Annotated in this window: 50 protein-coding genes, 1 pseudogene and 1 riboswitch; of the genes and pseudogenes, 33 read left to right on the forward strand and 18 right to left on the reverse strand. The window is 75.2% G+C overall.

Features of this window, described 5'->3' with window-relative positions; translation table 11 throughout:
* The 3 genes from MNZ39_RS09560 to MNZ39_RS09570 all read left to right on the forward strand — a co-directional run.
* On the forward strand, window positions 1-2833 hold a 2833-nt coding region (locus MNZ39_RS09560), incomplete at its 5' end, for a protein kinase (RefSeq protein ID WP_242337769.1).
* 2 nt (window positions 2834-2835) lie between these two features.
* Window positions 2836-3324, forward strand: coding sequence for a hypothetical protein (locus tag MNZ39_RS09565; RefSeq protein WP_374109391.1), 489 nt, complete (start codon window positions 2836-2838; stop codon window positions 3322-3324).
* Between the two features lie 113 nt (window positions 3325-3437).
* A complete protein-coding gene (locus MNZ39_RS09570) occupies window positions 3438-3770 on the forward strand; it encodes a hypothetical protein (protein ID WP_242337773.1) in 333 nt (110 codons plus the stop codon).
* Window positions 3771-3779: 9 nt separating this feature from the next.
* Here MNZ39_RS09570 and MNZ39_RS09575 read toward each other — a convergent pair whose 3' ends face one another.
* The 3 genes from MNZ39_RS09575 to bioB all read right to left on the reverse strand — a co-directional run bounded on the left by MNZ39_RS09575 (window position 3780) and on the right by bioB (window position 6376).
* The gene (locus MNZ39_RS09575) at window positions 3780-4019 is read right to left on the reverse strand and encodes a DUF2905 domain-containing protein (RefSeq protein ID WP_242337775.1); all 240 of its coding nucleotides are present in this window, start codon (window positions 4017-4019) and stop codon (window positions 3780-3782) included.
* A gap of 65 nt (window positions 4020-4084) precedes the next feature.
* Window positions 4085-5263 (reverse strand): 8-amino-7-oxononanoate synthase, encoded by a 1179-nt coding sequence (bioF, locus tag MNZ39_RS09580; RefSeq protein WP_242337777.1) that lies wholly within the window; start codon window positions 5261-5263, stop codon window positions 4085-4087.
* Between the two features lie 3 nt (window positions 5264-5266).
* Complete coding sequence (bioB, locus tag MNZ39_RS09585) at window positions 5267-6376, reverse strand: biotin synthase BioB (protein WP_242337779.1); 1110 nt, start codon at window positions 6374-6376, stop codon at window positions 5267-5269.
* Between the two features lie 161 nt (window positions 6377-6537).
* Here bioB and MNZ39_RS09590 point away from each other — a divergent pair, with 161 nt between their 5' ends.
* On the forward strand, window positions 6538-6690 hold the full coding sequence (locus MNZ39_RS09590) for a lmo0937 family membrane protein (protein ID WP_242337781.1): 153 nt from the start codon (window positions 6538-6540) through the stop codon (window positions 6688-6690).
* A 138-nt stretch (window positions 6691-6828) separates the two neighbouring features.
* On the opposite strand, the gene MNZ39_RS09595 is transcribed toward MNZ39_RS09590, so the two are convergent.
* Window positions 6829-7065 (reverse strand): DUF2892 domain-containing protein, encoded by a 237-nt coding sequence (locus MNZ39_RS09595; RefSeq protein ID WP_242337783.1) that lies wholly within the window; start codon window positions 7063-7065, stop codon window positions 6829-6831.
* A gap of 117 nt (window positions 7066-7182) precedes the next feature.
* On the opposite strand from MNZ39_RS09595, the gene radA reads away from it, so the two are divergent.
* Complete coding sequence (radA, locus tag MNZ39_RS09600) at window positions 7183-8568, forward strand: DNA repair protein RadA (RefSeq protein ID WP_242337785.1); 1386 nt, start codon at window positions 7183-7185, stop codon at window positions 8566-8568.
* Between the two features lie 39 nt (window positions 8569-8607).
* Here radA and glpK read toward each other — a convergent pair whose 3' ends face one another.
* Window positions 8608-10086, reverse strand: a complete 1479-nt coding sequence (gene glpK / locus MNZ39_RS09605; RefSeq protein ID WP_242337787.1) for a glycerol kinase GlpK — start codon at window positions 10084-10086, stop codon at window positions 8608-8610.
* A gap of 2 nt (window positions 10087-10088) precedes the next feature.
* Complete coding sequence (locus MNZ39_RS09610) at window positions 10089-10982, reverse strand: carboxylesterase (RefSeq protein WP_242337789.1); 894 nt, start codon at window positions 10980-10982, stop codon at window positions 10089-10091.
* Between the two features lie 101 nt (window positions 10983-11083).
* On the opposite strand from MNZ39_RS09610, the gene MNZ39_RS09615 reads away from it, so the two are divergent.
* The 9 genes from MNZ39_RS09615 to MNZ39_RS09655 all read left to right on the forward strand — a co-directional run bounded on the left by MNZ39_RS09615 (window position 11084) and on the right by MNZ39_RS09655 (window position 19729).
* Window positions 11084-11395 carry a DUF3467 domain-containing protein gene (locus MNZ39_RS09615; protein WP_242337791.1) on the forward strand — a complete coding sequence of 104 codons (312 nt, stop codon included), beginning with the start codon at window positions 11084-11086 and terminating at the stop codon, window positions 11393-11395.
* Window positions 11396-11540: 145 nt separating this feature from the next.
* Window positions 11541-12350, forward strand: coding sequence for an ABC transporter substrate-binding protein (locus MNZ39_RS09620; protein ID WP_242337793.1), 810 nt, complete (start codon window positions 11541-11543; stop codon window positions 12348-12350).
* Window positions 12351-12500: 150 nt separating this feature from the next.
* A complete protein-coding gene (locus MNZ39_RS09625) occupies window positions 12501-12761 on the forward strand; it encodes a hypothetical protein (RefSeq protein WP_242337795.1) in 261 nt (86 codons plus the stop codon).
* Window positions 12758-13078 (forward strand): helix-hairpin-helix domain-containing protein, encoded by a 321-nt coding sequence (locus MNZ39_RS09630; RefSeq protein ID WP_242337797.1) that lies wholly within the window; start codon window positions 12758-12760, stop codon window positions 13076-13078. The genes MNZ39_RS09625 and MNZ39_RS09630 overlap by 4 nt, the downstream gene beginning before the upstream one ends.
* 112 nt (window positions 13079-13190) lie before the next feature.
* Window positions 13191-13369: riboswitch (cobalamin riboswitch) on the forward strand.
* Between the two features lie 79 nt (window positions 13370-13448).
* Window positions 13449-15416, forward strand: coding sequence for a TonB-dependent siderophore receptor (locus MNZ39_RS09635; protein WP_242337799.1), 1968 nt, complete (start codon window positions 13449-13451; stop codon window positions 15414-15416).
* Window positions 15413-17002: an MXAN_6577-like cysteine-rich protein gene (locus tag MNZ39_RS09640; protein ID WP_242337801.1), complete on the forward strand. Its 1590-nt coding sequence runs from the start codon at window positions 15413-15415 to the stop codon at window positions 17000-17002. Before MNZ39_RS09635 ends, MNZ39_RS09640 begins: the two co-directional genes overlap by 4 nt.
* Window positions 16990-17904, forward strand: a complete 915-nt coding sequence (locus tag MNZ39_RS09645) for an ABC transporter substrate-binding protein (RefSeq protein WP_242337803.1) — start codon at window positions 16990-16992, stop codon at window positions 17902-17904. The genes MNZ39_RS09640 and MNZ39_RS09645 overlap by 13 nt, the downstream gene beginning before the upstream one ends.
* A complete protein-coding gene (locus MNZ39_RS09650) occupies window positions 17901-18941 on the forward strand; it encodes an iron ABC transporter permease (RefSeq protein ID WP_242337805.1) in 1041 nt (346 codons plus the stop codon). The genes MNZ39_RS09645 and MNZ39_RS09650 overlap by 4 nt, the downstream gene beginning before the upstream one ends.
* A complete protein-coding gene (locus MNZ39_RS09655) occupies window positions 18938-19729 on the forward strand; it encodes an ABC transporter ATP-binding protein (RefSeq protein WP_242337807.1) in 792 nt (263 codons plus the stop codon). The genes MNZ39_RS09650 and MNZ39_RS09655 overlap by 4 nt, the downstream gene beginning before the upstream one ends.
* Window positions 19730-19895: 166 nt before the next feature.
* Here MNZ39_RS09655 and MNZ39_RS09660 read toward each other — a convergent pair whose 3' ends face one another.
* Window positions 19896-21191 carry a tetratricopeptide repeat protein gene (locus tag MNZ39_RS09660; RefSeq protein WP_242337809.1) on the reverse strand — a complete coding sequence of 432 codons (1296 nt, stop codon included), beginning with the start codon at window positions 21189-21191 and terminating at the stop codon, window positions 19896-19898.
* A gap of 131 nt (window positions 21192-21322) precedes the next feature.
* Complete coding sequence (locus MNZ39_RS09665; protein WP_242337811.1) at window positions 21323-22186, reverse strand: hypothetical protein; 864 nt, start codon at window positions 22184-22186, stop codon at window positions 21323-21325.
* Between the two features lie 102 nt (window positions 22187-22288).
* Between MNZ39_RS09665 and dksA the strand changes: the two genes are divergently transcribed.
* From dksA to MNZ39_RS09680, 3 genes are all read left to right on the forward strand, one after another.
* On the forward strand, window positions 22289-22642 hold the full coding sequence (dksA, locus tag MNZ39_RS09670) for an RNA polymerase-binding protein DksA (RefSeq protein ID WP_242337813.1): 354 nt from the start codon (window positions 22289-22291) through the stop codon (window positions 22640-22642).
* 218 nt (window positions 22643-22860) lie between these two features.
* Window positions 22861-23730: a UTP--glucose-1-phosphate uridylyltransferase GalU gene (gene galU, locus MNZ39_RS09675; protein WP_242337815.1), complete on the forward strand. Its 870-nt coding sequence runs from the start codon at window positions 22861-22863 to the stop codon at window positions 23728-23730.
* Window positions 23727-24494, forward strand: coding sequence for a hypothetical protein (locus MNZ39_RS09680; protein ID WP_242337817.1), 768 nt, complete (start codon window positions 23727-23729; stop codon window positions 24492-24494). The genes galU and MNZ39_RS09680 overlap by 4 nt, the downstream gene beginning before the upstream one ends.
* 313 nt (window positions 24495-24807) lie before the next feature.
* Here the strand turns inward: MNZ39_RS09680 and MNZ39_RS09685 are convergent, their stop codons facing one another.
* From MNZ39_RS09685 to MNZ39_RS24910, 3 genes are all read right to left on the reverse strand, one after another.
* Window positions 24808-26280 (reverse strand): sigma-54 dependent transcriptional regulator, encoded by a 1473-nt coding sequence (locus tag MNZ39_RS09685; RefSeq protein WP_242337819.1) that lies wholly within the window; start codon window positions 26278-26280, stop codon window positions 24808-24810.
* Between the two features lie 17 nt (window positions 26281-26297).
* Window positions 26298-27848 (reverse strand): ATP-binding protein, encoded by a 1551-nt coding sequence (locus MNZ39_RS09690; RefSeq protein ID WP_242337821.1) that lies wholly within the window; start codon window positions 27846-27848, stop codon window positions 26298-26300.
* 149 nt (window positions 27849-27997) lie between these two features.
* Entirely contained in the window at window positions 27998-28972 is a 975-nt protein-coding gene (locus MNZ39_RS24910) for a diguanylate cyclase (protein ID WP_242337823.1), read from the reverse strand.
* A 158-nt stretch (window positions 28973-29130) separates the two neighbouring features.
* Here MNZ39_RS24910 and MNZ39_RS09700 point away from each other — a divergent pair, with 158 nt between their 5' ends.
* Window positions 29131-29901: a haloacid dehalogenase-like hydrolase gene (locus tag MNZ39_RS09700; RefSeq protein WP_242337825.1), complete on the forward strand. Its 771-nt coding sequence runs from the start codon at window positions 29131-29133 to the stop codon at window positions 29899-29901.
* A 13-nt stretch (window positions 29902-29914) separates the two neighbouring features.
* Here MNZ39_RS09700 and MNZ39_RS09705 read toward each other — a convergent pair whose 3' ends face one another.
* Window positions 29915-31255 carry a hypothetical protein gene (locus MNZ39_RS09705; protein WP_242337827.1) on the reverse strand — a complete coding sequence of 447 codons (1341 nt, stop codon included), beginning with the start codon at window positions 31253-31255 and terminating at the stop codon, window positions 29915-29917.
* A 55-nt stretch (window positions 31256-31310) separates the two neighbouring features.
* On the opposite strand from MNZ39_RS09705, the gene MNZ39_RS09710 reads away from it, so the two are divergent.
* From MNZ39_RS09710 to MNZ39_RS09725, 4 genes are all read left to right on the forward strand, one after another.
* Window positions 31311-31874: a cob(I)yrinic acid a,c-diamide adenosyltransferase gene (locus MNZ39_RS09710; RefSeq protein WP_242337828.1), complete on the forward strand. Its 564-nt coding sequence runs from the start codon at window positions 31311-31313 to the stop codon at window positions 31872-31874.
* A 100-nt stretch (window positions 31875-31974) separates the two neighbouring features.
* Entirely contained in the window at window positions 31975-32670 is a 696-nt protein-coding gene (locus MNZ39_RS09715; RefSeq protein ID WP_242337830.1) for an SDR family oxidoreductase, read from the forward strand.
* A gap of 121 nt (window positions 32671-32791) precedes the next feature.
* Window positions 32792-33181, forward strand: a complete 390-nt coding sequence (gene erpA, locus MNZ39_RS09720) for an iron-sulfur cluster insertion protein ErpA (RefSeq protein ID WP_242337832.1) — start codon at window positions 32792-32794, stop codon at window positions 33179-33181.
* A 119-nt stretch (window positions 33182-33300) separates the two neighbouring features.
* Complete coding sequence (locus MNZ39_RS09725) at window positions 33301-33954, forward strand: MBL fold metallo-hydrolase (protein WP_242337834.1); 654 nt, start codon at window positions 33301-33303, stop codon at window positions 33952-33954.
* A 13-nt stretch (window positions 33955-33967) separates the two neighbouring features.
* Here the strand turns inward: MNZ39_RS09725 and MNZ39_RS09730 are convergent, their stop codons facing one another.
* Entirely contained in the window at window positions 33968-34825 is an 858-nt protein-coding gene (locus tag MNZ39_RS09730) for an enoyl-ACP reductase (protein ID WP_277956783.1), read from the reverse strand.
* A gap of 6 nt (window positions 34826-34831) precedes the next feature.
* Window positions 34832-35161 (reverse strand): tetratricopeptide repeat protein, encoded by a 330-nt coding sequence (locus MNZ39_RS09735; protein ID WP_242337836.1) that lies wholly within the window; start codon window positions 35159-35161, stop codon window positions 34832-34834.
* Window positions 35162-35263: 102 nt separating this feature from the next.
* On the opposite strand from MNZ39_RS09735, the gene MNZ39_RS09740 reads away from it, so the two are divergent.
* The 6 genes from MNZ39_RS09740 to narI all read left to right on the forward strand — a co-directional run bounded on the left by MNZ39_RS09740 (window position 35264) and on the right by narI (window position 44441).
* On the forward strand, window positions 35264-35872 hold the full coding sequence (locus tag MNZ39_RS09740; RefSeq protein WP_242337838.1) for a molybdenum cofactor guanylyltransferase: 609 nt from the start codon (window positions 35264-35266) through the stop codon (window positions 35870-35872).
* Window positions 35873-36157: 285 nt separating this feature from the next.
* Window positions 36158-36676, forward strand: coding sequence for a hypothetical protein (locus tag MNZ39_RS09745; RefSeq protein ID WP_242337840.1), 519 nt, complete (start codon window positions 36158-36160; stop codon window positions 36674-36676).
* Window positions 36673-40278 carry a nitrate reductase subunit alpha gene (locus MNZ39_RS09750; RefSeq protein WP_242337842.1) on the forward strand — a complete coding sequence of 1202 codons (3606 nt, stop codon included), beginning with the start codon at window positions 36673-36675 and terminating at the stop codon, window positions 40276-40278. The genes MNZ39_RS09745 and MNZ39_RS09750 overlap by 4 nt, the downstream gene beginning before the upstream one ends.
* A gap of 73 nt (window positions 40279-40351) precedes the next feature.
* The gene (gene narH / locus MNZ39_RS09755; RefSeq protein ID WP_255821417.1) at window positions 40352-41803 is read left to right on the forward strand and encodes a nitrate reductase subunit beta; all 1452 of its coding nucleotides are present in this window, start codon (window positions 40352-40354) and stop codon (window positions 41801-41803) included.
* Entirely contained in the window at window positions 41800-42345 is a 546-nt protein-coding gene (locus MNZ39_RS09760; RefSeq protein ID WP_242337844.1) for a molecular chaperone TorD family protein, read from the forward strand. Before narH ends, MNZ39_RS09760 begins: the two co-directional genes overlap by 4 nt.
* The gene (narI, locus tag MNZ39_RS09770; RefSeq protein ID WP_277957209.1) at window positions 42342-44441 is read left to right on the forward strand and encodes a respiratory nitrate reductase subunit gamma; all 2100 of its coding nucleotides are present in this window, start codon (window positions 42342-42344) and stop codon (window positions 44439-44441) included. The genes MNZ39_RS09760 and narI overlap by 4 nt, the downstream gene beginning before the upstream one ends.
* Before the next feature lie 79 nt (window positions 44442-44520).
* Here the strand turns inward: narI and MNZ39_RS09775 are convergent, their stop codons facing one another.
* Window positions 44521-45534, reverse strand: coding sequence for a hypothetical protein (locus MNZ39_RS09775; protein WP_242337846.1), 1014 nt, complete (start codon window positions 45532-45534; stop codon window positions 44521-44523).
* 152 nt (window positions 45535-45686) lie between these two features.
* On the reverse strand, window positions 45687-46061 hold the full coding sequence (gene crcB, locus MNZ39_RS09780; RefSeq protein ID WP_242337848.1) for a fluoride efflux transporter CrcB: 375 nt from the start codon (window positions 46059-46061) through the stop codon (window positions 45687-45689).
* 187 nt (window positions 46062-46248) lie between these two features.
* Between crcB and MNZ39_RS09785 the strand changes: the two genes are divergently transcribed.
* The gene (locus MNZ39_RS09785; protein WP_242337850.1) at window positions 46249-46995 is read left to right on the forward strand and encodes an SDR family NAD(P)-dependent oxidoreductase; all 747 of its coding nucleotides are present in this window, start codon (window positions 46249-46251) and stop codon (window positions 46993-46995) included.
* A 148-nt stretch (window positions 46996-47143) separates the two neighbouring features.
* Here the strand turns inward: MNZ39_RS09785 and MNZ39_RS09790 are convergent, their stop codons facing one another.
* Both MNZ39_RS09790 and MNZ39_RS09795 read right to left on the reverse strand, forming a co-directional pair.
* The gene (locus tag MNZ39_RS09790) at window positions 47144-47512 is read right to left on the reverse strand and encodes a DUF1841 family protein (protein ID WP_242337852.1); all 369 of its coding nucleotides are present in this window, start codon (window positions 47510-47512) and stop codon (window positions 47144-47146) included.
* A gap of 102 nt (window positions 47513-47614) precedes the next feature.
* Window positions 47615-48103, reverse strand: a complete 489-nt coding sequence (locus MNZ39_RS09795) for a hypothetical protein (protein WP_242337854.1) — start codon at window positions 48101-48103, stop codon at window positions 47615-47617.
* A gap of 376 nt (window positions 48104-48479) precedes the next feature.
* On the opposite strand from MNZ39_RS09795, the gene MNZ39_RS09800 reads away from it, so the two are divergent.
* The 4 genes and pseudogenes from MNZ39_RS09800 to MNZ39_RS09815 all read left to right on the forward strand — a co-directional run.
* Complete coding sequence (locus MNZ39_RS09800; protein WP_242337856.1) at window positions 48480-49817, forward strand: YeiH family protein; 1338 nt, start codon at window positions 48480-48482, stop codon at window positions 49815-49817.
* Between the two features lie 9 nt (window positions 49818-49826).
* Window positions 49827-50060 carry a hypothetical protein gene (locus MNZ39_RS09805; protein WP_242337858.1) on the forward strand — a complete coding sequence of 78 codons (234 nt, stop codon included), beginning with the start codon at window positions 49827-49829 and terminating at the stop codon, window positions 50058-50060.
* A complete protein-coding gene (cobA, locus tag MNZ39_RS09810) occupies window positions 50057-51418 on the forward strand; it encodes a uroporphyrinogen-III C-methyltransferase (protein ID WP_242337860.1) in 1362 nt (453 codons plus the stop codon). Before MNZ39_RS09805 ends, cobA begins: the two co-directional genes overlap by 4 nt.
* Window positions 51419-51428: 10 nt before the next feature.
* Window positions 51429-52429: pseudogene (locus MNZ39_RS09815) on the forward strand (nitrite/sulfite reductase); the annotation flags it as partial.

The following is a 52429-nucleotide window of genomic DNA, read 5'->3' on the forward strand; positions in this document are numbered from 1 at the left end:
CGTCGCGCGCGGGCTCGTGCACGCCCACGCGAACGGCGTCGTCCACCGGGACCTCACGCCGGGCAACGTCTTCCTCACCGACGAGGGCGGCCTGAAGATCCTCGACTTCGGCCTCGCCCGCCTCCTCGATCGCGCGAGCCTCGCCGGCGGCACGCCGGCCTACATGGCGCCAGAGCAGCTCCGGGGAGAGCCCGGCGACGCGCGCGCCGACGTGTTCAGCGCCGCGGTGATGCTCTTCCAGATGCTCGCCGGACGGCTCCCGTTCCCGCAGGTCGAGGGCCGGAGCGCGGCCCTCGATCCCGGCCCGCCGCCGCCGCTCCCCCTGCACGACGCGCCGCCCGAGCTCCCCGCGCTGCTCGCGAGCGCCCTCTCGAAGGATCCCGCCGGGCGCCCCCAGAGCGCGAGCGCCCTCCTCGCCGCCCTGCAGCGCGTGGAGGAGGCGTACACCGAGCGGGCCGCCGCCGCCTCCCGGGCGCTGCGCCACCGCCGGCTGCGCCGCGTCGCGGCGGTGCTCGGCACGATCACGATCGCCGCGGCCTCGGGCGCGGCGGCGCTCGCGCTCCGGGCGCGCGGCGAGGCCGAGCGCGCCCTGCGCGCCTCGCGCATCGCGAGCGCGGCGGAGGGCGCCTCCGACCCGCTCGCCGCGGCGCTCCTCATGACCGAGCTCGGCGAGGATCCGCCCGCCCGCGCGCTCGAGATCGCGCAGCGGATCCTGTCGGAGCCGATCCCCGTCGCCGTGCTCGACCACCCGCCGGGCGGCCTCGGGCTCGCGGTGAGCCCCGACGGCAGAGAGGTCGCCGTGGGGGTGGGCTCGGCGGAGGCGGCCGGCGGCGGCGCCCCGGCGGCGGGCGTGGCCATCTGGAACGCGGACGGCACCGGGGGCGCTCGCGTCCTCACCGCCCCGGGCCTGCACACGACCGCGCTCGCCTTCACGCCCGACGGGGCGCGCGTCGTCGTGGGGACGCACGACGGCGAGCTGAGGGTGTTCCGCGCGGACGCGAGCGGGAGGCCGCTCGTGCTGGCCGCCGGCTCGAGCCCGCACGCGGCGCTGGCGGTCGCGCCCGACGGCCGATCCGCCGCGGTCGGCGCGCTCGACGGGCGCGCCTGGATCGTCCCGCTCGACGGCGCGCGGCCGGCGCGCCCGCTCGTCCACGACGGGGCGGTGCTGACCCTCGCCTACGCACCGGACGGCGCGCGGCTCGCCACCGGCGGCGGAGACGGGCACCTGCGCGTGTTCGACACGCGCTCGGGCGCGCTGCTCGCGCGCGTGACCCTGCCCGGCGGTGCGATCTTCGCGCTCGCCTGGGCCCCCGACGGCGGCGCGATCGCGACGGCCTCCGAGGACGGGGTGGCGCGCCTCTTCTCCGACGGCGGCACGCCCCGCGCGGCGTTCGGCGCGGCGGGCGCGCCGCTCTCCTCCGTCGCGTTCAGCCCCGACTCGCGGCGGATCGTGATCGCCTCGCAGGACGGGTCCGCGCGGATCCACCCGGTCTCCGCGCCCGCCCAGCAGGTGCGCCTGCGCGGCCACCGCGGCGCCGTCATCGACGCGCGCTTCAGCCCCGACGGCGCGCACGTCCTCACCGTCGGCGCGGACGGGACCGCGCGCGTGTGGGCGGCCGACGGCGAGGGCACGCCGCTCGTGCTCCGCGGCCACACGGCCTTCGAGGCGGCGTTCTCTCCCGACGGATCGCGCATCTTCACGCGGGGGAAGGATCGGACGATCCGCGTCTGGAAGGCCGAGGACCCGCGGGAGCGCGGCGTCCTCCGCGGGCACGGCGAGCTCGTGGACACCGTCGAGTGGACGCGCGACGGCACGCGCATCGTCACCGCCGGGCACGACGGCACGGCGCGGATCTGGCCCATCCACGGGGACGGCGCCCCCCTCGTCATCTCCGACCCGGGTCGCGTGCTGCACTCGGCGGACCTGGATCGCGACGAGCGGCGGCTCGTGACGGCGTCGGAGGACGGGACGGTACGGCTCTGGGACGCCCGCGACGGGCGGCTGCTCCGCGAGCTGCGCGGCCACACGAGCTCGGTCCTCTCGGCGGCGTTCAGCCCCGACGGCACCCGCATCGCGAGCGCCTCGCTCGACGGGACCGTGCGCATCTGGCCCGCCGACGGAGACGGCGAGCCGCTCGTGCTGTACGGCCACGAGAAGGGCATCACCTCGGTGTGCTGGACGCCGGACGGCAAGTTCGTGGTCTCGGCCTCGCAGCTCGACGCCACCGTCCGCATCTGGCCGGTGGACGGCTCCCCGGCGAGCGTCATCCGCGCGGAGCGGAGCGTCTTCCGCGCGACGGTGACGCCCGACGGGACGCGCCTGCTCGTCGCCGAGGAGAACGGGCCGCTGCACGTGTACCGGCTCGAGCCGCTCGAGGAGCTGCCGCCCATCGCGGCGCTGCCGGAGGGGCTCTTCTCCGCGGCGGCGAGCCCGGACGGCGACCGCATCGCGCTCACCTCGCACGACGGCATCGTGCGCGTCTACCCGGCCTCGGGCACCGGCGAGCCGCTCATCCTGCGCGGCCACGACGGCAGCGTGGGGCACGCGGCGTTCAGCCCGGACGGCACCGAGCTCGCGACGGCCTCGGTCGACGGCACCGCTCGCGTGTGGACCGTCTCGTGGGGACGCGTGCTCGCCCTCCTGCGCGCCTCGACGACGGCGTGCCTGCCGGTGGCGCACCGGGTCCAGATCCTCGGGGAGAGCGCGGCGGAGGCGGAGCGCCGGGCCGGCGCGTGCGAGCAGCGCCACGGGCGGGCGCCCGAGCCCCGCCGGCCTCCGGAGGGAGAGCCGGGCGCCGGCCTTCCGCCGCCGACCTCGGCGCGGGGAGGATGACCGTGAACGCCCGCGCCCTCGCCGCCCTCTCCCTCGTGGCCGCGCTCGCCGCCGCGCCCGCGCACGCCGACGCGCCCACGCCACCGCGGCTCCCGCCCCCCGCTCCGGAGCCACCGCCGGCCGGCGCCGAGCGCGTCGAGGTCCGCGTCACGTTCCCGCCCTGGCAGTACACCGGCAAGTTCCGGCTCGAGACGGTCTCCGGCGACCTCCTCGACGAGGGGACGGCGCGGGACGACGGCGGGTTCGCGTCGCAGGCGACGGTGGAGCGCGTGCTCGAGGGCGCGCGCGGGACGCTCGTCCTCCGCGTGCAGCGCACCGCGAAGGTGCCGCGCTTCCCGGCGCTGTTCGGGCGCTGGACGGTCGTGGGCGGCACGGGCGCGTACGCGCGCGCGGTCGGCCGCGGCACGTTCACGAGCTGTGCGTCAGGTGAAGTCGGTAAGGGAAGTCCCTTCGAGCTACAGACGCTCGTGGGCTACGCGCGCCTCCGGTGATACCCCTGGCCCTGCGGTGGGCCCCCCAGGGACCGCGCCGGCGCGCGTCACGAGACTGCTTCTCGCTGCTCTAGATCATCGGGTGGTGGCAGCGCCCTCTGGAGGAGCGGAAAATGACGCGCGAGAAGCAGGAAGTCCTCTTTGCCGGGTTGCCGCGCAGGCGGCGTCTCGCCGGGTTCGTCACGATCGCTCTCTGGCTCGGTATCGCCGTCGCCTTCGCGACCGACCTGGTGCCCACGAAGTCGAGCGCCGAATGGCTGTACGGGGTCGAGGCGCGACGCGACGCCTACGCCCACGTCCTCGCTGCGCGCGCCGCGCAGCAGACCGACGCGCCGCGCCGCGCGCGGACGCCGCCGGCCACCGCTCAGCGAGACCGAGCGGCGGCTGTCGTCACGCCCGCCACGCTGCAGGTCCACACGCCGCCCGCGCTCTGCCAGGCGCCGTGACGCGGACGGTCAGCCTCGTCGACCGAGGAGCCAGAGCAGCAGCGTGAGGAGGATCGACAGGACGATCGACGTGCCGAGCGGGAGGTAGAGGCGGAAGCCGTCCCGCTCCACGGAGACGTCGCCCGGCAGCCGTCCGAGGCGAAGCCCGGGGAAGCGCTCGGCGAGGATGAGGAGGACCCCGGCGAGCGCGATGATCGCGCCGGCGAGGACGAGCATCCGGCCGAGGCCCCCGAGGCCACCCGCTGCCATGCACCCATCCTAGCGGAGGCGAGAGCGTGTCGCGAAGGGTGAGCCGACGGGGACCCCGGTTCGGCTCAGCCCTTCGCGGCTAGGGGGATCACCTCTGCGAGCGCGCCGAGGAAGGCGTCCACCTGCGCCTCCGTGTGCCCTGCGGTCAGCGTGACGCGCAGCCGGCTCGTGCCGCGCGGCACCGTGGGCGGGCGAATCGCGCGCACGTAGAAGCCGCGCTCGCGGAGCGCCTGGGACGCGGCGACGGCCCGGGCCTCGTCCCCGAGGATCACGGGGAAGATCGGCGCGACCACGCGCGCCACGTCGAACCCGAGCCGGGCCAAACCGGCCTTCATGCGCGCGACGAGCGCCCCGAGCCGCTCCCTGCGCTCCGGCTCCGACGCGACGATCCCGAGCGCGGCGAGCGCGGCGGCCGACGCCGCGGGCGCGGGGGCCGTGGTGAACACGAACGTCCGCGCGCGGGTGATCAGCAGATCGACGAGCCGCCGCTCCCCGGCCACGAACGCGCCGGCCGCGCCGAGCGCCTTGCCGAGCGTTCCCATGTGCACGTCGACGCGGTGGGCGATCCCGAGCGCCTCGGCCAGCCCGCCGCCCCGCGGCCCGAGCACGCCCTCCGCGTGCGCCTCGTCCACGTAGAGCATCGCGCCGTGCCGGTCGCAGAGCTCGGCGAGCTCGCGGAGCGGCGCGGCGTCGCCGTCCATGGAGAAGATCGCGTCGGTGACGACGAGCTTGCGCCGCGCGCGCGAGCGCGCGAGCAGGTCCGCGAGCTCCTGCACGTCGCAGTGCCGGTAGCGCACGAGCTCCGCGCGTGACAGGAGGCAGCCGTCGACGATGGACGCGTGGTTCAGCACGTCGGAGAAGACCGCGTCGTCGCGTCCGACCAGCGCCGGGGGGACGCCCGCGTTCGCGTGGTAGCCGGAGCCGAACAGGAGCGCGGCCTCCGCCCCGGCGTGCGCCGCGAGCGCCCGCTCGAGCGCGCCGTGCACCGGGAGATCGCCGGCGACGAGGCGCGAGGCGCCGCTCCCCGCCCCCTCGCGCTCGGCCGCGTCCGCGGCGGCGCGCCTGAGGCGCGGGTCGGCCGCGAGCGCGAGGTAGTCGTTCGAGCAGAGGTTCACGAGGCGGCGGCCGCCGAGCTCCACCTCCGGCCCCTGGGGCGAGCCGATCGGCTCGAGCGCGCGGCGGAGCCCCTTCGTCTCGAGCGCCTCGAGCTCGCGATCGATCCAGTCGAGCGAGGCGCGCCCCATCGGCTACGCGCAGCCGCCGCGCGGCGCGCCGACGACGGGCAGCGCCCGCTTCCCGCCCGGCTCGGCGGCGCGGCGGTTCCACTCGGCGTCGGCCGGGACCGTCCCGTCGAACGACCAGGCCCGGCCGGTGTCGGGCGCCCGGAGCGAGAGCCCCTGGGCCTCCACCATCTCCACCGTCTCGCCCGGACCGCGCCCCGCGCTCGTGAGGTAGTTGCCGACCATGGTGCCGTTCGCGCCGGCCCGGAAGATGAGGTGCTGGTGGACGCCGAGGTTCACCTCGCGGCCGCCCATCACGAAGATGTGCGCGGCCGGCATCATGAGGCGGAACACCGCGATCGCGGCGAGGCACTCCTCCGCGGTGATCGCGCTCACGTGCTCCATCGGCGTGCCGGGCCGCGGGTTCAGGAAGTTCATCGGCACGCAGTCGACGCCGAGCTCGCGGATGGTCTCGGCGAGCTCGACGCGCTGCTCGGGGGTCTCGCCCATCCCGAGGATGCCGCCCGAGCACAGCTGCAGGCCCTGCCGCTTCGCGGCGCGGATGGTCTCGAGCTGCTCGTCGTAGGTGTGCGTGGTGCAGACGTTCTCGAAGAAGCTGCGCGCCGTCTCGAGGTTGTGATGGTAGTGCATGAGCCCGGCGGCCTTGAGCCGGACGAGCTCCGGCTCGCGCACGAGGCCGAGCGACGCGCACGGCTCCACCGCCGTCTCGGCGCGCAGCTTCCGCACCGCCTCCTCGATCGCCGCGAGCTCGCTCTCCTTCGCGACGCGCGTGCCGGAGGTCACGATCGAGAACTCGCGCGCGCCGGCGCGCTCCGCGGCCTTCGCCTGGGCCACGATCTCCTCGGCCGGGACGAGCGGATAGACCGGCGCGTCCGCCGCGGGGAAGTGCGCCGACTGCGAGCAGAACCCGCAGTTCTCGGGGCAGCGGCCGCTCTTCGCGTTCGTGATGCCGCAGAGCGCCACCTCGTCGCCGTGGACGGCCCGGCGCACGGCCTCGGCGCGATCGAGCAGCGCCTCGAGCGCAGGGCCGGAGGTGTGGCGGATGAGCGTGCGCGCCTCGTCGGCGCCGATGGGCGTGATGCCGGGCGGGAGCGTGGTCTTGGCGGTCTCGCACATGGGAGCCGCACGATAGAGGCCGCCGATCCGCTCGTCAACCGACCGGTCAGGCAGGGGTTTACGACGCGCCGCGCCGACCTCCCCCCGCGGCCCGGCGGAGCGGAGCCGCCGGCTGCGTCGGCCCCGGAGCAGTGGCTAGCTTCTCGATCGGGAGGGAAACAATGCTCTGGACGATCACGATCCTGCTCGTCGTGCTGTGGGCCATCGGCATGGTCTCCGGCGCGACGCTGGGCTGGTGGATTCACCTGCTGCTCATCCTCGCGGTCATCTCGCTCATCTTCGCTGTGATGCGCCGCGGTTCCGCTGCGGTCTGACGCTGGCGGCGGCGTCGTCCCGTACGGACGGCGCCGCCGCGTCGTTCCTGCCGGTCGCCCGCCGGCCAGGCGAGCCAGCGCCGCGCCATTCGACGGAGCGTGACGCGCCGCGACGACACCGTCGCGACCGCGCGGTGCTCACGCGCGCGGCTGCGCGAGCGTCTCCGGCTCCCGGTCGGGCAGCCCGGCCTTCCTCAGGATCATCTCCGCCGGGCAGAACCCCGAGAAGGCGCTCTGCACGAGGTTCAGGCCCACGAAGGCCGTGAACCACAGGAAGCGGGCCGAGACGAAGAGCGGGCTCGCCTCGACGCCCAGGGCGAGGGAAAGAAGGACGAAGGTTCCCGCGAGGACGCGGACGGCGCGATCTACGGTCATCTCAGGTGTACTCCCGGGCGACCTCGGGTGGACGCCACGGAGGTCGGAGACGGAGCGACGCCGAAAGGGTTCGCCCCGCCGCCCCGACGCGGTCAGAGCCGCGTGCTAACGGTGCGCATGGCCCGCCCCGCCCCGAAGGCGAAGACCGTCTACGCCTGTGCCGAGTGCGGACAGACGAGCCCGAAGTGGCTCGGCCAGTGCCCGGCCTGCAAGCAGTGGAACACGATGCAGGAGGAGGTCGCCGCGCCGGAGCCGAGGGGTGCGTCGCCGCGCGGCTGGGGGGTCGCCAGCTCGGCGAGGCCGATCTCGCTCGCCGAGGTAGAGGCCCGGGAGGAGGACCGGCAGCGGACCGGCATCGGAGAGCTCGACCGCGTGCTCGGCGGCGGCGTCGTCCCGGGTGCGCTCGTCCTGCTCGGCGGAGACCCCGGCATCGGCAAGTCCACCCTGCTCCTCGCGGCGCTCGACCGCCTCGCGCGCGCCACCCCGGACCGGCCGGTGCTGTACGTCTCGGGCGAGGAGTCGGCGCGCCAGGTGAAGCTCCGCGCCGATCGGCTGGGGGTCGGTGCCCCGAACCTCCGCGTGCTCGCCGAGACCGACGCCCAGAAGGTGCTGCACGCGGCGGAGGCGCTCGCGCCCGCCGCGGTGGCGGTGGACTCCATCCAGACGCAGTACCTGCCCGAGCTGCAGAGCGCGCCCGGCACGGTGACGCAGATCCGCGAGGTCGCAGCGCGGTTCATGGCGTACGCCAAGACGAGCGAGACGCCGGTCTTCCTCGTGGGGCACGTGACGAAGGACGGCGCCATCGCCGGCCCGCGCGTCCTCGAGCACATGGTCGACACCGTCCTGTACTTCGAGGGCGGGGGCGCGCACCCGTACCGCGTGCTGCGGGCGCACAAGAACCGCTTCGGCTCGGCGAGCGAGATCGGCGTGTTCGAGATGAAGGCCGGCGGGCTCGCCGAGGTCACGAACCCGTCGGCGCTGTTCCTCGCCGAGCGCCCCGAGGACGCGCCGGGCAGCGCCGTGGCCGCGGTGCTGAACGGGACGCGCACCCTGCTCGTCGAGATCCAGGCGCTCGTCGCGCCGACCGGCTTCGGCACCCCCCGCCGCACGGCGCTCGGGATCGACTCGAACCGGGTGGCCCTCCTCGCGGCGGTGCTCGAGAAGAAGGTCGGGATGGAGATCCTGGGCTGCGATCTCTTCGTGAACGTCGCCGGGGGGCTGTCGGTGGACGATCCCGCCGCGGATCTCGCCGCCGTGGCCGCGCTCGCCTCGAGCTTCCGCGATCGCGCGCTGCCGCGGCGGACGCTCGTGCTCGGCGAGGTCGGCCTCGCGGGTGAGGTCCGCGCCGTCTCCCAGCCCGAGATCCGCCTCGCCGAGGCGGCGCGGCTCGGCTTCGAGCGCGCCATCATCCCGGCCGCGAGCGCGCGCCACGCCGAGGTGCCGGCGGGGATCGAGATCGTCGGGGTGGACACCGTCGCGGACGCGCTCGATCGGTTGGGGTGACCGCCGCGCCAGCGCAGCAGCCCGGGATCGTGCGCCGACTCAGGCCGACTGGACTGCCTTTCGCCACTTCGCGAGATGCCCCTCGCGCTCGACCGGCTTCATCCTCGGGTCGAAGCGCTTGCCGACCTTCCACGCCTTGCGGATCTCCTCGCGATCCTTCCAGAACCCGGTCGCGAGGCCGGCGAGGAACGCGGCGCCGAGGGCGGTGGTGTCGATCATGCGCGGGCGCTCGACGGGCACGTCGAGCAGGTCCGCCTGGAACTGCATGAGCAGGTCGTTCTGCGAGGCGCCGCCGTCCACCTTGAAGACCGGGTAGGCCTTGCCCGCCTCGGCCCGCATCGCCTCGGCGAGATCGTAGATGAGGAACGCGATGCCCTCGAGCGTGGCGCGGGCGAGGTGCGCGGCGGTGACGCCCCGGTCGATGCCGCGGATGACGCCGCGGGCCTCGGGGCGCCAGTGCGGCGCGCCGAGCCCGGCGAGCGCCGGGACGAACACGAGGTCGCCCGTGTCCTTCACCTGCCTCGCGAGCACCTCGACGTCCGGCGTCTTCTTGAACAGGCCGAGCCCATCCCGCAGCCACTGCACGGCGGCCCCCGCGATGAAGGAGGAGCCCTCGAGCGCGTAGGTCACCTCGCCGGCGACGTCCCAGGCGACGGTGGTGAGGAGGCCGCGCGACGACAGGAGGGGCTCCTTCCCGATGTTCTGGAGCAGGAACGCGCCCGTGCCGTAGGTGCACTTCGCCTCGCCGGGCTGGAAGCACGCCTGGCCGAACAGCGCCGCCTGCTGGTCGCCCGCCATGCCCGCGACCGGGATCCCGTCCGGCAGGACCTTCACGTTCCGCGTGACACCGTACACGTGCGAGGAGGGGACGATCTCGGGCAGGACGTTGCGCGGCACGCCGAACAGGTCCAGGAGCTCGCGGTCCCACGCGCGCGTGCGCAGGTCCATGAGCAGCGTGCGGCTCGCGTTCGACACGTCCGTCACGTGGGTGGCGCCGTTCGTGAGGCGCCAGACGAGGTAGCTGTCGATCGTCCCGAACGCCGCCGCGCCCGAGTCCGCCCGCTCGCGCAGGCCGCGGACGTTGTCGAGGAGCCAGCGCATCTTGGTCGCGGAGAAGTAGGGATCGATGACGAGCCCGGTCTTCTCGCGCACCCGCGGCTCGTGCCCCTCCGCCTTGAGCAAGGCGCACACGTCGGTGGTGCGCCGGTCCTGCCAGACGATGGCGTGGTGCAGCGCGCGCCCCGAGATCCGATCCCAGGCCGCGGTCGTCTCGCGCTGGTTCGTGATCCCGATCGCGGCGATGTCCCGACCGGTGAGGCCCGCCTCGCGCAGCGCGCGCTGGACCGTCGCGATCGTCGAGCCCCAGATGTCGTCGAGATCGTGCTCCACCCAGCCCGGCTTCGGGAAGATCTGCCGGAACTCCTGGTTCACCCGCGCGCGGAGCCCGAGCCGCTTGTCGAGGACGAGGACGGTCGTCCCGGTCGTCCCCTGGTCGATCGCCATCACGTAGGAAGCCATGCTCACCTCGCGCGCGGGCTCCACCCCGGCCCGCGTCGCCTCGTGCCGCCGCTCCGCTCCCGCGCCCGGGCGCCGTCGTCGCCGCGCGTCCTCCGCCCCGGCTCCGGCGTGGCGCGCGCCCCCGGCACGGGGAGGCTCGTCAGGAAGCGCGCGGTCACGTCGGCGCAGAGATCGCGCTCCACGTCGATCCCGACGAGGTGCCAGCTGTCCTCGAGGACCACGAGCTCGGCCGGCCCGCTCCCGATGCGCCGCGCGATCCGCCGGGCCCCGCCGACGGTGACGGTGTGATCGCGCGCCCCGGCGACGACCAGCGCGGGCGCGGCGATGCCCGGTAGCTGGCGGTCCACGTGCGCGGCGAGCGCGGCGAGCTCCGCGACCGCACCGAGCGGCACGCCGCCGAGGGTCGGGGCGCGGTTGCGCTCGCGCATTTCGGGATCGCGGACGTCCGAGCCCGCCTCCTTGGGGACGACGATGCGCGAGACAGGCCCGAGCCGCGCCAGCAAGGCGCCGAGGCGGCCGTGGAGCTGGAGCTCGAGCGCGGGGGCGAGGAGGACGAGGCCGTCGACGCGCTCAGGGTGATCGTGGGCGAGCGCGCAGGCGACGAGCGCGCCCATCGAGCAGCCGACCACGAACGTGCGCCGCGCGCCCTCGAGCCGGCCGAGCTCCCGGCGCGCCTTCGCGATCCACTCCGACCACGGCACGCCGAGCAGGTCCCGGGGGTCGCCGCCGTGCCCCGCCATGACCGGCGCGAGGCAGCGCATGCCGGTGTCGGCGAGGCGGCGCGCCACGACGTGCATCTCGAAGGTGGAGCCCGTGAGCCCGTGCAGGAGCAGGACGGCGTCCGGGCCGCCGCGCAGCTCGAACTCCCTCCCGTGCTCGATGCCCGTGCGTGCCAACCGAACGATCGCTTACCCCTGGACGGGCTACGTTTCAATGCTCCCGGTGCGACGGCCCCGTCCAGGCAGCGCTCCCGGCGCCGGCATGCTAACACCGCGGCATGTCCGACAAGCCCGGCGTCCCGCCGCACGCGATCCAGCTCCAGCTCGAGATCGACCCCGTCACGGCGAACGGAGTGTTCGTCAACATGGCGATGGTGAACCACACCGAGACCGAGTTCACCCTCGACCTCATCTACATCCAGCCGCAGGCGCCGAAGGCGACCGTCCGCTCGCGGATCATCACGACGCCCAAGCACATGAAGCGGCTCATGCTCGCGATCCAGGACAACGTCGCGAAGTACGAGGCGCGCTTCGGCGAGCTGGACCTCGGCGACACGCCTCACTTCCCCCACGGAGGCGCGGTGGCGTGACGCCGGCGAGCCACGCCGTCTCCCGCCCCCTCCCGCTCGGGGTTCGTGCGTCGCCGCCCCTGCTCGTCGCGTCCCATCACGGCTCCGCCGGACGCGGCGACGCCCCGGCGCTCGCCTCGCTCGGCGGTCCTCCACGGAGCGTTTCATGAAGATCTCCTCCCCGCTCCTCGGCACCACGTTCGAGCTGCCGGAGCGCCCCGGGCGCATCGTCTCCCTGGTCTCGTCCGCCACCGAGACGCTCTTCGCGCTCGGCGCGGGCGACGCGGTGGTGGGCGTCACGCCCTACTGCGCGCGCTACGTGCCCGGCCTCGGCGCGCCCGTGGTCGCCGACTACGTCTCCGGCGACCCCGAGGCGATCCGCGCCGTCCGCCCCGAGCTCGTCGTGGCGACCGACGGCGTGCAGCTCCCGCTGGCGCGCCGGCTCGCGGCGGCGGGGCTCCCGGTGGCGCTCCTGCCCGTGCCGCAGAGCCGGTTCGGCATCCTCGAGAACACCGTCGCGCTCGGGGCGCTCACCGGGCGGCTCGCCGAGGCGCGCGCGCTCTGCGACCGGCTCGAGCGCGCGTGCGCCGAGCTCGTCGCCTCCGCTCCCTCCCCGCGGCCACGCGCGTACGCGGAGCTGTGGTTCGGCCGCCACCTGCGGCGTCCCGGGGGGCGCGCATTCGTGCACGACCTGCTCTGGCTCGCGGGGCTCGAGCCCGTGCACGGCGATCGGCCGGACGCGTACGCCCCGCCGGAGCTCGACGAGGTGCCGGGCCTCGCGCCGGCCTGGGTGATCGTGTTCTCCGAGCCCGAGCACCCGATCGACGCGGAGGCGCTCGTGCGCGAGCGCGGCTGGGATCGTGCCTTCGCGCCACGCGTGCTCGCGTCCACCACCGAGCGCGGGCGGAACCTCATCCACGACGGCCCGTCGTTCGTCGAGACGGCGGCGTGGCTGCGCGACGCGACCGCCGCGTGAGCGCGCGGCCGCCGCGCGGCCGCCGCGGCCGGGCCTGAACCCCCGTTCCGTGGACGGTCCAAAGGATCCCGCGGGGTTGGGACCGGCACAGGCGCTGCTCTCCTGCCGCTCGCGCGCACGACCGCGCGCTCGAACGGAACGGAGAGAGAGATGAGCGACACGAACGACAAGGGCGGCGCCCGCAAGCTCGCGGTCTACGCCATCCCCGACAGCGCGAACGGCGAGCGGACCTGGTGGCCGAAGATCGGCGTCGCGTTCACGAACAGGGACGGCAGCATCGCGATCCTGCTCGACGCCTTGCCCCTCGGGACGAACAAGCTCCAGGTGCGCGAGCTGCGCGAGGACGGGCGGCCCGCGGGGAACGGAGCGCCGCGCCGCGCGGGGCTCGAGACCGTCGAGGTGCGGCCGTGAGGCGGGCCCTCCTCGCCGCGGTCGCCGCCGCGGTGCTGCTCCTCGCGGGCCCCGCGCTCGCCGCGAAGAGAGCGCTCGGCCCGGGCGAGCGGATCGACCTCAACCGCGCGAGCGTCGCCGAGCTCATGCGCCTGCCGGGCGTCGGAGAGAAGCGCGCCCAGGCGATCGTCGCTCAGCGGGCCCGCCAGCCGTTCCGCCGGCCGGAGGACGTGCTCGTCGTGAAGGGGATCGGCCCCGCGTGGCTCGCGAAGGTGAAGGCGAACGTCGCCGTGGGCTCCGCTCCGTCCGGCACCGCTGCGGTGACCGCACGGAAGTGAAGGCACCCGGATTCGCTCGGGGACCCGGCCGGCGCATGCACTCTCCGGCCGGGTGCCCCGGCGACGCCCCGCGGGGTCCTGCTTGACACCCGGCGCGGGCGGGCGCTACTCGTGGCTTCGATTCAGCGGCACGGAGGAACAGGGAAGCCGGTCGAAGTCCGGCGCGGTCCCGCCACTGTAGCCGGGTGAAGGTGCCTCGGAAGTCGCCACTGCCGCAGCCCAATCGCGGTGGGAAGGTGGAGGTACCGAGCGGAGCGTCCCTCCGCGACCCGGGAGCCAGGAGACCTCCCTCCGAGCCTGTCGCGCATGGTGCGCGGCCTCGCCGTTCGCGGCGAGCAAAGATGCATCGGGTCCGGAGGAGACCCGACACTTGGGCTCGACTTCCCGCTCATCGGGGCGCGCGTGCGCCCTCATCGCCGCGCTGGCGCTCGGGCTCGCGCTGCGTGCGCGCGCCGACGGCACCGTCCCCGACGCGCCGCCGTCCGAGAGCGAGCCGCCGGTGCGGCTCCCCGAGGTCGAGGTCCGGGTGCCACGCGCCGAGGTCGAGAAGGATCCGACCGCGTCCGCGACGGTGGTGTCCGCGAGCCGCTTCGAGGGCGAGGCGAAGGACGTGGCGCAGCTCCTCGCCACCGCCCCGGGCGTCTCGGTCACCCGCTACGGCACGCTCGGCCAGCTCGCCACCGTCTCGGTGCGGGGCGTCGCCGCGGACGGCGTGAAGGTGCTGCTCGACGGGCTCCCGCTCGGCACGGCTGGCGGCGGGGTGGATCTCTCGACCATCCCGCGCCAGTGGATCTCGCGCATCGAGGTGGTGCGCGGCGCGGCGGGCGCGCAGTTCGGCGCGGGCGCGCTCGGCGGCGCGGTGAACGTCGTGATGCGCCAGGGCGAGAAGGGCGAGCTCTCCGCCGAGGCGACCACCGGCGCCTTCGGCACCTACGCGATCTCCGCCGACACCGTCGCGGAGGTCGGGCCGTTCTCGCTCTTCGCGGCGGCCACCGGCGAGGACACCCAGGGCGACTTCACCTACGCATTCGACGACCGGCCGTCGCTGCCGGGGAGCCCCCTCGAGGAGCGGACCCGCCGGAACAACGGCGCGCGGCGCGCCGGCGCCCTCGCCAAGTTCGGCGGGGTCGCGAGCGGCTTCCGGGTCGACGGCCTCGCGCAGCTCACGGCCGGGCGGCGCGAGCTCCCCGGCTCGCCCTACCAGCCGACCCCCGCGGACTGGGAGGAGGACGGGCGGGTGCTCGCGATGCTGCGCGTCGCGCGCGCGGTTCACCCTCGCCTCACGCTCGCCGCTCGTGCGTTCGGCCGCCGCGACCTCCTCGACACGCGGCTCGCCGCGATGGGGTCGGACCCCACGCGGCAGCGCGGCGGCGCCGGCGGGCTCGAGCTCGAGGCGGGGCTCACGCACGGTCCGGGCGTCCTCACCGCCGCCGCCTCCGCGGAGGTGGAGGGCTACTCGAGCGACGCGCTCGGCGGGACGCGGAGCCGGCCCGGCTTCGCTGGCGCGCTCGCGGAGGACCTGCTCCTCGCCGGTGGCCGGCTGCGCGTCGGTCCGTCGGTGCGGGCGGAGCGGACCGGCGGATACTCGGGCGTCTCCGCCAAGCTCGGCGCGGCGTTCGAGCTCGCCCGCGGCCTCGCGGTCCGGGCGAGCGGCGGACGGACCTACCGCGTCCCGAGCTTCGCGGAGCTCTACCTCGAGCAGGGACTCCTCGCCCCGAACCGCGACCTGCGGCCGGAGACGGGCGCCGGCGCGGACGCGGGGCTCGTCTACGACGGCGCGCTCGGGCTCCTCTCCGTCGGCGGCCACGCGACCGTCTACGACGACATCATCACGTACGAACCGGCGAGCGTCGGCCGGTTCCGCCCGTTCAACACCGGCCGCGCGTTCGTCGCGGGCGTGGAGGCCGAGGCGGCGACCTCGCCCTGGCGGCGCGCGCTCGGGCTCGCCCTCTCCGGCGCGTACACCTTCCTCCCCACCGAGGTGCTGCGCGGCAGCGCCGACGTGCTCGGGAACGCGCTGCCCCGCCGGCCGCGCCACCGGGTCTACGCGCGGGCCGCGATCTCGCCCGGCCGCCTCGGCGCCCACCTGCAGGTGGAGCACGTGCGCGACCAGTACCTCGACATCCGGAACCAGGCCCGGCTCCCGGACCAGACGATCCTCGGCGCCGGCGCCTCCGTGCGGATCCTTCGCCAGCCGCTCGTGGCCCTCCACCTCGAGGTCGAGAACCTCGGCGACGACCGAACCCTCCTCGACGGCTACGGCAACCCCCTCCCCGGCCGGACGTGGATGGTCACGCTCCGCGCCGGGACCTCATCTCGCAGTGAAAGGACCCCATGACCCTCCGTTCCCCCCTCGCGGTCGCGCTCGCCCTCGCGTTCGCCCTCGGCTGCAAGAAGGACCTCGTCTGCCCCTCGGGCGAGGTCGACTGCGGCGGCCGCTGCGTGTCGCTCCTCACCGATGCCTCGAACTGCGGCTCCTGCGGAGCGACCTGCGGCGCGCTCGAGGCGTGCGGCGCCGGGAGCTGCGGCTGCGCGCCGGGCATCGCCCTCTGCGGCGGGGCCTGCACCGATCTCGCCCGCGACGCACAGCACTGCGGCGCGTGCGAGACGGCCTGCGGCGCGGCCGACTTCTGCACGACGCAGGGGGACGCCACCGCCTGCACCGCGGCGTGTCCCGGCGGGTTCACGGCGTGCGGCCGGTCGTGCGTGGAGCTCGCGACGGATCGGCAGAACTGCGGCGCCTGCGGCAAGGCCTGCGGCGCGGGGGAGGCGTGCCGCGACGGCGCCTGCCGCGCCGAGGTGTTCGTCGCCTGCTACGCGACGGGGGACGTGCGGCCGGTGACGATCGATCTCGCCCCCGCCGGCGCCCCGCGCCTGTCGCGCGGCGGTCCCACGGCGCTCGCGATGGGCGCGGACGTGCTCTACACCGCGAACGGCTTCCCCGCCGGGGTGGGCGTCGTGCCCATCGACGCGAGCCTGCCGACGAGCCTCACCGTGCTCCCCGGAAACGACCTGCAGTACGTCACGACCTACGCCGGCGCGGTGCTCGCCGCGAACTCCGGCGTCGGCACGCTCGTGGTCCTCGACGCGGCGGGCGGGGTGCTCGACGAGATCGTGCTGCCCGGCGACGCACCGAACCCGCACGGGCTCGCCGTCGCCGGGACGACCGCGTACGTCGCGCTGTACGGCAACGGGCCCACGGGCGACCAGACCGCGCCGGTCGGCCAGCAGATCGCGAAGGTCGATCTCTCCGGGCTCGCCGAGTGCGCGAAGCCGGACGCGCCCGCCTGCGGCGCGGGCGGCGCCTGCGCGGCCGGGCGCGAGTGCCGCGACGGCCGCTGCCGGGCGCGCTGCGGCGAGGTCACGGGCACGATCGACGTCCTCGCGGTCCCGGGCAGCGCCGACGCCCCCGGCTATCCCTTCCCGAACCAGGTGGCGACGGTCGGCGCCCGCGTGTTCGTGTCGCTCCCCAACTTGAAGTTCGCGGACTTCGGCGGCGGCTTCGCCGGCTACTTCGCCCCCGCGGGCAACGGACGGCTGCTCGTCGTCGACACCGCCGCGAGCGACGCGACGTCCATCGTGGACCTCGGGCCCGGCTGCAAGAACCCGGGCGACGTGGCGGTGCTGGGCTCGACGGTGTGGATCGCGTGCGGGTCGTTCTCCTTCCCGACCGAGGCCCCCGGCGCGATCGTGCCGGTGGACGTCTCGGGCGCGCCGAAGGTCGGCGCGGCGGTCGACGCGAGCGCGATCGTCCCGGGGAACGTGACGTTCTGCGGCGGGCGCGGCCTCGTGACCGACCAGAGCTCCGGAAAGGTGCTGCCCTTCGACCCTGCGTCGCGCGCCACCGGCGCCGCGACCGAGGTCTGCCCGGTGAATCCCGACACGCACTTCGCCTGGGTGTCCGACATCGCATGCAGCGAGTGATCCGCACCGCCGCCCTGGCCCTCGCCGTCGCCGCGCTCGCCCTGTCGCGCGCGGCGGCGGACGATCCCCTGCGCCCGAGCGGCAAGGGCGCCGCGGAGGGCGGCGCGATCTGGGTGGGGCCGCGCCCGAAGGCGCCGCCCCGCCGGATCGTCGTGCTCGCGCCGAGCCTCACCGACGTCGTCGTCGCCCTCGGCCACGCGGACCGGCTCGTGGGCGTGACGCGGCTCGACGACTCTCCCGAGGTGAAGGACCTCCCGCGCGTGGGCGGGTTCCTCGACCCGAGCCCGGAGGCGGTGCTCGCGCTCTCGCCCGATCTCCTGCTGTGGGTGACGGACGGCGGCGCCCTCGGCGCGGTGCGGCGCATCGCCGAGCTGTCGGCCGCGTCGCGCCACCCGTTCCCGGTCCTCGCCATCCCGATCGTGAGCGTCGCCGACGTGCTCGCGACGCCGCGCCTCGTGGGCGAGGCGCTCGGAGACCCCGCGGGCGGCGAGCGGCTCTCGCGCTCCCTGCGCGCGGCGGTGGACGACGTGCGGCGCCGGGGGCGGGAGGTGAAGCGCAAGCGCGTCCTCTTCGTCGTCGGGCGGGAGCCGCTCGTGGTGGCGGGTCCGGGGAGCTTCCCCGACGAGCTCCTCGCGCTCGCCGGGGCGGAGAACGTCGTCCGCGGCGAGCGCCCCTGGCCGGTCTACCCGCTCGAGAAGGCGGTCGTGGACGATCCGGAGCTCGTCGTGGACGGCGCGGCGCGCGAGCCGCCGGAGGGGATCGCGCGGCTCGCCGCGATCCCCGCGGTCCGCCGCGGCCGGGTCTTCCGGATCCCGAACGACGATCTCCTCCGGCCGGGGCCGCGCATGGTCCGCGGCCTCGACGCGCTCTTCCGCGGGATCCACCCCGAGGCGAGCCGGTGACCGTGTCCCCCGCGGCCCGGCTCGCGCTCGCCCTCGCCGCGGGCGCCGTGGCCGTCGCCCTCGCGATCGCCCTCTCCTGCGCGCTCGGCGCCCAGCCGATCTCCATCTCCGCCGCGCTCGCGGGGCGCGATCCCGACGCGGCGATCCTCCTCGGTCTGCGGCTCCCGCGCGCGGTGCTCGCCGCGCTCGTCGGCTGCGCCCTCGCCGCCGCGGGGACCGCGCTCCAGGCGCTCCTGCGGAACCCCCTCGCCGAGCCGTTCGTGCTGGGCGTCTCCGGCGGCGCCGCCCTCGGCGGCTCGATCGTGCTCGTCGCGGCGGCGGGGCTCGCGCGCGTCGCCGGGAGCGCGGGCGAGGCGCTCGCAGCGGCGCCGCCGGTCGCGGCCGGCGCCGTGCTCGGAGCGCTCGCCTCGACCGCGCTCGTGTTCGGGCTCGGCCGCGTCGCGGGGCGGCTCGTGCCGGAGGCGGCGCTCCTCGTCGGCATCGTCTTCAACGCCTTCGTCGCGGGCGTCATCACGCTCATCAAGCTGCTCGTCCCGCCCGAGCAGGCGAGCCGGCTCATGTACTGGCTCGTCGGCGCGGTCGGCTACGAGACCTCCGGCACGATCGCCGTCGGGGCCGTCCTCATCGCCCTGTCCGTGGGGGCGCTCGTCGCGCTCTCGGCGCGCCTCAACGTCCTCACGCTCGGCGACGAGGAGGCGGCCTCGCTCGGGGTCGACGTCAGGCGCGCCCGCGCGGCCGTGTTCTTCGCGGCGAGCGCCGCGACCGGCGCGGCGGTCGCGCTCGCCGGCATGGTCGGGTTCGTCGGCCTCATCGTCCCGCACCTCGTGCGCCGCGTGGTCGGGCCCGACCACCGCCTGCTCGGCCCCCCCGCGGCGCTCTTCGGCGCGGCCGGGCGCGGCCGCGCCGACGCGCTCGCGCGGCTCGCCTTCCTCCCGCTCGGCACCGAGCCGCCGGTCGGCGCGGTCACCGCGTTCCTCGGCGGGCCGTTCTTCCTCTGGCTCCTCCGCCGCACCGAGCGGCCGTCGGAGGCGGCGTGAGCGCGCCCGCGCCGGGCCCCATCGTCGAGGTGCGCGGCGCCTCGTTCGCCTACGGCGCGCGGAACGCGCTCGAGGACGTCTCCTTCACCGCGCGCGCGGGCGAGTTCGTCGGGCTGCTCGGCCCGAACGGCGCGGGCAAGTCCACCCTGGTCCGGCTCGTCGCCGGGCTCGCCGCGCCCTCGTCCGGCTCGGTGCGCCTCGGGGGGCTCGATCCCCACGCCGCGCCGCGCCGGGAGGTCGCCCGGGTCTGCGCGCTCGTCCCGCAGGAGCCGCGCGTCGGCTGGCCGTTCACGGTGCGCGAGGCGGTGATGATGGGGCGCACGCCGCACCAGGGCCTGCTCGCCGTGGCGACCCGCCTCGATCACGGGGCGGTGCGCGGCGCCCTCGAGGCCTGCGACCTCCTCCACCTCGCCGGACGCCGGCTCGACGCGCTCTCGGGCGGCGAGCGGCGCCGCGTGTTCTTCGCGCGCGCGCTCGCGCAGGAGCCGCGCGTGCTGCTCCTCGACGAGCCGACCGCCTTCCTCGACCTCGCCCACCAGGTCGCCGTGATGCGGATGGCCCAGCTCGCGGCCCGCGGCGGACTCTGCGTCGTCGCCGTGCTGCACGACCTGAACCTCGCCGGCGCCGCCTGCGATCGGCTCGTCGTGCTCTCCGGCGGCCGGGTCGTCGCGGAGGGCCGGCCCGCGGACGTCCTCACGGACGCGCGGGTGAGCGCGGTGTGGGGAGTGCCGGTGTGGCGCGGCGAGAACGGGGCGACGGGGAAGCCGATCGTGCTGCCGAACGTGTGAGGATGGCCGGCGCCCGGAAGGTGCACGGAACAGTCACCGTGGGAGTGCCCGGCCCATCGCGCGAGGAGAGGCGACGCCCCTCCCGGCAGCGGAGGAGTCGAGCGTCCCTTCGAGCGGTGAGTGAAACTGACAGCGAGCGTATCGGCACGGGACGCCGGCGGCGCAGTCACCTCGCGGCGCCGAGCTCTTTCAGGCGTTTCTCGGCGATCTCTTGCTGCCTCGGCGAGATCGGCATGCCGAGGAAGCGCCGGTAGCGCGCGACCGCCTCCGCCTTGCGCCCACTGTCGCGGTAGACGTCGCCGAGGTTGAGCTGGATGGCCGGGCGCTCCGGAAACTGCTGCTCGCACTCGAGGAGGACCCTCTCCGCGGACGCGTGATCCCCGATCGCCCAGTATGCGAACCCGAGGTTGTTGCAGATCTCGCCCTCGTCCAGGAGACGCCGGCCATCCTGCAACGCGGACCTCCACGACGCGATCGCCTCGGAGCGGCGCCCCGCCTTCCACATCGCGAGCGCTCCCGCGTCGAGCTCGCCGAGGTCCTCGCGCTCGCGGTCGAAGGCGGCGCTCGCGGTGTCGACCACCGGGCCGAGCGGACGGACGTCGAAGAGCTTGCGCCGAGCATCCCAGCGAACGAGCGTGGAGCAGTTCAGGTGCGCCCCTCCGGGCACGTAGAACTGCTCCACCGTCACGGCTGCGTCCGTGGCGCGCAGGGCGCTCACCGTCCCGAGCCCGCCGCAGCTCGCCGTCGGGCCGGACAACCCGTCCCCTAACTCGACCGTGCGCCCCGCGTCGATCGCTCCGCGTGAGGGGTCGTGGACGAACACCTTCGCCTCGAAGCCCGCGCCCGGATCCCTCTCGTCCACGTACCGCCCGCCGGACTGGACGTACACGAGGAGCAGCCCCGACCCCGGGAGCGTCGCCGCCATCAGCTGCGCCGGTCGCGCAGGGCCTGCAAACTCGACGAATGCACTCGACGCATGGAAGGTCGCCCTCGCGGACGCGCTCGGGCGGGCGCTCCAGCTCGCTCCGGTCGCCAGCGCGTCGCGCGCGGCGTCGGTCGCGAGGAGGTCCCGGCGCGTGACGTCGATCGTGGAGCGCTTCGGGTCCCATGTCACGAAGCAGGCCGGGCGCGGGTCGCGGCCACCCGCGAACCCGATCACCACGGCCCCGCCGATGCCGGCGACGTTCGGCGTCCCGTGCTCGGGCGAGCCGAGGCACCTCGCGTCAGGATCCGCACCTCGTATGGCCTCGGCGAGCGCCGCCGTCAGCGCTCCGTCCGGCGCGCCGTTCGCGCGCAGCACGAACGCAGCCTTCGGGCTCGGTCCGTCCGGCTGCGCGGGCCATGCCTCGACCACTGCCACGTGCATCGACGACCCGGGGAGCGGAACGTACTGCTCGTGCGCAGGGAGCGGGCCCCCGAGGAAGGCGCGAACGGCCGGGAGCACGAGGAACCCCGCGGGCACGGGAGCGGCAGCCGGTTCGTGAGGTCCTGTCCGGCTCGTGTTCGTCGCCGGAGCCGCGGCGGTCACGGCGAGCACGAGGGGAAGCGTCCACATACGCGCAGTCACCCGCCTCGACGACGCAGCTCCGAGCTTCAATCGAACATGTACATCTTCAGCGAAGCCGCGATCGTCCGCGCCGAGGTCGCGTCCAGGCTCTGGCGGTAACCGACGTCGAGCGCCACTCCACCGCGGGTGACGATGCCCGCGCCGAGCGACCACCACGACGTGTCGATCGTCTCGTCGCGCGCCCAGCCGGCGCGGAGCGGGACGAGGCCTCCCAGCAGCACCTCGGCGCCGACGCCGTAGCGGTTCTTCGTGGTCTCGGCGCGGTCGAGGTCTGCGCGCCAGTCCGCGGTGATCTGGAAGGCGCGGTCGTTGCCGAGCGTGAGGCCCGCGCCGACGCCCATCGGAGCCACCGCCTCGTTCGCGATGGGCACGAGGTTGTAGCCCACCGCGCCGAGCGAGACCCACTCGCCCACCTGCCAGAACAGTCCGGCGTCGCCGGTCGCCGCGCTCACCTTCTCGTTGGCGCGAAGCGAGAGCCACTTCGCGGCGACGCCCAGGTAGAGCTTCTCGGCGATCGGACCCGCGAGCGCGAGGTGGACGAGGTTCCCCGTGTAGTCCCCGTCGATCGCGCGCAGGTACGAGACGCCCGCGGCCACCGGCGACGAGAGCGAGTCGACCACGGAGCCGCCGAAGAGCTGCGCGACGCTCTCGGCCCCGCGCCGATCGACGAAGCCGCCCGCCTCGACCGAGTAGCGCCGGCGCGCCCCGATCGTCGCGGGGTTCACCAGGATCCCGTCGTTGCCTGCCGCCATCCCCACGCCGGCCGAGAGCGCGAGCGCGCGTGGACCGGCGAGGTCCGGGACCCCACCGGGCGGAGGCAGCTCGGCGGCAGCGGCGTGGGCGGCGACGATGACGGCCGCGAGGGCACTCGTCACGATTCGCGCGTGCACCGGGCGAGGATACGGGGACGTCACGCCCCCGGCAAGGACGCTTGTGGCGGTTTTCGGGAACGCGCTACGGTCGAAGGGTACGGCTCACCCGAGGAGGACCCCATGCGCAAGCGCGACACGGATCGCTACCGTGCTCTGCTCGAGGAGCAGCTCAGCGCGCTCGTGGGGCAGTCCGAGCGGGCGGTCCACGAGATGTCGGGAGGAGAGGGACGGCAGATCCCGGATCCGAACGACCGCGCCACGGCCGAGGAGGGCCGGAACTGGGCGCTCCGCCTGCGCGATCGCGACCGCAAGCTCATCACGAAGATCCAGGAGGCGCTCGCGCGCATCGAGGCCGGCACCTTCGGGCGCTGCACCTCCTGCGGACGCCCGATCGCGGCGGCGCGGCTCCGTGCACGCCCGGTGACGGACCTCTGCATCGGCTGCAAGACCGAGGCGGAGCGGCTCGAGCGCTGAACGGCCGGGTGCGCGCCCGCCCGAAGGCCGCAGGAGCACCCACCGCCTCGCGGCGTCCTGCGGCGTCGACGAGCGGGTCTAGGTCGAGGTCGAGGTCGAGGTCGGAGCCGGAGCCGGAGTCGGGGTCGGCTCCGCGCGGCGAGCCCGCCGGGGCGCACCCCCGATGGAACGCTTGCGGACTTCTGCTCGGCGCTGAGCGGGGCTAGATTGCCGGCACCATGGAGAACCGGACGATCCGCAAGGCCGTCATCCCTGCAGCGGGCCTCGGCACGCGCTTCCTCCCAGCCACGAAGGCGGTCCCGAAGGAGCTGCTCCCCATCGTGGACACGCCCACAATCCAGTACATCGTCGCCGAGGCGGTGGCCGCCGGCGTGCGCGACGTCGTGCTGGTGGTCGCCCGCGGCAAGGAGTCGATCGTCGATCACTTCGACATCGCCGCCGAGCTGGAGGCGCACCTCGAGCGCACCGGGAAGCTCGAGCTCAAGAAGCAGATGCGGTCCATCGCCCAGATGGCGAACGTCATCACCGTCCGCCAGCAGGAGCCGCTGGGGCTCGGGCACGCGGTGCTCTGCGCCCGCGACGTCATCGGCGACGAGCCGTTCGTGGTGATGCTCGGCGACGACATCATCGACGCGAAGGTGCCGGGCGCGAAGCAGCTCGCCGACTGCTACGCGAAGCACGGCCTCGGCACCGTGGCGCTCATGGAGGTCCCGCGCGAGGAGACCTCGATGTACGGCATCGCCGCAGGGTCGGAGATCGAGCCGCGCACCCTCCGGGTGGACCGCCTCGTGGAGAAGCCGAAGCGGGACCCGCCCTCGAACCTCGCGGTGATCGGCCGGTACGTGCTGCCGCCGCGCGTCTTCCAGGTCCTCGAGCAGGTTCGCCCCGGCGTCGGCGGCGAGATCCAGCTCACCGACGCGCTCGCGGTGCTGGCGCGCGAGGACGGGCTGCTCGGCTACCGCTTCGAAGGCGACCGATATGACGCCGGCGACCGATTGGGGTATCTGAAGGCGAACCTCGCGTTCGCGCTGAAGCGCCCCGAGCTCGCGGGCCCGCTGCGCGAGCTGATGAAGGAGATGTCCCGTTGACGAAGCGCCTCCTCGCCGCCCTCGCCGTCGCCGCCCTCGCGCTCCCCGCCGCCGCCTACGTCCTCCCGGTCTCGAGCATCCTCTCGCGCCTCGCCGCGAGGCGCGCCGAGCTCTCGCTCGCCTCGGTCGAGGCCCAGGGGACGTTCCAGGCGGAGGGCCCCGACGCCCAGAAGCTCGCGCAGGCGGCGGGGGTCGAGCTCCGCGGCCAGCAGCTCACCGTACCCGCGCGCTTCCTCATGAAGGTGCCGGGCCGCTGCCGCCTCGAGCTCGCGCCGCTGGACGTCCCGGAGGCGAGCCGGCCGTACGTCGCGATCCGCGACTCCCGCGTCGTCGGCTCGCGCGGTCTCGCCGAGCTCCCCGCCGCGGTCGCGCTCGTCCGCTCGACCTGCGCCCTCCTCGGCCCGTCGCTCGCCGGCGGCGGCGCCTCCGCGTACGCGAGCGTCCTCGGGCGGCGGGGGGTCTCGACCGCGGAGGTGTCCATCGGCCGGTTCGACGGCCGCCTCGCCTACGTCGTCGGCGCGCGATCGAGCAAGGACGCGAAGCCGGTCGCGTACGTGGACAAGGAGACCTTCCAGCCGATGCGGCTCGTCTCGGCAGAGGGCGGCGTGATGCTCGACGTCCGCCTCCTCGGCTGGGGCTCGCCGACGGGCGGCGACTGGTTCCCTCGCGCCGTCGAGGTCTGGAAGGGCGAGGCCGTCCAGCTCCGCTTCACGACGGAGAAGGCCGCCGCGAACCCGCGGCTCGGGGACCCGTTGTTTCCATAGAAGCGGGGGGGGGGGGCCCCCCCCCCCCCCCCCCCCCCGGGCCGCGGGGGCCCCCCCCCCCCCCCGGGGGCCCGGGCGGCCCCCCGTGGCGGCTTCGCCGCGAACGCGGCGGCGCCCCGCCGGGAGGGACTGCGTCCCTCCCCGTCGCTTCGCGACGGGGCCCCTCCCTGCTGACGGATGTCGGCGGGCGGCGTGAACGCGTGTCGCGAATGCGGCAGGAGGGACTGCTTCCTCCCCGGACACACGTCGGGCGGGAGCGTGAACGCGGCGGTGACCCGCCGCGGCCGGCGGGCTCGCTTCGTTCGCCTACCGCCTACCCTGCCGCGCGATCGGCCTCGTCCTGCTCGCCCACGTCGGGCTCCACGTCGGTGCGGTACTTGCGCAGCACGCGCTTGAAGTTGGACCGGTCCATGCCGGCCTTGCGGGCCGCCGCCGAGATGTTGCTGTCGCAGTGGCGCATCAGCGTCTCGACGTAGCCCTTCTCGAACCGGCGCAGCGCCTGCTCCTTCGCGGCGGCGTAGGACATGGTGAGCCACACGGACTCGTCGCCGCTCGCCGGCGCCTCGCGCACGAGCGGCGCGGTGCGGCCGGTCACGGCGGGCGGGAGGTCCGACGCGCTCACCGCCTCGCCGCGGCAGAGCACGACCGCGCGCTCGATCGCGTTCTCGAGCTCGCGGACGTTCCCGGGCCAGCGGTAGCCGCAGAGGAGCTCGACCGTCTCCGGCGACAGGGTGCGCACGCGCTTGGCGAGCCGCTCCGCGTACCGGCGCAGGAAGTGGTGGGCGAGCAGCGGGACGTCGTCGACGCGATCGCGGAGCGGGGGGAGCGGGATGTTGATGACGTTGAGGCGGTAGAACAGGTCCTCGCGGAACTTGCCGGCCTTCACGAGGCGCGGCAGGTCGCGGTGCGTGGCGGCGATGACGCGCACGTCGACCCGCACCGAGTCGGCCGAGCCGACGCGCTTGAGCTCGCCCTCCTGCAGCACGCGCAGCAGCCGGACCTGGGTCGCCATCGGGATGTCGCCGATCTCGTCGAGGAAGATCGTCCCGCCGTCGGCGGCGTCGAACAGGCCCTTCTGGTCGCGCTGCGCGCCGGTGAACGCGCCCTTCACGTGCCCGAAGAGCTCAGACTCGAGCAGCGTCTCGGTGAGCGCGCCGCAGTTGAGCGCCACGAACGGCTGGGCGCGCCGCGGGCTCCGCGCGTGCAGGGCCCGGGCGACGAGCTCCTTGCCAGTGCCGCTCTCGCCGGTGACGAGCACGGTGGTCGCGCTGTAGGCGACCGCCTCGATCATCCGCACCACCTCGCGGATGGGCGCGGAGTTGCCGACGAGCCCCTCCGGCGCCGCGCCCTCCTTCTCGCGGAGCTGCGTCTCGAGCCGGCGGTTGCGGTCGAAGAGCATCTTGCGCTCGGCCGCCTTGGCGACCGCACGCGCGACGAGCTCGACGTCCTCGAACGGCTTCGTGAGGTAGTCGTACGCGCCGGAGCGGACCGCGGCGAGCGCGGTCTCGACCGTCGCGTGCCCGGTCATCATGATGACCTCGACCTCGGGCCGGCGGTGCTTCACCGCCGACAGGAGCTCGAGGCCGGAGAGCTGCGGCATCTTGATGTCGAGCAGCGCGACGTCGAAGTCTTCGTGCGCGAGCCGCTGCGTCGCCGCGATGGGCGAGTCGAGCGCGACCACCGCGTAGCCCTTCTGCTCGAGCAGAGCCTGGAGCGCGCGGAGGAGCGTCGGCTCGTCGTCGACCACGAGGACGCGTACGGGCTTGGTGTCTGTGCCTTCGGCCATGATGAGGTCCCCTCGGTTCAGTGCTTCGACTGCGTCGCCGGCAGGTCGACCACGAAACAGGCGCCCCCCTCAGGGCCCGGCTCGACGCGGATCGAGCCGCCGTGGTCCTCGGCGATCTGGTAGCAGATGGAGAGACCGAGCCCGGTGCCCTTCCCCTCGGGCTTGGTCGTGAAGAACGGCTCGAAGATCCGCTTCGCGATCTCCGGGCGCACGCCCGGCCCGGTGTCGGCGACGGACACCCGCACGCGCCCCGGCGCGCCGGGGCCGGCGGTCACGGTGAGCCGGCCCGCGCCGCTCATCGCCTGGATGGCGTTCACCACCAGGTTCACGACGATCTGCTGGAGCTGGTTCGCGTTCCCGAGCGCGGTGACCGGCCGGTAGTCGCGCACCACCTCGACCTTCCCGTCCTTCATCTGCGGGCGGAGCAGGAACAGCGCGTCGTCGGCGACCTGCGCGAGCTCGACCGGGCCCTTCTCCTCGCCGCGCGGCCGGCGCGAGAAGCGCAGCAGGCTCTCGACGATGCGCTTGGCGCGCATCGCCGCGTCCTGGATGAGCTTCAGGTTCTCGAGGTCGGCCGGCGAGCGGTCCTCGCGGCTCATGAGCTGCGCGAAGGCCAGGATCCCGCCGAGCGGGTTGTTGATCTCGTGCGCGACGCCGCCGGCGAGCTGGCCGATGGCGGACATCTTCTCCGCCTGGAACAGCCGCTGCGTCACCTCGCGCTCCTCGGTGACGTCCTTCATCACCACGACGAAGGCGGCGTCCTCGCCCGTGAACGGGAAGGAGCGGACGAGCCAGGTGCGGTCGCCGCGGACGGCCTCGGCCTCGGCGCCGCCCGCCGCGACGCGGCACCGCGACGGGCAGGGCAGCGCGCCGAAGGCGTGCTCCCGGCAGCGCAGGCTGGGGAGCGCGTTCACGGCCACGCCCGCGGCGCGCGCGAACGCCGCGTTCGCGCGGACCACCTCGCAGCCGCCGCTCTTCACGATCGCGACCGGGTCGCCGAGCGCGTCGAAGCAGGCGCGCCACTCCTCGGCGGCGCGCACGAGGGCCACCTGCCGCGCCACGAGGTGCGCGTCGAGCTCGCGGTTCACCCGCTCGAGCTCCGCGTTGCGCACCGCGAGCTCGCCGGCGAGCCGGTCGTTCTCCTCGAGCGTCCAGAACTGGTCGATCGCGCTCTGCACGGTGATGAGCAGGTGCGCGTCGTCCCAGGGCTTCCAGATGAAGCGGAAGATCTCGGAGCGGTTCACCGCCTCCTCGATGGCGGCGGAGTCGGCCTGGCCGGTGAGCAGGACCCGCTGGACCCGCGGCCAGCGCTCCTTCACCCTGCGCAGGAGGTCGATGCCCGTCATGCCCGGCATCCGGTGATCCGAGACGATCGCGTGCACGGGCTCGCGCTCGAGGAGCTCGAGGGCGTCCTCCGCCCCGGCCGCCTCCAGGATCCGGCAGCGCGCGCGGCGCAGGACGCGCTGGAGCGCGCGCCGGACGAGCTCGTCGTCCTCGACGATGAGGAGGGTGCACTCCCGGCTGGGTCCGGGGTGCACGCATCCCGTCGAGGTGACCTGCGCGTCCATCACGGGGTGCCCCCACGGTGCATCGTCCGGTCCACGTGGGACGGACCCGGGGAGCAATGTTTTCGCAGCGTTGAGCGCGCTCGGACCCGGGTAGCGATGCGCTCCGGGTCAACCTATACCCTTACCCTGACAGTAACGCCACTTTGCGTTCAGCCGTTTGCGGGAGGGCCGGGCGGCGGGGTCGAGCTGGGCGACTGGTAGAGACGGATGGTGTTCCGCCCGGCGCGCTTCGCCTGGTAGAGCGCGTCGTCCGCGAAGCGGAGGAGGTGCTCGTGCGCCGTGATGTCCTTCGAGGGGAAGAACGCCACGCCGAGGGAGGCGGTCACGCGCAGCTCCGCCGGCCCGGCGTGCGCCTCCGCCGCGACGGCGTACGCCTTCGCGCCGAGCGCGCGCCAGATCCGCTCCGCGACGGCGAGGGCGCCGGGCAGGTGCGTCTTCGGCAGGATGACCGCGAACTCCTCGCCCCCGTAGCGGCAGCAGATGTCCGGATCGCGGATCGACGCGCGCGCCACGGCGGCCGCCTCGCGCAGCACCGCGTCGCCGGCCGGGTGGCCGTGCCGATCGTTCACGGTCTTGAAGTGATCGAGGTCGATCATGATGAGCGACAGCGGGTCCGCGTAGCGGTGCGCGCGGCAGAACTCCTCGTAGAGCCGCTCGTCGAAGAAGCGCCGGTTCTTGAGGCCCGTCAGCGCGTCCGTGACCGAGCGCTCCTCCAGATCGCGCTGGGCGCGGCGGAGCTGGTCCTGGAGCGACTTGATGCGCAGCATCGCCGCGCAGCGGGCGAGGACCTCCGCCTCGGCGAACGGCTTCGCGAGGAAGTCGTCCGCCCCGAGCCGCAGCCCGGTCACCTTGGAGTCGACGTCGCACCTCGCCGACAGGATCATGACCGGGACGAAGGGCTCCTCGGGCCTGGCCTTGACGGTGCGCAGCACCTCGAGCCCGTCCAGGTCCGGGAGCATGAGGTCGAGCAGCACGAGATCGGGCGGCACCCCGCGGATGGCGCGGATCGCCTCGCCTCCGTCGCGCGCGATCCGGACGCGGTAGCCCTCACGCCTCAGCACGGACACGAGCCAATCGACCTGGCTCGGCGAGTCGTCGACGACGAGGATCTCCGGCGCGGGCACGCGGCGCCGACTCTAGCCGAGAACCGGGGGGCCCCCAAGGACGCGGGCGTGCGCGCCTACGCCCACGCGACGCGCCGCGCGCACACCGGCGACGCGCTCCCACCGCAGGCTCCCACCCGGGCGTTTCCGCCGCCGCGCCGGCGCCCTACTCGAGGGACATGAGCCGCCGCACGCGCCCAGCCGCGCAGGAGCCCACCCTCGCCGCCGCGCTCTCGCGCGCCGCCGCCGCCGCGCCCCGGGGCGTGGTCGTCCTGGATCTCGACTCGACGCTGCTCGACAACCGCCCGCGCCAGGCCCGCATCCTCCAGGACTACGGCCGCGTGGCGGGGCTGCCCGCGCTGCTCGAGGCGCGCCCCGAGCACTGGCAGGGGTGGGACCTGCGGCTCGCGATGGCCAACGCCGGCCTCACGCCCGCGGAGGTGGCGGCGCACGCCGGGCCGGCGCGGCGCTTCTGGGCGGAGTGGTTCTTCACGAGCGCGTACTGCCGCCTCGACGCCGCGCTCCCCGGCGCGGCCGCGTTCGTCCGCGCGCTCGCGAGCGCCGGCGCGCGCATCGCGTACGTGACCGGCCGACCCGCCCGCATGGTCGAGGGCACGTTGCACGTCTTCCGGCGCGAGGGGTTCCCGGCCCCGGACGGCGCGGGCGTACACCTGCTCATGAAGGACGACCTCGCGCTCGACGACGACGCGTGGAAGGAGGTCGCGGCCGCGCGCGTCGAGCGGCTCGGCCCGGTGGTCGCCGCGTTCGACAACGAGCCCGCGCACGTGAACCTCTACGCCCGCCGCTTCCCGGAGGCGCTCGTCGTCCACCTCGCGACCGATCACTCCGCGCGGCCGATCGCGGTGCTCCCGGGGATCCCGGCGATCGCGGACTTCCGCTCCGGGCCGCTCACGGGGGAGGAGCCGTCCGCCGCCGCGGGAGTCCCGTGACCCGCCGCGGCGCTCACCGCAGCGCCTCGTACACGTCCGCGGGCACCACCGGCGCGAGCCCGCCGCCGCCGAGGATGTTGACCACCGGCGAGGCGGCGGCGCGGACCACGGAGCCGTCGGCCCGCGAGGGCCCCAGCCCGCAGTAGGTGGACAGGTCGCGATAGAGCATCCCGCTGTCGAGGCCCTCCGGCGTCACGCGCGTCGCCGCCCGGCGCGCCGCGAAGATCCGCTCCTGCGCGACGAACCCTCCCCCGCGCGCGTCGCCGAGCGCCGCCTCGACGGTCCGCGCCCACTCCTCGGGGGCCTCCTCCGCGCCGAGGTGCACGCTCTTCCCGCCGTAGTCCCAGCTCCGCTTCAGCACCCAGCGCGCCCGCTCCTCGAGGAGGCGCGGCGCGAGCGCCGGGGTGAGCCGCCGCGTGATCGGGAGCCGCGCCGCGGCGGCGCGCTCCTCCGCGTCGAGCCCGGCGCGCCCGGCGAGCGCCGCGTCGTCCGCGCACTCCGACAGCCGCGCGAAGAGGGCCTTCGCCTCGAGCAGGCCGTTCACCGGGTTCACGAGCACGTGGCGCGCCGGGGCGAGCAGCGCGCGCGCGAACGGCGTGGCCGGGTCCACGCGGTTCGCCCACACGTGCCGGTACAGCACGTCCCAGCGCTCCGGCTCGCACGCCGCCGGGACGAGGTTCGCCGCGGCGTGCCCCATCCGCGCGAGGTGGGCCTGGAGGCACCGGAGCTCGCCGATCTGCGCGTCGCCCGGCCGCGCGACGATCGCGATCGACGGGCGCTCGCGCGTGCCGCCGCGCGCCCGGTAGTACGCGACGAGCACCTCGCGCAGCCGCTCCATGTGGCTGCCGCAGCGGGCGACGAGCGCCTCCGCCTCGCGGGGAGGCTTGCCGCGCGCGGCGGCGGCGGCGCGGATCCAGGCGTGCGCGGCGAGATCCGCGTAGCCGGACATGGCCGGGATGGTGGCGTTGAGCTCGAGCGCGCGGGGCGGGCCGCCGCCCTCGGGGACGAGGAAGTCGACCCGGGCGTGGAGCACGGGGAGCGGCGCCTCGGCGAAGAGCTTCGCCATCGCCTCCGCCTCGAGGCCCTCGAACGGCTCCACGAGCGCGGCGCGATCCCGCGCGTCCCCGTGGAGGAGGAGGTGGCGCGCGAGCTTCACCGCGCCGGACAGGATCGCCTGCGCCTCCCGCGCGGCCGCGGCGAGCGCCTCGCGCGACGGCACCTCCGGCTCGGCGACGAGCGGGATCGGCACCACGCTCCCGTCGGGCCTCGCCACCGTGAGCCCGCCCGCCCAGGCGCGCTCCGCCGCCGCGCGTCCGACCGCCGCGAGCGCGTCTCCCTCGAAGATGGGCTCCATCCGCTCCTCGCGCGGGCGTTGCGGCCCGCCTCGTGCCTCTGATAGGCACGCTGGCGTGAAGATCTACACGAAGAGCGGCGATCGCGGAGAGACCGGCCTGTTCGGGGGGCCGCGCGTGCGGAAGAGCGACGCGCGGGTCGACGCCTACGGCGAGGTGGACGAGCTCAACGCGGCGGTGGGCTCGGTCCGCGCGATCGTCGAGGATCCCGAGATCGACGCCCAGCTCGCGCGCGTGCAGCACGAGCTGTTCTGCGTCGGGGCGGAGCTCGCGACGCCGCACGAGGCGAAGGCGCGCAGCGCGATCCCGCCCATCGCCCCGGCGTGGACCGCCCGGCTCGAGGCGGCCATCGACGCGTTCGACGCAGCGCTCCCGCCGCTCCGCCAGTTCGTGCTCCCGGGCGGCACGCGGACCGCGGCGGCGCTCCACCTCGCGCGCTGCGTCTGCCGCCGCGCGGAGCGGCGGGTGGTGGCGCTCGCGGCGGAGGTCGAGGTCGCGCCCGAGGCGCTCGCGTACCTGAACCGGCTCTCCGACTTCCTGTTCGTCGCGGCGCGGGTCGCGAACGCGCGAGCGCGGCGCGACGAGACGATCTGGGACCCGCCGCGCGAGGACGAGGCATGACGGCGCCGTCCGCGCGCATGGAACCGGCCGCGACGCCCGCCGCCTCCCTGCGCGACGGCACCGCGCGCCTCGCGGCGGCGCCAGGCAGGCGAGGGCCGCCGTGACGCCGGTCGCGCTCGTCACCGGCGCGGGCGTGCGGGTCGGGAACGCGATCGCGCGCGACCTCGCGCGCCACGGGTACGCGGTCGTCGCCCACTACCGCTCGCACCCGCCGCGCGGCCTCGCGGACGCGCTGCAGGCGGACCTCGCCCAGCCGGACGGACCCGCGGCGCTCGCCGCCGCCTTCCGGCGCGGCCACCGCAGGCTCGATCTCCTCGTGAACAGCGCGGCGGCGTTCGACGCGCTCCCGCTCGAGGAGACCGACGCCGCGGCGTTCGACTCGCAGATGGACCTGAACGCCCGCGCGCCGCTCCTGCTCACGCGCGCGCTCGCGCCGCTCCTCCGCCGGTCCCACGGCTCCGTCGTGAACGTCGCCGACGTGGGCGGCGGCCTCGTGCCTTGGCGCGGCTTCGCGGCCTACGCGGCCTCCAAGGCGGCGCTCGTCCGGCTCACCGAGTGCCTGGCGCTCGAGCTCGCGCCGGAGATCCGGGTGAACGCCGTCGCGCCCGGGACGGTGCTCTGGCCGGAGGCGTACCCGGAGAAGCTCCGCCGCACGCTCGCCGCCCGCATCCCGCTGGGGCGTCCGGGCACGCCCGCCGACGTCGCGGCGGCCGTGCGCTTCCTCGCCGGGGCGCCCTTCGTGACCGGCGCGGTGCTCCCCGTGGATGGCGGGCGCCACCTCTCGGGGCGCGCCTGAAGCTCGCGGCTTCCGCGCCCGTCCGCACCTCGCATTGAAGCGCCCAACCCCCGCTGTTAGACTCCCTTGCGTCACGTCAAAGCGGGCGGGCGACCAACCCCGCCACGGAGAATTTCGACACATGGATGCCATCACCCAGACTCCCGTCACCCCTGCCGCCCCCGCCGCCGACGCCGGGACGGAGAATCCCGTCAGCCTCACCGCCAAGGCGATCGAGATGGTGAAGGACGCGATGGAGCGCGAAGGGCTCCACGCGTACGGCATCCGCGTCGGCGTGATGGGCGGCGGCTGCGCGGGCTTCCAGTACTCGATGGACTTCGAGAAGGACCCCCGTGAGGGCGACGTCTCGTTCGAGCAGGACGGCGTGAAGCTCTACGTCGATCCGATGAGCTCGATGTACCTCCAGGGCGTCACGATCGACTACGTGGTCGGCCTCCAGGGCGCCGGCTTCAAGTTCAACAACCCCAACGCGCGCACGACCTGCGGCTGCGGGTCGTCCTTCTCGTACTAGCCAGGCGCGCGCCCGCGAGCGCGGGTCGCCATCGTCGCCGGGGGCCGGGGGATCGATTCCCGCCGGCCCTCGTCGCTTCCAGGGGCCCGGCAGCGCGCGAGGGCCGGGGGATCGAAGCGATGCTCGTCGTCCGGAACGCCGTCGTCGGCCCCTTCGCCGCGAACGCCTACGTCGCCGCCTGCGACCGGACGGGCGAGGCGCTCCTCGTGGACCCGGGCGGCGAGATCCCGCGCGTCCTCGCGCTCCTCGAGCCGGACTGGCGCGTGACGCGGATCCTGTGCACGCACGGACACATCGATCACGTCGCCGGCGCCGCCGAGGCGAAGGACGCGACGGGCGCCCCCCTCTCGCTGCACGCGGCCGACGCGGGCTGGCTCGAGGCGCTGCCGCGCCAGGCGGAGATGTTCGGGTTCGATCCGGTCGTCGCGCCGGCGGTCGATCACCAGCCGGCCGACGGTGAGACCTTCCGCGTGGGCGCGTCGGAGGGGCGCGTCATCCACACGCCCGGTCACAGCCCGGGCTCGATCTGCCTCTTCTTCCCGGAGGAGCGGCTGCTCTTCAGCGGCGACACCCTGTTCGCCGGCTCGGTCGGGCGGACGGATCTCCCCGGCGGCGACTTCGACGCCCTGCACGCCTCCATCCAGGGGAAGCTCTTCCCGCTCGGCGACGAGGTGCGCTTCCACCCCGGCCACGGGCCGGCGGGGCTCCTCGGGGAGGAGCGCCGCTCGAACCCGTTCGTGGGAGAGAAGCCGCGGCGCGGCCGCTTCGTGTGAGCGGCGGCGGCGCCTACTCCATCGACACGACGCCCAGGATGTTCTGCCCGGCGTCGACGTGCAGCACCTCGCCCGTCACGTTGCGCGCCAGGTCCGAGCAGAGGTAGAGGGCCGCGCGCGCGCAGTCCTCCTGGTCGACGTTCCGGCGGAGCGGCGTCTTCGCCGCGTTCTCGCCGAGCATGGTGCGCATGCCCTTGATGCCGGCGGCGGCGAGCGTCTTGATGGGCCCGGCGCTGATCGCGTTCACCCGGATGCCCTCCTGGCCGAGGTCCTCGGCGAGGTAGCGCATCGAGGACTCGAGCGCGGCCTTCGCGACGCCCATCACGTTGTAGTTCCGGACGACCTTCTCGGCGCCGTAGTACGTGAGCGTCACGATGCTCGAGCCAGCGGGCATCATCGGCCGGAACGCGCGGGCGAGGGCGATGAGCGAGTAGGCGGAGACGTCCATGGTGATGCGCCACGCGTCGCGGGTCGTCACGTCGGCGAAGCGGCCGTCGAGCGCGCTGCGCGGCGCGAAGCCGATCGAGTGGACGAGCACGTCCACGCGATCCCACACCTTGCCGATCTCCGCGACCGTGCGGGCGATGTCCTCGTCCTTCGAGACGTCGCAGTCGACGATCGCCTTCGCGCCGATGCCCTCGGCGATGGGGCGGACGCGCCGCTCCATCGACTCGCCGGGGTACGTGAACGCGAGCTCGGCGCCCTCGCGCTGGAACGCCTCCGCGATCCCCCAGGCGATGGAGCGGTCGTTCGCGACGCCGGTGATGAGCGCGCGCTTGCCGCGCAGGAGGCCGCCGAGCGAGAGCCGGACGTCGTCCGTCTCCATGCGCGCGCGGGTCACTTCGACGTCCTTGGGATCGATGGGGCTCATCTTCTGTCAGGCTCCTCGGGCACGGACGGCGTCGAGCGCCTGCGAGAGCTCGCTCCGTGCGTGCATGTCGTTCGTGCGGGTCGCGGCCGCGATCCCGTCCTCGTAGGCCCGCGCCGCCTCGCCGTCCAGGCCCGCCGTCTCGAGCGACTGGCCGAGCATGAGGTAGGTCGGGACGTAGTCGGGCTTGCGCCGCGCCGTCTCGCGGAACTCGGCGACGGCCTCGTCTCCGCGGCCGGCGGTGCGGAGCGCCATCGCGAGCGAGTAGCGCGCGAAGGCGTCGTCCGGGCTCTTCGCCACGAATGCCCGGAAGGCCTCGATGCGCTGTTCCGGCGTCATAGGGGGGCTAGGGTTGTACCCGAATCGACCGCTCGACTCCATAGCGGCGGCGGTCCGCCGGCGCCCGGCGGACGCCTCCTCACGTTATGCTCGACCCCGGTGATGTCGGCACGCATCTCGGACTGCACCGGCGCGCTCATCGCGGGCGGACGGGCGACGCGGCTCGGCGGCCGGCCGAAGGGGCTCCTGCGCGTGGGCGGCGAGCCCATCGCGGCGCGCTCGCTCCGCCTGTTCCGCGCGCTCTTCGACGGCGGCGCGCTCGTCGTCGCGAACGACCCCGCGCCCTACGCGCCGCTCGGCGCGCCCATCGTGCCGGACCTCGTGAAGGGGAAGGGCGCGCCCGGCGGCGTTCACGCCGCGCTCTCCGCGGCGCGCACGACCTGGGTGTTCACCGCCGGCTGCGACATGCCCTTCGTGTCCGAGGCGGGCATCGCGCTCCTCGCCTCGCGCCGGGCCGGGGCCGAGGCGGTCGTGGTGCGCTGGCAGGGCCGCCTCGAGCCCCTGCACGCGCTCTGGTCGCGCGCGTGCCTGCCGCTCCTCTCGCGCCTCCTCGCGGAGGGCGATCCGTCGCTCCAGGCGATCGCACGGAGCGTCGCGGCGGCGATCGTGGAGGAGAGCGAGTGGCGCGCGGTCGATCCCGAGGGGCTCGCGTTCGCGAACGCGAACACGCCCGAGGATCTCGCGCGGCTCGGGCTCGTCCCGCCGCCGTGAGGGCGCGGCGGCGCCCGCGCCCGGGGCGCCGTCGCACGAGCACCCCGCGAGCATCGACTCCGTCGCGAGCGGCCGCGGGGGCGCGCGCAAAGCATGCGGACGTCCGGATCCGACCTACCGTTCCATCGGTGGATTCGGTGAGGTCAGCGGTCGCGTATTGACGCACGTCAAATCAGGCCCCGAATGGCCACCGACGGAAACTCTTCCGGTCTCGGCAATTCCTGCGCTAACCAGCAATGGCAACTTCGGGTCAACCAGCACCGACCCGCACCCGAGGAGCAAGCGATGCCTCCCATCGATCGCCTGTGCGGCGCGCTCGTCCTCGCCGCCGCGCTCACCCCCGGCCTGGCCGGCGCCGCCGCCGACCCGCGCCAGGGCGAGGCGCTCTACGTGGGGACGACGCCGCTCGCGAACGGCGGCGCGCCGTGCCTCGCCTGCCACGGGCTCGCGGGGCACGGGCTCGCCTTCAGCGCGAGCTTCGGGCCGGACCTCTCGGCCGCGGCGGAGACCTACGACGCGGAGACGCTCGCGGCCGCGCTCGAGGACGTGCCGTTCCCGAGCATGGAGCCCATCTACCGCGGCCACGCCCTCACCGCGCGCGAGCGCGGCGACCTCGCCGCGTTCCTGCTCGAGGCGCGCGCGGCGCCGCCTCCCTCGGGAGGCGCGCTCGGGCGCCTGCTCCTCGAGGCGGGCCTCGTCGCCGCGGCGATCTTCGCGCTCCTCGCCGTCCTGTTCCGCCGCCGCATGCCGCCCGTCTCGGCCGCGCTCGCGCGCGCCCGCCGGGCCGAGGGGGGTTCCCGATGAGCTTCCTGCGTGACGTCCTCGACCCCTCCTCGCGCCGCTGGGAGCGGCTGTGGCGCGACCGGCACCAGCACGACCGGTCCGTGCGCTCGACCCACGGCGTGAACTGCACCGGGAGCTGCTCCTGGAACGTGCACGTGAAGGAGGGGATCGTCGCCTTCGAGACCCAGGCGACCGACTACCCCGCCCTCGAGGGCGTGCCGCCCTACGAGCCGCGCGGCTGCCAGCGCGGCGCGTGCTACTCGACCTACCTCTACTCTCCGCTCCGCGTGAAGACCCCCTACGTGCGCGGCGCCCTCCTCGACGCGTGGCGCGCGGCCAGGGCGGCGGACGCCGATCCGGTCGCGGCCTTCGGCGCGCTCATGGCCGACCCGGCGCGCCGCGCCGTGCTGCAGGCGGCGCGGGGCAAGGGCGGCTTCCGCCGCGCGAGCTGGCAGGAGGCGGTCGAGATCGTCGCGGCCTCCATCGTCCACACCGTGAAGCGCTGGGGCCCGGACCGCGTCATCGGCTTCTCGCCCATCCCGGCCATGTCGATGCTCTCGTTCGCCGCGGGCTCCCGCTTCCTCCAGCTGCTCGGCGGCGTGAACCTCTCGTTCTACGACTGGTACTGCGACCTCCCCAACGCCTCGCCGGAGGTGTTCGGCGAGCAGACCGACGTCGCGGAGAGCGCCGACTGGTTCAACAGCAAGTACGTGCTCGTGCTCGGCTCGAACGTGGCGGTGACGCGCACGCCCGACGCGCACTTCCTCGCGGAGGCGCGCCACGACGGGGCGAAGGTCGTCGTGCTCTCGCCCGACTTCAACCCCACCTGCCGCCAGTCCGACTGGTGGATCCCCGCGCACGCCGGGCAGGACGGCGCGCTGCTCTGCGCGGTGAACCACGTGCTGCTCTCGGAGGTCCACGCCCAGCGCGAGGTGCCGGCGTTCCGCGACTTCCTCACCCGCTACACCGACGCGCCGTTCCTCGTCGCGCTCGACGTGAAGGACGGCGTCGCCGCGCCCGGGCGCATGCTCCGCGCGGAGGCCCTCGGCCGCTACCGCGGCGAGGAGCACGGAGGGTTCAAGTTCCTGGTCTGGGATCGCGCCGCCGACGCCCCGCGCATGCCGCAGGGCACGCTCGGCTTCCGCTGGCAGGCGCGCAAGGGGCAGTGGAACCTGAAGCTCGAGGACGGGCAGGACGGCTCGCCCATCGACCCGGTGCTGTCGTTCCTCGAGCGCCACGACGCGGTGGTCGCGCTCGAGGTGCCCGACTTCGGCACGGACCGGGTGTGGCGGCGCGGGGTGCCGGTGCGGTTCGTCGAGACGGACGCCGGCCGGGTGGCGGTCGCGACCGTGCAGGATCTGCTCTTCGCGCAGCACGGGGTGGGGCGCGGCCTCGCGGGCGAGTACCCGGCGAGCTACGACGACGCGGAGGCGCCGTTCACCCCCGCCTGGCAGGAGCGGTACACCGGCGTGGACCGCGCGCAGGTCGTGAGGCTCGCGCGCGAGTGGGCGGACACGGCGGAGCGCACCGGCGGGCGTTGCTCCGTCATCATCGGCGCCGGCGTGAACCACTGGTACCACGCGGACCTCGCCTACCGCGCCGCGCTCACGACGCTCATGCTGTGCGGCTGTGTCGGCAAGAACGGCGCCGGCCTCAACCACTACGTCGGCCAGGAGAAGCTCGCGCCGGTGGCGCCGTGGGCCACGCTCGCGGGCGCGCTCGACTGGGCGAAGCCGCCGCGCTTCCAGAACGCGCCCTCGTTCCACTACGTCCACTCCGACCAGTGGCGCTACGAGCACGCCGAGCGCGAGGGCCGGCTCGATCCCGCCTCGCGCGGCGATCGTCCCCACGCGATGGACCACCAGATCCGCGCGGTGCGGCGCGGCTGGCTCCCGTTCTACCCTCAGTTCGACCGGAGCTCGCTCGAGGTCGCGCGCGAGGCGGCCGAGGCCGGCGGGGCGGAGCCGAAGGCCATGACCGCCCACGTGGCGCGCGCGCTGGAGGAGAAGCGCGTGCGGCTCGCGGTGGAGGATCCCGACGCGCCCGAGGCCTGGCCGCGGGTGCTCCTCGCCTGGCGCGGCAACGCGCTCTCCTCGAGCGCCAAGGGCCACGAGTACTTCCTGCGCCACTACCTCGGCGTGAAGGCGCTCTCGATCGCGGAGGAGTCGCCGGAGGGCGCGCGCGAGGCGGTGGTGCGCCCCGCGCCGGAGGGGAAGCTCGACCTCGTGGTCGCGCTCGACTTCCGCATGACCACCACCGGGCTCCTCGCCGACGTGGTCCTGCCGGCGGCGACCTCGTACGAGAAGGACGACCTCTCCTCGACCGACCTCCACTCCTTCGTCCACCCGATGCAGGCGGCGGTCCCGCCCTGCTGGGAGGCGAAGAGCGACTTCGACGCCTTCGCGGCCCTCGCCGACGCGGTCACGGCGCTCGCGAAGGCGCACCTCCCCTCCCCCGTGCTCGACGTGGTCGCGACCGCGATCGCGCACGACACGCCCGCGGAGATGGGCGATCCCGAGGCGCCGGACTGGGCCGACGGCGCCGCGCCGCTCGTGCCCGGCCGCAACGCCCCGGCGCTGGCGATCGTCGAGCGCGACTACGCGCACCTCGCCGAGCGCTTCCGCGCGCTCGGGCCGCTCGCCCGCGAGCAGGGCATCGGCGCCCACGGCCTCGGCTGGCCCATCGCCGACCTCTACGACGAGCTCCTGCGCGAGCGGCCCACCGTCGCGTTCGGCGGGAAGACCTACCCGTCGGTCGCGACGGCCCGCGACGCCGCGAACGTGGTGCTCCACCTCGCGCCCGAGACGAACGGCGAGGTCGCCTGGCGCGCCTTCCACGAGGAGGAGAAGAAGGTCGGCCTCCCGCTCGCGGACCTCGCCGAGGGCACGCGCGGGGTGCGCACCACCTTCGAGGACCTCGCGGCCCAGCCGCGCCGCGTGCTGACGAGCCCGTGCTGGTCCGGGATCGTGAACGACGGCCGGCCCTACGCGGCGTACACGCTCAACGTCGAGCGGCTCGTCCCCTGGCGGACGCTCACCGGGCGCGCGCACCTCTACCTCGACCACCCCGGCTTCCTCGCCGCCGGCGAGGGGCTCCCCACCTACAAGCCGAAGCTCGATCCGGCGCTGCTGCAGGACCTCGACGCCACGCAGGCGGACGGGCCGGCGCTGAAGGTGAACTTCATCACCCCGCACGGAAAGTGGAGCATCCACTCGACCTACGGCGACACCGTGCGCATGCTCACCCTCTCGCGCGGGCTCCACCCGCTCTGGCTCAACGACCGCGACGCCGCCGGGTGCGGGATCCGCGACGGCGACTGGGTCGAGGTCGTGAACGACCACGGCGCCGTGGTGACGAAGGCGGTGGTGAGCGCGCGCGTGCCGCGCGGCATCGCGATGCAGTACCACGCGCCCGAGCGGACGATCGCCACGCCGCGGACGCCCGCGCGCGGGGGCCGCCGCGCGGGCGTGCACAACTCGCTCATGCGCATCCGGCTCAAGCCCACGCTCATGCTCGGCGCCTACGGGCAGATCTCGTACGGCTTCAACTACTGGGGTCCCACCGGGACGAACCGCGACGCTTACGCGCTCGTGCGCAGGCTCGAGCGCGCGCCGGAGTACTGACGACCGCGATGGCACGGCAACGTTCAACGAGCGAAGCGAGCCCGCCGGGGCGCCCGTTCAACTGGAGACGGCCATGACGATGGAAGTGCGCGCGCAGCTCGCGTCGGTGTTCCACCTCGACAAGTGCATCGGCTGTCATACCTGCTCGGTGGTCTGCAAGAACCTGTGGACCGACCGGCGGGGCTCCGAGCACATGTGGTGGAACAACGTCGAGACGCGGCCCGGGACGGGCTACCCCGCGCTTTGGGAAGACCAGGAGCGCCACCGCGGCGGGTTCGTGGTGGAGGACGGCGAGCTCCGGCTCCGCCTCGGCGGCCGCGGCAGCATCCTCGAGCACCTGTTCCAGGCCCCGCGCCTCCCCACGCTCGACGACCAGTACGAGCCGTGGACGTACCGCTACGAGGACCTGTTCCAGGCGAAGGCCTCGGACGACCTGCCCACCGCGCGGCCGGTGTCGGCCGTGACGGGCCTGCCGATCGACCCGAGCGCCGGACCGAACTGGGACGACGACCTCGCCGGCTCGAGCGTGCACGCCGCCGCGGATCCCAACCTCGCCGCGCTCGAGCCGGCGGAGCGCGAGGCGCTCCTCGCGCTCGAGGGGATCGTCTTCTTCCACCTGCCCCGCACCTGCAACCACTGCCTAAACCCGGCCTGCGCCGCGGCCTGCCCGTCCGGCGCCATCTACAAGCGCGGCGAGGACGGGATCGTGCTCATCGACCGGGAGGCCTGCCGCGGGTGGCGCATGTGCGTCCCGGCCTGCCCGTACAAGAAGACGTTCCACTCGTGGTCTGAGGGGAAGTCGGAGAAGTGCATCGGCTGCTACCCGCGCGTCGAGAGCGGCGAGCCCCCCGCCTGCTTCCAGGCGTGCGTCGGGAGGATCCGCTACCAGGGCGTCCTGCTCTTCGACGCGGAGGCGGCCCTGCGCGCCGCGCGCGCGCCGGAGCACGATCTCGTCGCCGCGCAGCGCGCCGCGCTGCTCGACCCCGCCGACCCGGAGGTCGTCGCGGCGGCGCGGCGGAGCGGGATCTCCGACGCGACCCTCGACGCCGCGCGGCGCTCGCCCGCCGATCGGTTCGTGCGGCAGTGGGAGGTGGCGCTGCCGCTCCACCCCGAGTTCCGCACGCTGCCCATGGTCTTCTACGTGCCGCCGCTCTCGCCGGTGCGGACCGGCGCCGCTGACGGCGCGGCCCTCACCCCGGCCGACGCCCAGCGCATCCCGGTCCGCTACCTCGCGGCGATGTTCGCGGCGGGCAACGACGAGGTCGTCCGGTCCGCGCTCAGGCGGCTCGTCGCGGTGCGCACCCGCCGCCGCGCGGCCACGGTGGGCGACGTCAGCGAGGCGGACGCGGCCGAGGCGCTCCGCACGGCCGGGCTCACGCCCGAGGTGGCGGACGCGCTCCACCGGCTCACCGTGTACCCCACGCTCCGCGAGCGCGTGGTGCGGCCGCCCGGCGGGCGCGAGGCCGAGACCGAGCAGCTCGTCGGCCTGCAGGGCCTCGCCGGGCTGCGCGCGAGGGTACCGTGACCGCGCCCGCGCTCTCGCGCGAGGCGGCGCGCGCGTTCGCCGACCTCCTGTCCTACCCCGACGACGCGCTCCCCGGCCGGCTGCGCGCCCACGCGAGCCACCTCCCGGGCGGGATCGGCGCCGCGCTCGACACGCTCGCCGACCGGCTCGCGCTGCTCGGCCCGGGCGGCGCGGAGGAGCTCTACACGGCCACCTTCGATCTCCGCCCCGCGGTGAGCCCGTACGCCGGGATCCACCTCTGCGGCGAGGGGCCCCGGCGGAACGCCCTCCTCGCCCACCTCGCGGCGCTGCGCGCGGAGGCGGGCCTCCCCCGCGCGAGCGAGGTGCCCGACCACTTCGCCGAGCTCCTCCGCTACGTCGCGGAGGCGCCGGAGGGCGGCGAGGCCGACGACGTCGCCGCGCTCGTCCTCGCGCCCGCCGCCCGCCGCGCGGCCGCCGCGCTCGACCACGACCACCCGTACCGGGCCGCCCTCGAGGCGCTCGCCGCCGCGCTGCCCGCGCCGGCCGGCCCGCCCGTCGCGCCCCAGGAGGCCGGACCATGACGGACCTCGTCCTCTTCGCCGTCGTCCCGTACGTCGCCGTCGCCCTCGCCGCGGCCGGGCTCGTCCTCCGCCACGCGGGGGCGGGCGCCCCCATCTCCGCGCGCTCCTCGCAGCTCCTCGAGTCGCGCCTCCTCCACTTCGGCGCGGTCCCGTGGCACGTCGCGATCCTCGCCATCCTCTCCGCGCACGCCTTCGCGGCGCTCGCCCCGCGCACGATGGGCCGCGTGCTCGGCGACCCGGCGCGGCTGCACCTCCTCGAGGTGACGGGCCTCGCGCTCGGCGCCTGGGCGCTCGCCGCCGGCGCGCTCCTCCTCTGGCGGCGGCTCGCCCTGCCCCGCGTGCGCGCCGTCACGAGCGCCATGGACGTCGTGGTCCTCGCGCTCCTCGTCCTGCAGGTCGGGCTCGGCCTGTACGTGACGCTCTCGCTGCGCTGGGGCTCGATCTGGTACCTGCACACGGCCGCCCCGTGGCTGCGCTCGCTCTTCACCCTCTCGCCGGATCCGGCCTTCGCGGCCGTGCTGCCGACGCCGGTGAAGCTCCACGCGGTGCTCGCGTTCGTGCTCGTGGCGCTCATCCCGTTCTCGCGCCTCGCCCACGTCGTCTCGTTCCCGCTGCGCTTCGCCGGCGGCGTCCGCGGCCGCACGGTCTGGGCGCGCGCCCCCGCCGGCGTGGACCTGCCCCGGCCCGCCGCCGCGGTGCTGCGCTCCCGCGCGCTCGAGCCGCAGGTGCTCTCGGTGTGGGACCCGGAGGACGCGGCGGCGTGGGCGCGGAGCGGCGAGGCGACTGCCCGGCGCAACCTCTGGATCTCGATCTTCGCGCTCTTCCTCGCGTTCTGCGTGTGGATGGTCTGGAGCGTCGTCGTGGTCCGGCTGCCCGACGTGGGCTTCGCGCTCGACACCGGCCAGCTCTTCTGGCTCGCCGCGCTGCCGGGGCTCTCCGGGGCCACGCTCCGGATCTTCTACTCGTTCGCGGTCCAGCTGTTCGGCGGGCGCCTGTGGACGACGATCACCACCGCCTCGCTGCTCGTCCCCGCGATCGGCATCGGCCTCGCGGTGCAGGACCCCACGACGCCCTACCCCGTGCTGCTCGTCCTCGCCCTCCTCGCCGGCCTCGGCGGCGCGAACTTCGCCTCGAGCATGGCGAACATCGGCTTCTTCTTCCCGGGCGCGAGGAAGGGCACCGCGCTCGGCCTCAACGGCGGCCTCGGGAACCTGGGCGTGTCCGGGATGCAGCTCCTCGTGCCCTTCGCCATCACCGCCGGCGTGTTCGGCGCCCTGGGCGGCGCGCCCCAGGTCGCGGTGAAGAACGGCGTGGAGCAGCACCTGTGGCTGCAGAACGCCGGCTTCGTGTGGGTGCCCTTCATCCTCCTCGCGACGGCGCTCGCCTGGCTCGGCATGGACGACGTCGCGAGCGCGCGGGCCTCGTTCCGGGAGCAGGCGCGCATCTTCCGCAAGCGGCACACCTGGATCGTCTCGGCCCTCTACCTGGGATCCTTCGGCTCGTTCATCGGCTTCTCGGCCGCGCTGCCGCTGCTCGTGAAGGGGTCGTTCCCCGGCGTGGACCCGGTGCGCTACGCGTTCCTCGGCCCGCTCGTGGGCGCGCTGTTCCGGCCGGTGGGCGGGTGGCTCGCCGATCGCGTCGGCGGCGCGCGCGTGACGCTGTGGAACTTCCTCGCCATGGCCGGGCTCGCGCTCGCCGTGCTCTCGTTCCTGCCCCGCGGCGGCGCGGCGGGCCACTTCGCCCCGTTCCTCGGCGCGTTCGTGCTCCTCTTCGCCGCGACGGGGGTGGGGAACGGCTCCACCTACCGCATGATCCCGGCGATCTTCGCGGCCCTGAACCGCGCGCCCGCGGGCGCCTCCCCCGCCGCGCTGGCGGCGGCGCGCCGCGCGGCCGCCACGGAGTCCGCCGCGGTCGCGGGGTTCGCGTCGGCGGTGGCCGCGTACGGCGCCTTCTTCGTCCCGAAGGCATTCGGGACCTCGGTCGCGCTCACCGGCGGGCCGGGCGCGGCGATCGTCGGCCTCGTCGCGTACTACGCCCTCGCCGTCGCCGCGACCGCGTGGTGGTACGCGCGCAGGGGCGCGGCGATCAGCTGCTGAGCGCGCCCGCCGCGGCGGGCCGAGCGGAGGACGCGGGGAGCGGGCGGCGTCGCGGGGGGAGGCGGCGCCGCCTCCCCCTTCACCAGCTGTACCCCATGCCGAGCTTCAGGTAGGGCCCGTCCTCGCCGCCGGTGTAGCTCGTGAAGTTCTCGTCCTGCGCGTCCCCCGCGAGCCGGGCGCCCCACCCGCCGCCCACGCTGGAGGTGAAGCCGCTCGCGTGGATCATGTTGAAGCCGATCTCCGCGGCCACCCCGACGCGCGCGAAGTTCGAGGAGCCCTGGACGGTCTCGCGTCCGAAGCTGAGGTCGATGCGCGGCCCGATGCGGAGCCCCTCGTTGTTGTGCCCGAAGACGAACAGGTCGGCGCCGCTCCCGAGCCCGAAGGAGCTCACGTTTCCGTTCGAGGCGTTCGTGCGCGAGTACCGCGCCGAGACGAGCCACGACGCGTGCTCCCACGGGAAGGGCCGGATGTAGGTGGCGTTGACGCCGAGCCCGCTGAACCAGCCGAGCGGGTTCGTGACGACGGTGTTGTCCACCGCTCCCCGGGAGGTCATCCCCATGCCGACGCGCCGCTCCCGGAACTCGCTCGGAGGCTGCGTGAAGCCGGTGGGGATGCTCTCGCCGGGCGGCGGGGTCGCCGTGCCGACACCGGGTGCGACCGTCCCGCCCTGGCGCACGAGCCCCTCGCAGCTCGCGCGGAGCGCCGTGACGTCCACCCCGGACTCCACACGCCCGTTCAGCAGCTCGACGCACGAATCGGCGAGCGTGCGGCCGGGGGGAGCCACGCGAGGCTGCCCGGCCGGCGCCGCGGACGCCGTCGGCTGCTGCGGCGCAGGGGCCTGCTGTGGCGCAGGGGCCTGCTGCTGCGGCGTGACGGCCTGCGGCGCAGGGGCCTGCTGCTGTGGCGCGGCGGCCTGCTGCTGCGGCGCGGCGGCCTGCTGCTGCGGCGCGGCGGCCTGCTGCTGCGGCGCGACGGCCTGAGGTGCCGCCGACTGCTGCGGCGCCGCGGCGGATTGCTGTTGAGACTCGGCCTGCCCCTCCGCGGTCGCGGCGACGAGCGCCGCGAGCGTGGCCGCCAAGAGCTTCCTTTGCATGGCCCCCTCCCGCCGCGTGCGCCCGCCCGCACCGTCGCCGGCCGGCGATCCTGGCCGCGGCTCCGGGTACTTCCCCGGAGCTAAGCGTGTGCACGGGGGCACCCCGGGCGCATCCGGCGAGCGTGCGACGCCCGGGCGAGCCGGGCGCGAGCTCACCCGAGCGTGCGCGCGGCGAGGAGGCCCACGAACCCCGCGGCGAGGCACCCCAGGAGCGTGAGGGCGACGTTCGCGAGCGCGTGCGCCGGGCCGCGCTCGAGGAGGGCGAGCGTCTCGTAGTTGAACGACGAGTAGGTCGTGAAGCCGCCGAGGATCCCCGCCCCGAGGAAGAGCCGCACCTCCGGCGAGATCCCCTCCCGCGCCCCCGCGAGCCCCATGAGCAGCGCGAGCAGGAACGAGCCCACGACGTTCACGATGAGCGTACCGCGCGGGAAGTCGGCGCCGAGCGCGCGCGCCGCCCAGGTCGAGACGAGGTAGCGCGCGCCGCTGCCGAGCGCGCCGCCCGCGCACACGATGAGGAGCCGGATCACGGCCGCCGGTCTATCGCGGCCGGCGCCGATCCGCAACGGTGCGGCGCCGCGCTGGACGACCGTTCGCGGCCCCGCCGCGATGCGCGGGTCGCCCCGGCGGGCTCGCCTCGCTCGCGGACCGTTTCCAAAATCCCGATCGCTCGTCTAGGCTCGCCTCGGCCCTTCTCCCTCGCACCGGAGGTCACCCATGATGAAGAGACGCGTCGCCCTCGTGACGGGCGCGAGCCGCGGCATCGGCGCGGCGACCGCGAAGCTCCTCGCGCGCCACGGCGCCGCCGTGGCCGTCAACTGGTTCCAGAGCGAGGAGGCGGCGCGCGCCGTCGTGGACGAGATCCGCGCCGCGGACGGGCGGGCGGTCGCGGTGCGGGCCGACGTGCGCGATCCCGGGCAGGTCGCGGGGATGGTCGCGGAGGCGGAGGCGGCGCTCGGCCCCATCGACACGCTCGTGGTGAACGCGTCGATCTCGTTCCCCATCCGCCCGTTCGTCGAGTACCGCTGGGCGGACTTCCAGGCGAAGCTCGACGGTGAGCTGGGCGCGGCGTTCCACTGCTGCCAGGCGGTCGCCCCCGGCATGATCGCCCGCGGGTCCGGCTGCATCGTGGCGATCTCGAGCGGCCTGTCCCGCCACCCCGGCCCGGGCTTCTGCGCCCACAGCACCGCCAAGGCCGGGCTCGACGCCTTCGTCCGCGGGCTCGCGCTCGAGCTGGGGCCCCACGGCGTCCGCGTGAACGCCGTCGCGCCTGGGCTCACCGACACCGACGCGACCGCTCATCAGCCGGCCGCCCAGAAGGAGGCGATGGCCCGGATGACGCCGCTCCGCCGGATCGGGGTGCCCGAGGACGTCGCGGGCGCGGTGCTGATGGTGGCGTCCGAGCACGGGCGCTTCCTCACCGGCGTGTACGTGCCGGTGAGCGGCGGCGCGCTCATGGCCTGAACGGCCGATCACGATCCGCGAACAGGCGAGCGAAGCGAGCCCGCCGGGGCGACGCCCGGGACCCGGCGCGCAGGGGTGGGGCCCCCGCCGACGGCGGTCAGCCGTCGGCGGGGCGGGGGCGCCGCCCCCGTTCGAACATGGCTGGCCGCTACCGCGCCGGCGCCGGCGGCTGCAGGGCGTCGAGCGCGCGGGCGTAGGCGGCGGCGTCGAAGCGGCCGCCCTTGAGCGCGGCGTCGAGCGCGTCCGCCGCCACGCGCCCCACCACGTGCAGCGCCTCGTGGCGCGTGAGGCCGCCGGCCACGAGCCGCTCGACCGCGCCGCGCGCCTGCGGCGGCTCGCCCGAGGCGAGCTGGTCCTCCACCACGAGGTGGAGCGCTGCGTGGACGCGCGGCTTCGGCATCGGCGGGTGCGGTCGGGAGAGCGCGTGGTGGTGCGCCTCGACCGCGCGCAGGCGCTCCTCCTGCGGGACGTCCTTCCAGGCGCGCGGCTCGGGCGCGCGATCGGCGTCGTAGTCCATGCTCGGCGCGGACCTTAGCGCCGCGCCCGGAGGCGCCGCAACCCGCCGCGAGGCGAAGGCGCGCGCAGCATCGGACGACGAACAGGCGAGCGAAGCCCGCCGTCAGTACACGTGACACCCGACGCACAGCGGTCGGGTGGCCACCGCCTCGCCCGGCCGGGGCCGCCGTGCCTGCGCCTTGCCCGCGTCCTCTCCGGGGAGGACGGCGCGAGGATCGGGCGCGAGCCGCGCCTCGGCGCCGGGCGGGAGCGCGACGTGGGCGGCCCAGGGCGAGTCGGCGTCGTGACAGGTCGCGCACCGCACCTCCCCCTCGGGCAGCCGGATCTGCCGGCGGGCGACCTCTGCGGGATCGCGCAGCGCGGACGAGCGACCCGCCTGGGCCTGCGCGTACGAGAAGTCCACGGGGTGCGTATGGCCTTCGCGCCCGCGCGGGTGGCAGGCCACGCACGCGGCGCTCGACGCGGTCGCCTGGGGCGAATGAAGCGCGCACGCTCCGGCGGCATCGGCGGTCGCCGGAGCCGGCACCTCCGCCCCGGCCGGCGCGGCGAGCGCCCAGAACGTGAGCACTGCGACCGGTGCACGCCTCGTCATGACCGCCTCCTCGACAGAACGAGATAGTGGCGCTCAACCCCGGCGAGGAGACCCCGTCACGGCGCGGAACGGGCTCCGGGGGGAACCGGCTGCGCTCGTCCGTTAAGTCGGACACTCATCCGTTGTCCGCTTGACAGGAGTTTCGTCCGTCATCTAGGATTCGCACACGATGCGCGCCCTCCCCGCCTCCTCCCGCTCCGCCGCGCGTCGGACGCTCCACCGGCGATGCATGTGTCGCCGGCCGGCGCCTCCCGCGCGAATGCGCGGCTGAGCGCCGGCGAGCTCCTTCACCCCGTTCGAGTAGACGCGCCGGCCGTCACGGGCTGCCGGACGGCGCGTCCCTGGCGAAGCCCTGCGCACCGCACGAGGAACTCCCATGTCCGCCGCTCCTCCCTCCACGCTCCCCTGGCACCGCCGCGAGGACACCTGGGCGATCCTGATCGCGCTCGGGATCGTGCTCGCCGTCACCTCCGCCTTCTTCCTCGGCGCGACGCGGCTCGTCTCGACGGCGGCGCTCTCCTTCCCCGCCTGGTCGGACGCCGGGAAGGTGCTCGCGACGCTGCAGGCGAACCCGGCCTCGCCCCTCGTGCTCTTCGGCGTCTTCCTCGCGCTCTTCGGCGCCGCCTCGGCGGTGATCGGCTGGGACGTCGCGAAGTACGCCGCCGGGTTCGGCGTGCTGTTCGTGTTCTCGATCGTGGTCGCGATCCTCGGCTCGAACGAGGTCCTGAAGGCCTGGCAGCTCGAGCCGCCCCTCCTCGCGCTCGTGGTCGGCATGGTGCTCGGGAACGCCGTCGCGCTGCCGCGCTGGTTCCAGTCGGCGCTCCGCACCGAGTTCTACGTCAAGGTCGGCATCGTGCTCATGGGCGCGACGCTGCCGTTCACGATCATCCTCCAGGCCGGCCCGCTCGCCATCCTGCAGGCGACGATCGTGGCCGTGACGACCTTCGCCGCGATCTACCTCGCCGCGACCCGGCTGTTCGGCCTCGATCCGCGCTTCGGCGCCACGCTCGGCGCGGGCGGCTCGATCTGCGGCGTGTCGGCGGCCATCGCCATCGGCGGCGCGTGCCGCGCGGAGAAGAGCCACGTCTCTGTGGCGATCTCGATGGTGATCCTCTGGGCCGTCGCGATGATCTTCCTCCTCCCCGTCGGGGCCCGGCACCTCGGCCTCGGCCCCGGCCAGGCCGGCGCCTGGATCGGCACCTCGGAGTTCGCCGACGCCGCGGGCTTCGCCGCCGCCGCCACCCTCGGCGACGAGCGCGCCATCAAGACGTTCACGCTCATGAAGGTGGTCGGGCGCGACATGTTCGTGGGGGTGTGGGCGCTCGTGGTGGCCTTCCTGTCGGTCACGCGCTGGGAGCGGAAGGGCGCCGCCGAGGCGGAGCGGGTCCGCCCGGCCGAGATCTGGCAGCGCTTCCCCAAGTTCATCCTCGGGTTCCTCGTCGCCTCGCTCGCCGTGACGGTCGTGCTCGCCTCCGTCGACTCGAAGATCGGGACGCAGTTCTCCAAGGAGGCGATCGGGCCCCTCAAGAACCTGCGCGGCTGGGCGTTCACCTGGACGTTCCTCTCGATCGGCTTCACGACCCGCTTTCGCGAGCTGACCCGGTTCGGCTGGCGCCCGTTCGCCGCGTTCGCGCTCGGCGTCCTCGTGAACGTCCCGCTCGGCTACTGGCTCTCCACCTCCGTGTTCGCGTCCTACTGGGACGCGGTGAAGTAGGAGGCCGCGATGGTCGACCACGTCACCCGCGTCACCGTGGACGCCCGCGCGCCGCGGTCCGGCGCGCTCGCCGACGCGCTCGCGGCGCGTGGGTTCGAAGTCCGCCGCGAGCGCGCTCGCATCGTCGCCGAGTCCACCACGGTCGAGGCCGGCGACGCGAAGCGCCACCTCCTCGCGCTCGGGTTCCGCGATCGGGAGTTCCAGGTGTTCCTCGAGTACGTGCGCCAGTGGGGGGTGCTGTGACCGCGCCCCTCGTCCCGCTGTTCGTGAAGCTCGCCGGCCGCGAGGTCGTGGTCGTGGGCGGCGGGGCGATGGCGGCCCTGCGCGTCCGGCAGCTCGCCGAGGCCGGCGCGCGCGTGACGGTGGTCGCGCCGGAGGTGCGCGACGACGTCGCCGCGGGCGCCGCGGCGGTGCACCGCCGGCCGTTCCGGCCCGCGGATCTCGACGCGGCCTGGCTCGCCGTCGCCGCCGCGACGCCGGCGGTGAACCGCGAGGTCGCGGAGGCCGCCGAGGCGCGGCGCCTGCTCGTGAACGCGGTCGACGATCCGGAGACCGCGACCGCGTACACCGCCGGCGTCGTCCGGCGGGGCGACGCCACGGTGGCGATCTCCACGGGCGGGCGCGCCCCTGCCCTCGCCGGGCTGCTGCGCGAGGCGCTCGACGCGCTCCTGCCGCGCGACCTCGCGTCCTGGGTGGACACCGCCGAGGCGGAGCGCGAGGGCTGGAAGCGCGCCCGCGTGCCGCTCGCCACCCGCCGCCCGCTCCTGCTCGAGAAGCTGAACTCCCTGTACGCGCGCGCGCCCTCCCCCGGCGCCGCCGCGCCGACGCCGCCGGGCCTGGTGTCGCTCGTCGGCGCGGGGCCCGGCGATCCGGGCCTCCTCACCCGGCGCGCCGCCGACCGGCTCGCCGAGGCGGAGGTCGTCCTCTACGACGCGCTCGTGGACGCCGACGTGCTGAGGCTCGCGCCGCGCGCGCACTGCTTCCAGGTCGGGAAGCGCGCCGGCCGCCCCAGCGTGTCGCAGCGCGCGATCGAGCGGCTCCTCGTGGGCGCCGCGCGGCAGGGCAAGCGCGTCGTCCGGCTCAAGTGCGGCGACCCGTTCGTCTTCGGGCGGGGCGGCGAGGAGGCGCGCGCGCTCGCCGCCGCGGGCGTGCCGTTCGAGGTCGTACCCGGGGTGTCGTCCGCCATCGCCGCGCCCGCGCTGGCCGGCATCCCGGTGACGCACCGCGGGCTCGCGGCCGGCTTCGCGGTGATCGCGGGGCACGACGAGCGGACCTACGGGCCGATCCTGGATCGGATGGGCGCCGAGACCTCGCTCACGCTCGTCGTCCTCATGGGGATCGGCGCGCGCGAGCGGATCGCGACCCGGCTCCTCTCGCGCGGGTGGGATCGGGAGACGCCCGCCGCGATCGTCCTCGGCGCGTCGTCCCCCGACGCGTTCGCCTGGAAGGGCACGCTCGCGGGGCTGCGCCACGCCGCGCTGCCCGATCACCCGGAGCTCCCCGGCACCCTCGTCATCGGCGCCGTCGCCGCCCTGCAGCTCACCTCCTCGCGCGCCGACGCGCGTGACCACGAACCGCTCGCGCCCGCGCAGAGCGCCTGAAAGGAGCCGCATGTCCCGCCCCTCAGAGCCCACCCCGCCCGTCCGGGAGACCTTCGCGGACGACCGCGAGATCGACGCCTTCGTCGAGACGCTCGGCCGCTTCGAGCGCGGTGAGATCGACGCCGACGCCTGGCGCGCCTACCGCGTGGTGCGCGGCGCCTACTCGCAGCGGCAGGACGGCCTGCACATGCTGCGCATCAAGCTGCCGCAGGGCGCGACCTCCGCCGCGCAGCTCCGCGCGCTCGCCGACGTCGCGGCGCGCTTCTCGCGCGGCTACGGGCACGTGACGACCCGCCAGAACTTCCAGGTGCACTTCGTGCGGCCGGCGGACCTCGAGCCCGCGCTCCGCCGGCTCGCGGCGGACGGCGTCACCACCTCCGGCGCGGGCGGCAACGCGGTCCGCAACGTGGTCGCCTGCCCCCTCGCCGGCGTCTCGCCGGACGAGCTCTTCGACGTGACGCCCTACGCCGAGGCGGCGACGCGCCACTTCCTGCGCCACCCGCTCGCGAACGCGCTGCCGCGCAAGTTCAAGATCGCCTTCGAGGGCTGCGCCGAGGACCACGTCGCGACGGCCATCCACGACCTCGGCTTCCGCGCGCGCGTGCGGACCGAGGGCGGGCGGACCGTGCGCGGCTTCTCGGTGACGGTCGCGGGCGGGACGGCGTCCCTGTGCACCTCCGGCGCGCCGCTCGTCGACTTCCTGCCCGCGTCGGAGCTCCTCGCGCTCGCCGAGGCGATCGTCCGCGTGTTCCACGCCCGCGGCGACCGGGTGAACAAGCAGCGCAACCGGCTCAAGTTCCTCGTCCGGTCGCTCGGGTTCGAGCCCTTCCGCGCGCTCGTCGAGGAGGAGCTCGCGCGCGTGCGGGCCGAGGGCGCCCCGCGGCTCCCGTTCGATCCCGACGCCGCGCCGGCGGACGCCCCGCCGCCCGCGCACGCGCGTCCGGAGCCTCCCACCGCCGCGGAGATCTCCGCGCGCGTCGCCGCGGCGCCGCCCCGCGGCCCCGGCGAGCC

Source organism: Anaeromyxobacter sp. SG66 (genome assembly GCF_022690805.1).
Lineage (GTDB): Bacteria > Myxococcota > Myxococcia > Myxococcales > Anaeromyxobacteraceae > Anaeromyxobacter > Anaeromyxobacter soli.

Excerpts from the sequence above, each read along its gene's own strand:
- MNZ39_RS09570 (WP_242337773.1), top strand. The coding sequence starts at position 3,438 with ATGACGCGCGAGAAGCAGGAAGTCCTCTTTGCCGGGTTGCCGCGCAGG.
- MNZ39_RS09575 (WP_242337775.1), bottom strand. The coding sequence starts at position 4,019 with ATGGCAGCGGGTGGCCTCGGGGGCCTCGGCCGGATGCTCGTCCTCGCC.
- bioF (WP_242337777.1), bottom strand. The coding sequence starts at position 5,263 with ATGGGGCGCGCCTCGCTCGACTGGATCGATCGCGAGCTCGAGGCGCTC.
- bioB (WP_242337779.1), bottom strand. The coding sequence starts at position 6,376 with ATGTGCGAGACCGCCAAGACCACGCTCCCGCCCGGCATCACGCCCATC.
- MNZ39_RS09590 (WP_242337781.1), top strand. The coding sequence starts at position 6,538 with ATGCTCTGGACGATCACGATCCTGCTCGTCGTGCTGTGGGCCATCGGC.
- MNZ39_RS09595 (WP_242337783.1), bottom strand. The coding sequence starts at position 7,065 with ATGACCGTAGATCGCGCCGTCCGCGTCCTCGCGGGAACCTTCGTCCTT.
- radA (WP_242337785.1), top strand. The coding sequence starts at position 7,183 with ATGGCCCGCCCCGCCCCGAAGGCGAAGACCGTCTACGCCTGTGCCGAG.
- glpK (WP_242337787.1), bottom strand. The coding sequence starts at position 10,086 with ATGGCTTCCTACGTGATGGCGATCGACCAGGGGACGACCGGGACGACC.
- MNZ39_RS09615 (WP_242337791.1), top strand. The coding sequence starts at position 11,084 with ATGTCCGACAAGCCCGGCGTCCCGCCGCACGCGATCCAGCTCCAGCTC.
- MNZ39_RS09620 (WP_242337793.1), top strand. The coding sequence starts at position 11,541 with ATGAAGATCTCCTCCCCGCTCCTCGGCACCACGTTCGAGCTGCCGGAG.
- MNZ39_RS09625 (WP_242337795.1), top strand. The coding sequence starts at position 12,501 with ATGAGCGACACGAACGACAAGGGCGGCGCCCGCAAGCTCGCGGTCTAC.
- MNZ39_RS09640 (WP_242337801.1), top strand. The coding sequence starts at position 15,413 with ATGACCCTCCGTTCCCCCCTCGCGGTCGCGCTCGCCCTCGCGTTCGCC.
- MNZ39_RS09645 (WP_242337803.1), top strand. The coding sequence starts at position 16,990 with ATGCAGCGAGTGATCCGCACCGCCGCCCTGGCCCTCGCCGTCGCCGCG.
- dksA (WP_242337813.1), top strand. The coding sequence starts at position 22,289 with ATGCGCAAGCGCGACACGGATCGCTACCGTGCTCTGCTCGAGGAGCAG.
- galU (WP_242337815.1), top strand. The coding sequence starts at position 22,861 with ATGGAGAACCGGACGATCCGCAAGGCCGTCATCCCTGCAGCGGGCCTC.
- MNZ39_RS09685 (WP_242337819.1), bottom strand. The coding sequence starts at position 26,280 with ATGGCCGAAGGCACAGACACCAAGCCCGTACGCGTCCTCGTGGTCGAC.
- MNZ39_RS09690 (WP_242337821.1), bottom strand. The coding sequence starts at position 27,848 with ATGGACGCGCAGGTCACCTCGACGGGATGCGTGCACCCCGGACCCAGC.
- MNZ39_RS09700 (WP_242337825.1), top strand. The coding sequence starts at position 29,131 with ATGAGCCGCCGCACGCGCCCAGCCGCGCAGGAGCCCACCCTCGCCGCC.
- MNZ39_RS09705 (WP_242337827.1), bottom strand. The coding sequence starts at position 31,255 with ATGGAGCCCATCTTCGAGGGAGACGCGCTCGCGGCGGTCGGACGCGCG.
- erpA (WP_242337832.1), top strand. The coding sequence starts at position 32,792 with ATGGATGCCATCACCCAGACTCCCGTCACCCCTGCCGCCCCCGCCGCC.
- MNZ39_RS09725 (WP_242337834.1), top strand. The coding sequence starts at position 33,301 with ATGCTCGTCGTCCGGAACGCCGTCGTCGGCCCCTTCGCCGCGAACGCC.
- MNZ39_RS09730 (WP_277956783.1), bottom strand. The coding sequence starts at position 34,825 with ATGAGCCCCATCGATCCCAAGGACGTCGAAGTGACCCGCGCGCGCATG.
- MNZ39_RS09735 (WP_242337836.1), bottom strand. The coding sequence starts at position 35,161 with ATGACGCCGGAACAGCGCATCGAGGCCTTCCGGGCATTCGTGGCGAAG.
- MNZ39_RS09740 (WP_242337838.1), top strand. The coding sequence starts at position 35,264 with ATGTCGGCACGCATCTCGGACTGCACCGGCGCGCTCATCGCGGGCGGA.
- MNZ39_RS09745 (WP_242337840.1), top strand. The coding sequence starts at position 36,158 with ATGCCTCCCATCGATCGCCTGTGCGGCGCGCTCGTCCTCGCCGCCGCG.
- MNZ39_RS09750 (WP_242337842.1), top strand. The coding sequence starts at position 36,673 with ATGAGCTTCCTGCGTGACGTCCTCGACCCCTCCTCGCGCCGCTGGGAG.
- narH (WP_255821417.1), top strand. The coding sequence starts at position 40,352 with ATGACGATGGAAGTGCGCGCGCAGCTCGCGTCGGTGTTCCACCTCGAC.
- narI (WP_277957209.1), top strand. The coding sequence starts at position 42,342 with ATGACGGACCTCGTCCTCTTCGCCGTCGTCCCGTACGTCGCCGTCGCC.
- MNZ39_RS09775 (WP_242337846.1), bottom strand. The coding sequence starts at position 45,534 with ATGCAAAGGAAGCTCTTGGCGGCCACGCTCGCGGCGCTCGTCGCCGCG.
- MNZ39_RS09785 (WP_242337850.1), top strand. The coding sequence starts at position 46,249 with ATGATGAAGAGACGCGTCGCCCTCGTGACGGGCGCGAGCCGCGGCATC.
- MNZ39_RS09790 (WP_242337852.1), bottom strand. The coding sequence starts at position 47,512 with ATGGACTACGACGCCGATCGCGCGCCCGAGCCGCGCGCCTGGAAGGAC.
- MNZ39_RS09795 (WP_242337854.1), bottom strand. The coding sequence starts at position 48,103 with ATGACGAGGCGTGCACCGGTCGCAGTGCTCACGTTCTGGGCGCTCGCC.
- MNZ39_RS09800 (WP_242337856.1), top strand. The coding sequence starts at position 48,480 with ATGTCCGCCGCTCCTCCCTCCACGCTCCCCTGGCACCGCCGCGAGGAC.
- MNZ39_RS09805 (WP_242337858.1), top strand. The coding sequence starts at position 49,827 with ATGGTCGACCACGTCACCCGCGTCACCGTGGACGCCCGCGCGCCGCGG.